General features: G+C 70.4%; 55 protein-coding genes and 1 pseudogene (1 of these 56 only partly in view). 12 read left to right on the top strand and 44 right to left on the bottom strand.

Translation table 11 applies throughout. The annotated features are described in order from the left end of the window. The 9 genes from gmk to pyrR form a co-directional block, all read right to left on the bottom strand. Positions 1 to 660, bottom strand: the 5' portion of a protein-coding gene (gene gmk / locus ABZU76_RS45500) for a guanylate kinase (protein WP_354882818.1). Its footprint begins 3 nt before the window's first position; only the first 660 of its 663 coding nucleotides appear in the window; its start codon is at positions 658 to 660; its stop codon lies off the left edge, out of view. Continuing rightward, a complete protein-coding gene (gene mihF, locus ABZU76_RS45495) occupies positions 657 to 974 on the bottom strand; it encodes an integration host factor, actinobacterial type (protein ID WP_003096398.1) in 318 nt (105 codons plus the stop codon). Before mihF ends, gmk begins: the two co-directional genes overlap by 4 nt. A 107-nt stretch (positions 975 to 1081) precedes the next feature. Next, positions 1082 to 1927: an orotidine-5'-phosphate decarboxylase gene (gene pyrF / locus ABZU76_RS45490; protein ID WP_354882815.1), complete on the bottom strand. Its 846-nt coding sequence runs from the start codon at positions 1925 to 1927 to the stop codon at positions 1082 to 1084. Next, entirely contained in the window at positions 1924 to 5238 is a 3315-nt protein-coding gene (carB, locus tag ABZU76_RS45485; protein WP_354882812.1) for a carbamoyl-phosphate synthase large subunit, read from the bottom strand. Before carB ends, pyrF begins: the two co-directional genes overlap by 4 nt. Next, on the bottom strand, positions 5238 to 6371 hold the full coding sequence (gene carA, locus ABZU76_RS45480) for a glutamine-hydrolyzing carbamoyl-phosphate synthase small subunit (RefSeq protein ID WP_354882809.1): 1134 nt from the start codon (positions 6369 to 6371) through the stop codon (positions 5238 to 5240). Before carA ends, carB begins: the two co-directional genes overlap by 1 nt. Then, complete coding sequence (locus ABZU76_RS45475) at positions 6368 to 6883, bottom strand: transporter (protein WP_220238464.1); 516 nt, start codon at positions 6881 to 6883, stop codon at positions 6368 to 6370. The genes carA and ABZU76_RS45475 overlap by 4 nt, the downstream gene beginning before the upstream one ends. After that, positions 6883 to 8175: a dihydroorotase gene (locus tag ABZU76_RS45470; protein WP_354882806.1), complete on the bottom strand. Its 1293-nt coding sequence runs from the start codon at positions 8173 to 8175 to the stop codon at positions 6883 to 6885. The genes ABZU76_RS45475 and ABZU76_RS45470 overlap by 1 nt, the downstream gene beginning before the upstream one ends. Further along, positions 8172 to 9104 carry an aspartate carbamoyltransferase catalytic subunit gene (locus ABZU76_RS45465; RefSeq protein WP_220238462.1) on the bottom strand — a complete coding sequence of 311 codons (933 nt, stop codon included), beginning with the start codon at positions 9102 to 9104 and terminating at the stop codon, positions 8172 to 8174. Before ABZU76_RS45465 ends, ABZU76_RS45470 begins: the two co-directional genes overlap by 4 nt. Next, complete coding sequence (gene pyrR, locus ABZU76_RS45460; RefSeq protein ID WP_354882802.1) at positions 9101 to 9718, bottom strand: bifunctional pyr operon transcriptional regulator/uracil phosphoribosyltransferase PyrR; 618 nt, start codon at positions 9716 to 9718, stop codon at positions 9101 to 9103. The genes ABZU76_RS45465 and pyrR overlap by 4 nt, the downstream gene beginning before the upstream one ends. A gap of 261 nt (positions 9719 to 9979) precedes the next feature. Here pyrR and ABZU76_RS45455 point away from each other — a divergent pair, with 261 nt between their 5' ends. Beyond that, complete coding sequence (locus tag ABZU76_RS45455; protein ID WP_003096372.1) at positions 9980 to 10468, top strand: helix-turn-helix domain-containing protein; 489 nt, start codon at positions 9980 to 9982, stop codon at positions 10466 to 10468. 392 nt (positions 10469 to 10860) lie between these two features. Here the strand turns inward: ABZU76_RS45455 and nusB are convergent, their stop codons facing one another. The 3 genes from nusB to ABZU76_RS45440 are packed head-to-tail and all read right to left on the bottom strand — an operon-like array spanning position 10861 to position 13024. Next, positions 10861 to 11319, bottom strand: coding sequence for a transcription antitermination factor NusB (gene nusB / locus ABZU76_RS45450; protein ID WP_220238460.1), 459 nt, complete (start codon positions 11317 to 11319; stop codon positions 10861 to 10863). Then, positions 11319 to 11882, bottom strand: a complete 564-nt coding sequence (efp, locus tag ABZU76_RS45445; protein WP_220238459.1) for an elongation factor P — start codon at positions 11880 to 11882, stop codon at positions 11319 to 11321. Before efp ends, nusB begins: the two co-directional genes overlap by 1 nt. 44 nt (positions 11883 to 11926) lie before the next feature. After that, positions 11927 to 13024: a Xaa-Pro peptidase family protein gene (locus ABZU76_RS45440; protein ID WP_354882798.1), complete on the bottom strand. Its 1098-nt coding sequence runs from the start codon at positions 13022 to 13024 to the stop codon at positions 11927 to 11929. 136 nt (positions 13025 to 13160) lie between these two features. On the opposite strand from ABZU76_RS45440, the gene ABZU76_RS45435 reads away from it, so the two are divergent. Further along, entirely contained in the window at positions 13161 to 13754 is a 594-nt protein-coding gene (locus tag ABZU76_RS45435; RefSeq protein ID WP_354882795.1) for a B-4DMT family transporter, read from the top strand. Here the strand turns inward: ABZU76_RS45435 and ABZU76_RS45430 are convergent. From ABZU76_RS45430 to ABZU76_RS45385, 10 genes and pseudogenes are all read right to left on the bottom strand, one after another. Further along, positions 13678 to 15207, bottom strand: coding sequence for a beta-xylosidase (locus tag ABZU76_RS45430; protein WP_354882792.1), 1530 nt, complete (start codon positions 15205 to 15207; stop codon positions 13678 to 13680). The genes ABZU76_RS45435 and ABZU76_RS45430 overlap by 77 nt on opposite strands. 21 nt (positions 15208 to 15228) lie before the next feature. Further along, complete coding sequence (locus ABZU76_RS45425; RefSeq protein WP_354882789.1) at positions 15229 to 16152, bottom strand: GNAT family N-acetyltransferase; 924 nt, start codon at positions 16150 to 16152, stop codon at positions 15229 to 15231. After that, positions 16149 to 16580 (bottom strand): type II 3-dehydroquinate dehydratase, encoded by a 432-nt coding sequence (gene aroQ, locus ABZU76_RS45420; protein WP_354882786.1) that lies wholly within the window; start codon positions 16578 to 16580, stop codon positions 16149 to 16151. The genes ABZU76_RS45425 and aroQ overlap by 4 nt, the downstream gene beginning before the upstream one ends. Beyond that, positions 16577 to 17686, bottom strand: a complete 1110-nt coding sequence (gene aroB, locus ABZU76_RS45415; protein WP_220238455.1) for a 3-dehydroquinate synthase — start codon at positions 17684 to 17686, stop codon at positions 16577 to 16579. Before aroB ends, aroQ begins: the two co-directional genes overlap by 4 nt. A 57-nt stretch (positions 17687 to 17743) precedes the next feature. Then, entirely contained in the window at positions 17744 to 18268 is a 525-nt protein-coding gene (locus tag ABZU76_RS45410; RefSeq protein ID WP_354882782.1) for a shikimate kinase, read from the bottom strand. Continuing rightward, positions 18265 to 19452, bottom strand: coding sequence for a chorismate synthase (gene aroC, locus ABZU76_RS45405; protein ID WP_220238453.1), 1188 nt, complete (start codon positions 19450 to 19452; stop codon positions 18265 to 18267). The genes ABZU76_RS45410 and aroC overlap by 4 nt, the downstream gene beginning before the upstream one ends. A 45-nt stretch (positions 19453 to 19497) precedes the next feature. Continuing rightward, positions 19498 to 20412 (bottom strand): prepilin peptidase, encoded by a 915-nt coding sequence (locus ABZU76_RS45400; RefSeq protein WP_354882778.1) that lies wholly within the window; start codon positions 20410 to 20412, stop codon positions 19498 to 19500. A gap of 1540 nt (positions 20413 to 21952) precedes the next feature. Beyond that, positions 21953 to 22108 (bottom strand): annotated as a pseudogene (locus tag ABZU76_RS45395) (zf-HC2 domain-containing protein); the annotation flags it as partial. Beyond that, positions 22105 to 22590, bottom strand: a complete 486-nt coding sequence (locus tag ABZU76_RS45390) for a sigma-70 family RNA polymerase sigma factor (protein ID WP_220247519.1) — start codon at positions 22588 to 22590, stop codon at positions 22105 to 22107. The gene ABZU76_RS45390 and the pseudogene ABZU76_RS45395, both read right to left, overlap by 4 nt. 42 nt (positions 22591 to 22632) lie before the next feature. Continuing rightward, positions 22633 to 23037 carry a hypothetical protein gene (locus tag ABZU76_RS45385; protein WP_354882775.1) on the bottom strand — a complete coding sequence of 135 codons (405 nt, stop codon included), beginning with the start codon at positions 23035 to 23037 and terminating at the stop codon, positions 22633 to 22635. A gap of 128 nt (positions 23038 to 23165) precedes the next feature. Between ABZU76_RS45385 and ABZU76_RS45380 the strand changes: the two genes are divergently transcribed. Further along, entirely contained in the window at positions 23166 to 23603 is a 438-nt protein-coding gene (locus tag ABZU76_RS45380; protein WP_354882772.1) for a Rieske (2Fe-2S) protein, read from the top strand. A gap of 81 nt (positions 23604 to 23684) precedes the next feature. On the opposite strand, the gene ABZU76_RS45375 is transcribed toward ABZU76_RS45380, so the two are convergent. After that, a complete protein-coding gene (locus tag ABZU76_RS45375; protein WP_220238451.1) occupies positions 23685 to 24140 on the bottom strand; it encodes a PTS glucose transporter subunit IIA in 456 nt (151 codons plus the stop codon). Beyond that, on the bottom strand, positions 24137 to 24448 hold the full coding sequence (locus tag ABZU76_RS45370) for a PTS glucose/sucrose transporter subunit IIB (protein WP_255637710.1): 312 nt from the start codon (positions 24446 to 24448) through the stop codon (positions 24137 to 24139). The genes ABZU76_RS45375 and ABZU76_RS45370 overlap by 4 nt, the downstream gene beginning before the upstream one ends. 165 nt (positions 24449 to 24613) lie before the next feature. Here ABZU76_RS45370 and ABZU76_RS45365 point away from each other — a divergent pair, with 165 nt between their 5' ends. From ABZU76_RS45365 to ABZU76_RS45350, 4 genes are all read left to right on the top strand, one after another. Next, positions 24614 to 25423, top strand: a complete 810-nt coding sequence (locus ABZU76_RS45365) for a GntR family transcriptional regulator (protein ID WP_354882768.1) — start codon at positions 24614 to 24616, stop codon at positions 25421 to 25423. Beyond that, positions 25420 to 26658 (top strand): PTS transporter subunit EIIC, encoded by a 1239-nt coding sequence (locus tag ABZU76_RS45360; protein WP_354882765.1) that lies wholly within the window; start codon positions 25420 to 25422, stop codon positions 26656 to 26658. The genes ABZU76_RS45365 and ABZU76_RS45360 overlap by 4 nt, the downstream gene beginning before the upstream one ends. Before the next feature lie 31 nt (positions 26659 to 26689). Next, the gene (locus ABZU76_RS45355; RefSeq protein WP_354882762.1) at positions 26690 to 26959 is read left to right on the top strand and encodes an HPr family phosphocarrier protein; all 270 of its coding nucleotides are present in this window, start codon (positions 26690 to 26692) and stop codon (positions 26957 to 26959) included. Between the two features lie 96 nt (positions 26960 to 27055). Then, on the top strand, positions 27056 to 27871 hold the full coding sequence (locus tag ABZU76_RS45350) for a serine hydrolase domain-containing protein (protein WP_354882759.1): 816 nt from the start codon (positions 27056 to 27058) through the stop codon (positions 27869 to 27871). Positions 27872 to 28364: 493 nt separating this feature from the next. Here ABZU76_RS45350 and ABZU76_RS45345 read toward each other — a convergent pair whose 3' ends face one another. The 15 genes from ABZU76_RS45345 to ABZU76_RS45275 all read right to left on the bottom strand — a co-directional run bounded on the left by ABZU76_RS45345 (position 28365) and on the right by ABZU76_RS45275 (position 44960). Then, positions 28365 to 29333 (bottom strand): hypothetical protein, encoded by a 969-nt coding sequence (locus ABZU76_RS45345; protein ID WP_354882756.1) that lies wholly within the window; start codon positions 29331 to 29333, stop codon positions 28365 to 28367. A gap of 11 nt (positions 29334 to 29344) precedes the next feature. Beyond that, a complete protein-coding gene (locus tag ABZU76_RS45340; protein ID WP_354882753.1) occupies positions 29345 to 30280 on the bottom strand; it encodes an ABC transporter ATP-binding protein in 936 nt (311 codons plus the stop codon). 51 nt (positions 30281 to 30331) lie between these two features. Next, the gene (locus ABZU76_RS45335) at positions 30332 to 30637 is read right to left on the bottom strand and encodes a hypothetical protein (protein ID WP_354882750.1); all 306 of its coding nucleotides are present in this window, start codon (positions 30635 to 30637) and stop codon (positions 30332 to 30334) included. Between the two features lie 480 nt (positions 30638 to 31117). Then, on the bottom strand, positions 31118 to 31255 hold the full coding sequence (locus ABZU76_RS45330; protein ID WP_354882747.1) for a hypothetical protein: 138 nt from the start codon (positions 31253 to 31255) through the stop codon (positions 31118 to 31120). Positions 31256 to 33388: 2133 nt separating this feature from the next. Continuing rightward, on the bottom strand, positions 33389 to 34330 hold the full coding sequence (locus ABZU76_RS45325; protein ID WP_354882744.1) for a D-2-hydroxyacid dehydrogenase family protein: 942 nt from the start codon (positions 34328 to 34330) through the stop codon (positions 33389 to 33391). 19 nt (positions 34331 to 34349) lie between these two features. Continuing rightward, positions 34350 to 34988, bottom strand: coding sequence for an HAD-IA family hydrolase (locus ABZU76_RS45320; RefSeq protein ID WP_354882741.1), 639 nt, complete (start codon positions 34986 to 34988; stop codon positions 34350 to 34352). Continuing rightward, complete coding sequence (locus ABZU76_RS45315; protein ID WP_354882738.1) at positions 34985 to 36262, bottom strand: GrpB family protein; 1278 nt, start codon at positions 36260 to 36262, stop codon at positions 34985 to 34987. Before ABZU76_RS45315 ends, ABZU76_RS45320 begins: the two co-directional genes overlap by 4 nt. Before the next feature lie 65 nt (positions 36263 to 36327). Continuing rightward, positions 36328 to 37191 carry a shikimate dehydrogenase gene (locus ABZU76_RS45310; RefSeq protein ID WP_354882735.1) on the bottom strand — a complete coding sequence of 288 codons (864 nt, stop codon included), beginning with the start codon at positions 37189 to 37191 and terminating at the stop codon, positions 36328 to 36330. Then, on the bottom strand, positions 37178 to 39370 hold the full coding sequence (mltG, locus tag ABZU76_RS45305) for an endolytic transglycosylase MltG (protein ID WP_354882732.1): 2193 nt from the start codon (positions 39368 to 39370) through the stop codon (positions 37178 to 37180). The genes ABZU76_RS45310 and mltG overlap by 14 nt, the downstream gene beginning before the upstream one ends. Then, positions 39367 to 39867 carry a Holliday junction resolvase RuvX gene (gene ruvX / locus ABZU76_RS45300; RefSeq protein ID WP_354882729.1) on the bottom strand — a complete coding sequence of 167 codons (501 nt, stop codon included), beginning with the start codon at positions 39865 to 39867 and terminating at the stop codon, positions 39367 to 39369. Before ruvX ends, mltG begins: the two co-directional genes overlap by 4 nt. Then, positions 39857 to 42520, bottom strand: coding sequence for an alanine--tRNA ligase (gene alaS, locus ABZU76_RS45295; protein WP_354882726.1), 2664 nt, complete (start codon positions 42518 to 42520; stop codon positions 39857 to 39859). The genes ruvX and alaS overlap by 11 nt, the downstream gene beginning before the upstream one ends. Positions 42521 to 42626: 106 nt before the next feature. Continuing rightward, positions 42627 to 42929, bottom strand: coding sequence for a hypothetical protein (locus ABZU76_RS45290; RefSeq protein ID WP_220238437.1), 303 nt, complete (start codon positions 42927 to 42929; stop codon positions 42627 to 42629). Then, positions 42926 to 43321, bottom strand: coding sequence for a DUF948 domain-containing protein (locus ABZU76_RS45285; protein WP_220238436.1), 396 nt, complete (start codon positions 43319 to 43321; stop codon positions 42926 to 42928). The genes ABZU76_RS45290 and ABZU76_RS45285 overlap by 4 nt, the downstream gene beginning before the upstream one ends. 179 nt (positions 43322 to 43500) lie before the next feature. After that, positions 43501 to 44358 carry an NAD(P)-dependent oxidoreductase gene (locus ABZU76_RS45280; RefSeq protein ID WP_354882723.1) on the bottom strand — a complete coding sequence of 286 codons (858 nt, stop codon included), beginning with the start codon at positions 44356 to 44358 and terminating at the stop codon, positions 43501 to 43503. Positions 44359 to 44408: 50 nt separating this feature from the next. Next, positions 44409 to 44960 (bottom strand): cupin, encoded by a 552-nt coding sequence (locus ABZU76_RS45275; RefSeq protein WP_354882719.1) that lies wholly within the window; start codon positions 44958 to 44960, stop codon positions 44409 to 44411. Positions 44961 to 45182: 222 nt separating this feature from the next. Here ABZU76_RS45275 and ABZU76_RS45270 point away from each other — a divergent pair, with 222 nt between their 5' ends. Beyond that, positions 45183 to 45674 carry a PadR family transcriptional regulator gene (locus tag ABZU76_RS45270; protein WP_354882716.1) on the top strand — a complete coding sequence of 164 codons (492 nt, stop codon included), beginning with the start codon at positions 45183 to 45185 and terminating at the stop codon, positions 45672 to 45674. Next, positions 45595 to 47022 (top strand): hypothetical protein, encoded by a 1428-nt coding sequence (locus tag ABZU76_RS45265; RefSeq protein WP_354882713.1) that lies wholly within the window; start codon positions 45595 to 45597, stop codon positions 47020 to 47022. Before ABZU76_RS45270 ends, ABZU76_RS45265 begins: the two co-directional genes overlap by 80 nt. Here the strand turns inward: ABZU76_RS45265 and ABZU76_RS45260 are convergent. Continuing rightward, positions 46935 to 48317, bottom strand: a complete 1383-nt coding sequence (locus ABZU76_RS45260; RefSeq protein WP_354882710.1) for a replication-associated recombination protein A — start codon at positions 48315 to 48317, stop codon at positions 46935 to 46937. The two genes, ABZU76_RS45265 and ABZU76_RS45260, sit on opposite strands and share 88 nt — an antisense overlap. 122 nt (positions 48318 to 48439) lie before the next feature. Between ABZU76_RS45260 and ABZU76_RS45255 the strand changes: the two genes are divergently transcribed. The 3 genes from ABZU76_RS45255 to ABZU76_RS45245 all read left to right on the top strand — a co-directional run bounded on the left by ABZU76_RS45255 (position 48440) and on the right by ABZU76_RS45245 (position 51225). Beyond that, positions 48440 to 49147: a TetR/AcrR family transcriptional regulator gene (locus ABZU76_RS45255; protein WP_354882707.1), complete on the top strand. Its 708-nt coding sequence runs from the start codon at positions 48440 to 48442 to the stop codon at positions 49145 to 49147. 40 nt (positions 49148 to 49187) lie between these two features. Further along, positions 49188 to 50396 (top strand): cytochrome P450, encoded by a 1209-nt coding sequence (locus tag ABZU76_RS45250; RefSeq protein ID WP_354882704.1) that lies wholly within the window; start codon positions 49188 to 49190, stop codon positions 50394 to 50396. A 76-nt stretch (positions 50397 to 50472) separates the two neighbouring features. Then, a complete protein-coding gene (locus ABZU76_RS45245) occupies positions 50473 to 51225 on the top strand; it encodes a metallophosphoesterase family protein (RefSeq protein WP_354882701.1) in 753 nt (250 codons plus the stop codon). Here ABZU76_RS45245 and ABZU76_RS45240 read toward each other — a convergent pair. The 4 genes from ABZU76_RS45240 to aspS form a co-directional block, all read right to left on the bottom strand. After that, positions 51191 to 52066: an SGNH/GDSL hydrolase family protein gene (locus ABZU76_RS45240; RefSeq protein ID WP_354882861.1), complete on the bottom strand. Its 876-nt coding sequence runs from the start codon at positions 52064 to 52066 to the stop codon at positions 51191 to 51193. The genes ABZU76_RS45245 and ABZU76_RS45240 overlap by 35 nt on opposite strands. Before the next feature lie 258 nt (positions 52067 to 52324). Continuing rightward, entirely contained in the window at positions 52325 to 53512 is a 1188-nt protein-coding gene (locus ABZU76_RS45235; protein WP_354882698.1) for a phosphotransferase, read from the bottom strand. 79 nt (positions 53513 to 53591) lie between these two features. Further along, positions 53592 to 54533 (bottom strand): DUF389 domain-containing protein, encoded by a 942-nt coding sequence (locus ABZU76_RS45230; RefSeq protein ID WP_354882695.1) that lies wholly within the window; start codon positions 54531 to 54533, stop codon positions 53592 to 53594. After that, complete coding sequence (aspS, locus tag ABZU76_RS45225; RefSeq protein WP_354882692.1) at positions 54533 to 56395, bottom strand: aspartate--tRNA ligase; 1863 nt, start codon at positions 56393 to 56395, stop codon at positions 54533 to 54535. Before aspS ends, ABZU76_RS45230 begins: the two co-directional genes overlap by 1 nt. Between the last annotated feature and the right edge of the window lie 281 nt (positions 56396 to 56676).

The following is a 56676-nucleotide window of genomic DNA, read 5'->3' as shown; positions in this document are numbered from 1 at the left end:
CTCCGTATCGTCCAGGATATCGGCGGCAGAGGAATCGCCACCGGTAATCAAGTCTAGCAACCGCGCCGCGGCGGTCCCCACGTCGGCGTTCACGAGCCGGACATCGAACTCGCCCGCGGCCGCCAGTTCGCGTTCCGCCTCGGCGAGCCGGGCGGCGACCGCCGCCTCGGATTCGGTGCCGCGCCCGGTGAGCCTGCCGACCAGCTCGTCCCACGACGGCGGCATCAGCATCACGAGCCGGGCCTCCGGCATGGCCGCCCGGACCTGCCGCGCGCCCTGCAGCTCGATCTCCAGCACGGCGGGCCGGCCGGCCGCCAGGGCCCGCTCCACGGGCTCGCGCGGCGTGCCGTAGCGGTTGCCCGCGAACTCCGCCCACTCCAGCAGCTGCCCGTCGGCGACCATGCGGTCGAACTCCGCCCGGTCGATGAAGTGGTAGTGACTCCCGTCGACCTCTCCGGGCCTCGGCTTCCGCGTCGTGACCGAGACGCTGAAGTAGATGTCCGGTTCGAGCTTGCGCAGCTCCCCCACCACGCTCGACTTCCCGACCCCGGAAGGCCCCGAGACGACGGTGAGCCGGTGTCGGGAGGTATCCCCCGCCACCGGCTCACCGTCGCGGTCGGTGCCCCGGATCACCGGGTAGTCCTGACCGACGCCGCTCACTCTCCGCTGAACTCGGCCAGCAGCGCCTTGCGCTGCCGGTCGCCGAGTCCGCGGAGCCTGCGGCTGGGCGCGATCTCCAGTCGTTCCATGGTCTGCTGGGCACGAACCTTGCCGACGCCGGGGAGAGCCTCGAGCAGGGCCGAAACCTTCATCTTGCCGAGGACTTCGTTCTCCTCGGCCTGCTTCAGCACGTCGACCAGAGTGGTACCGCCCCGCTTCAGCCGCTCCTTCAGCTCAGCACGGATGCGGCGGGCGGCGGCGGCCTTCTCCAGCGCCGCAGCACGCTGTTCCTCTGTCAGCTGGGGAAGTGCCACGTTTTCCTCCGGTAGTTCTCAAATCTGGGTGGGTGACGCGACGGTACCCACCCTTGAGCAGGCGCCACAATGCGGGGGTGGCTGGTGGAGGCCGATTCCGGGGCCTGCTATTGGTCTTTTTCGGCTGTGTGGCCCAGCAGCGCCGTGACCCGGACGACCTCGCGGCGCATGGCCTCGGGGTCCGGACCGTGGCGCAGCAGGTCGCGCGATGACGCCGGCAGCACCCCCGGCAGATCGGGCCCGAAGACTGCCCTTAAGTCCGCCACAGTTGCCCCCTGGGCGCCGAACCCGGGCGCGAGCACGGGCCCGGCGAGCCGGGAAAGGTCCAGCTCACCGGGGCTGATCGTGGCTCCCACGACCACGCCGACGTCGCCGAGGGGCTCGGCACCGGCGTTGTGGTCCGCGGCCGCGTCGACGATGCTCTGGGCCACCGTGCGGCCGTCCGCCAGCCGCGCGCTCTGCAGCGCGTGGGCCTCTGGGTTCGACGTGCGGGCGAGCACGAACAGGCCGGTGCCCGCCGCCGTGGCGGCCGCCACGGCGGGATCCAGCGCGCCGAACCCGAGATACGGCGAAACTGTGGCCGCGTCGGCCTTGAACGCTGCCCCCTCGGCCACGTAGGCGGCCGTGTAGGCCGCCATCGTGGAGCCGATGTCGCCGCGCTTGACGTCGAGCAGGACGAGCGCACCGGCGTCGTGGGCCGCGTCCACGACGCGTTCGAGCACCGCCACGCCGGGCGGGCCGAACGCCTCGAAGAAGGCCGACTGCGGCTTCACGATCGCCGTGGCGGCCGCCAGGACCTCCGTGGCGCCCAGCGCGAACCGTTCCAGACCACTGACGTTCAGGGGCAGGCCCCAGGACTCGATCAGGCCCGGATGCGGGTCGATGCCGGCGCACAGCGGCCCGCGTTCCGCGACCGCCTTCGCCAGCCGGGCCCCGAACCGCTGCCCGCTCACTTCGTGGCCTTCAGCGCCGCCTGGAGGCTCTGGAGGCTGCGCACCCCGATGTCACCCCGGATGAGCGCTTCGATGCCGTGCACGGCCGCCGCCGCGCCCTGCACGGTGGTGATGCAGGGGATGTCGCGCGACACCGCCGCGGTGCGGATCTCGTAGCCGTCGATGCGCGGGCCGCTGTTCCCGTACGGCGTGTTGATGACCATCTCGACGCCACCCGCGAGGATCACGTCGACGATGTTCGGCTCGGCTTCGGTGGAACCTTCGTAGTGCTTGCGCACCACCGTGCAGTCGACTCCGTTGCGCCGCAACACTTCGGCGGTGCCGGACGTCGCCAGGATCTCGAACCCGAGGTCCGCCAGCCGCTTCACCGGGAAGACCATCGAGCGCTTGTCGCGGTTGGCCACCGAGACGAACACGCGCCCGGACGTCGGCAGCGAGCCGTACGCGCCGCTCTGGGACTTCGCGAACGCCTTCCCGAAGGACACGTCCACACCCATCACCTCGCCCGTCGACTTCATCTCCGGGCCCAGCAAGGAATCCACGCCGTGGCCCTCAGGCGTGCGGAACCGGTGGAACGGCAGCACGGCCTCCTTGACCGCCACCGGCGAGTCGGCCGGCATCCGGCCGCCGTCGCCCTCTGCGGGCAGCACACCCGAGGCGCGCAGGTCCTTGATCGTCGAGCCGGTCATCACCAGCGCCGCCGCCTTCGCGAGCGGCACCGCGGTGGCCTTCGAGACGAACGGCACCGTGCGCGAGGCGCGCGGGTTGGCCTCCAGCACGTACAGCACGTCGTCCTTGAGCGCGTACTGCACGTTCAGCAGGCCGCGCACACCCACGCCGCGGGCGATCGCCTCCGTGGAGCGGCGCACCTCTTCGAGGTCGGTCGCACCGAGCGTGATCGGCGGCAGCGCGCACGAGGAGTCACCGGAGTGGATGCCGGCCTCCTCGATGTGCTCCATCACGCCGCCGAGGTAGAGCTCCTCGCCGTCGAACAGCGCGTCGACGTCGATCTCGATCGCGTCGTCGAGGAAGCGGTCCACGAGCACCGGGTGCTCGGGCGTGACCTCGGTGGCGCGGCGGATGTAGCCGGCGAGGGTCTCCTCGTCGTAGACGATCTCCATGCCGCGCCCGCCGAGCACGTAGGACGGGCGCACGAGCACCGGGTAGCCGATCTCGTCGGCGATCCGCTTGGCGCCCTCGAACGAGGTCGCCGTGCCGTACTTCGGCGCCGGCAGCCCGGCGTCGCCGAGCACCTCGCCGAACGCGCCGCGGTCCTCGGCCAGGTTGATGGCCTCCGGCGGCGTGCCGACCACCGGCACGCCGGCGTCGGCCAGGCGCTTCGCGAGCCCCAGCGGCGTCTGGCCGCCGAGCTGCACGATCACGCCCGCGACGGTGCCCGACTGCTGCTCCGCGTGCACGACCTCGAGCACGTCCTCGAAAGACAGCGGCTCGAAGTACAGGCGGTCGGAGGTGTCGTAGTCGGTGGAGACGGTCTCGGGGTTGCAGTTGACCATGACGGCCTCGAACCCGGCCTCGCGCAGCGCGATCGCGGCGTGCACGCAGGAGTAGTCGAACTCGATGCCCTGCCCGATCCGGTTCGGACCGGAGCCGAGGATGAGCACCTTCGGCTTGTCACCCTGCGCCACGACCTCCGACTGCGCCGCGGGGTCGGTCTCGTAGGCCGAGTAGTGGTACGGCGTGTCCGCCTTGAACTCGGCCGCGCACGTGTCCACGGTCTTGAACACCGGCCGCACGCCGAGGCGGTGGCGCAGCGTGCGCACGCCGTCCTCCCCCGCCAGCTCCGGGCGCAGCGCGGCGACCTGGCGGTCGGACAGGCCGGTGCGCTTGGCTCGGCGCAGCAGCTCGCCGTCGAGCACCGGCGCGTCGCGCACCTCGGAGCCGACCTCGCCGATCAGCGCGATCTGGTCCACGAACCACGGGTCGATGCCGCTGGCCTCGTGGACCTGCTCGACGGTGGCGCCCAGGCGCAGCGCCCGCTCCACTTCGTACAGCCGGCCCTCGTGCGGCATGCGCAGCGAGTCCAAAGTGGACTCCATGGTCACGCCCTCGGGATCCGGCAGCGTCCAGAAGCCGGTGGCCTTGGTCTCGATCGACCGCATGGCCTTGCCGAGCGCCTCGGGGAAGCTGCGGCCGAAGGACATCGCCTCGCCGACGCTCTTCATGGTGGTCGTGAGCGTCGGGTCGGCGCCCGGGAACTTCTCGAAGGCGAAGCGCGGGATCTTCACCACGACGTAGTCGAGCGTCGGCTCGAAGGCCGCCGGGGTCTCGCCGGTGATGTCGTTCTGGATCTCGTCGAGCGTGTAGCCGATGGCGAGCTTCGCGGCGATCTTGGCGATCGGGAAGCCGGTGGCCTTCGACGCGAGCGCCGACGAACGGGACACCCGCGGGTTCATCTCGATCACGACCATGCGCCCGTCGTCCGGGTTGATCGCGAACTGGATGTTGCAGCCGCCGGTGTCCACGCCGACCTCGCGCAGCACGGCGATGCCGACGTCGCGCATCACCTGGTACTCGCGGTCGGTGAGCGTCATCGTGGGAGCGACGGTGACGGAGTCGCCCGTGTGGACGCCCATCGCGTCGACGTTCTCGATCGAGCAGACGACCACGACGTTGTCGCTCTTGTCGCGCATCAGCTCGAGCTCGTACTCCTTCCAGCCGAGCACGCTCTCCTCGATGAGCACCTCGGTGACCGGCGACTCGCTCAGGCCGGTGGACGCCAGGCGCTCCAGCTCCTCGGGCGTGTAGGCCAGGCCGGAACCCAGGCCGCCCATGGTGAACGACGGCCGGATCACGACCGGCAGGCCGAGCTCGGCGACGGTGGCGCGCACGTCCTCCATGGTCTTGCAGACGCGGCTGCGGGGGACTTCGGCGCCGATCGTGCGCACGATGTCCTTGAACTTCTGCCGGTCCTCGCCGCGCTGGATGGCGTCGATGTCGGCGCCGATCAGCTCCACGCCGTACTTCTCGAGCACGCCGCGCTCGTGCAGCGCGACCGCGCAGTTGAGCGCCGTCTGCCCGCCCAGCGTCGCGAGGATGGCGTCGGGCCGCTCCTGCGCGATGACCTTCTCCACGAAGTCCGGCGTCACCGGCTCGATGTAGGTGGCGTCGGCGAACTCGGGGTCGGTCATGATGGTGGCCGGGTTCGAGTTCACCAGGCTCACGCGCAGGCCCTCGGCCCGCAGCACCCGGCAGGCCTGTGTGCCCGAGTAGTCGAACTCGGCGGCCTGCCCGATCACGATCGGCCCGGAGCCGATCACCAGCACGTGCTGGATGTCCGTCCTCTTCGGCATCAGGCCTTCTTCTCCATCAGGGTCACGAATTCGTCGAACAGGGGCGCCGCGTCGTGCGGTCCGGCCGCGGCTTCGGGGTGGTACTGCACCGAGAACGCCGGCACGTCGAAGGCGCGCACGCCCTCGACGGTGTCGTCGTTCGGGCAGTAGTGGCTGATCTGCGCGGCGCCGTAGGGCGACTCGAACCGCTGGCCCGGCTCGCCTTCGAGCGCGAAGCCGTGGTTCTGCGCCGTGATCGCGACGCGGCCGGTGGCCACGTCGATCACCGGGATGTTGATGCCGCGGTGGCCGTAGCGCATCTTGTACGTGCCCAGCCCCAGCGCGCGGCCGAGGATCTGGTTGCCGAAGCAGATGCCGAACAGCGGGATCTCGTGCTCCAGCACAGCCTTCGTCAGCGCGGTGGCGTGCGTGGTGGTCGCGGGGTCGCCCGGGCCGTTGGAGAGGAAGACGCCGTCGGCCTCGACCGCGAGCAGCTCCTCGACCGTGGTCGCGGCGGGCAGCACGTGGACCTCGATGCCGCGCTGCGTCATCAGGCGCGGGGTGTTGGACTTGATGCCCAGGTCGAGCGCGGCGACGCGGAAGCGCCGTTCGCCTTGCGCCTCGACGACGTAGGGCTTGTCCGTGGAGACCTCGCCCGCGAGGTCGGCGCCCTTCATCTGCGGGCTGGCCAGGACCTCGGCCACCATCTGCTCGTCGCTGCCCAGCGCGTCGCCGGAGAACACGCCCGCGCGCATCGCGCCCTGCTCGCGCAGGTGGCGGGTGAGCGTGCGCGTGTCGACCTCGGAGATGCCGACGATGCCCTGGCGGGCCAGCTCCTCGTCGAGGCCGCGCTTGCTGCGCCAGTTGGACGGCGTGCGGGCCGGGTCGCGCACCACGTAGCCCGAGACCCAGATGCGGTCCGACTCGTCGTCCTCGTCGTTCCAGCCGGTGTTGCCGATCTGCGGCGCGGTCTGCACCACGATCTGCCGGTGGTAGGACGGGTCGGTCAGCGTCTCCTGGTAGCCGGTCATGCCGGTGCAGAACACCGCCTCGCCGAGCGTCCGCCCGCGCGCGCCGTAGGCCGCGCCGCGGAAGACCCGGCCGTCCTCCAGAACCAGGGCGGCGGGGACGCGAGTGCCGTTCGCGGTGCTCACTGGGCACCTCCCTTGATGTCGTGATCCGAGTTGTCGGGGGAAAGCTGTTCGATCCACTGTGGATAGTCGTCGAGCTCGTCACCGCGGAAGCCGGTGTCGAGGTCGGCGTCTCCCAGGCGCCAGGTGATGACGAGCAGCGCGTCGGTGCCCATCACCTTCCCGGCGATCTTCGAGTCGCGGCGGATCCCGGTGACCGCCTCGCGCGGGATCCAGAAGTCGGGCGCGCCGCCGCGTTCCACCGCGATGCCGCCCGGGTACAGGCGCCAGACCGCGCCGGTGCGCAACCCCGCGCCCCGCGTCACGACCCGGTCCTGCCAGTGGCCGGCGGTGGTGGTGCTGACGTAGAGCCCGGTCGACTCCAGCAGGATCTCACCGGGATCCCCGGGAATTCCCGGGAACGGCGGCACCTGCGCGCTCTGCGAGCGCGACTTGCGCCGCCAGCCCACCCACATGCCCCACAGGCACAGCAGGAAGAAGGCGACGATCCCCAGAACGAGGAGGAACCGGTCCATCAGCAGATCTTCCCTTCGCGCGCGGTGATCCGCCCGCGCAGCACGGTGGCCGTCACCACGGCGGGCAGCCGCATTCCCTCGTACGGGGTGTTCGCGGAGATGCTCGCGAGCTCAGCCCCGCGCACCGTCCACTCCGCACGGGGGTCGACGAGGGTCAGGTTGGCGGGCTCGCCGACCTCGAGCGGGCGGCCGTGGTCGGGCAGGTTGCCGATCGCGGCGGGCCGCTCGCTCATCACGCGGGCGACGCCGCGCCAGTCGAGCAGGCCCGGCTCCACCATCGCGCGGACGACGACCGAGAGCGCGGTCTGCAGCCCCAGCATGCCCGGGCGCGCGGCGCTCCACTCGGTGTCCTTGTCCTGCACGGCGTGGGGCGCGTGGTCGGTGGCGACGCAGTCGATCACGCCCTCGGCCAGCGCGGCGCGCAGCTTCTCGACGTCGCCGCCGGTGCGCAGCGGCGGGTTCACCTTGTTGACCGGGTCGTAGGTGGCCAGGCGCTCGTCGGTGAGCAGCAGGTGGTGCGGCGTGACCTCGGCCGACACCTTGGTCCCGCGGTCCTTCGCCCAGCGCAGGACGTCGACCGTGCCCGAGGTGGACACGTGGCAGACGTGCAGGCGCGCCTTGGCGTGCAACGCGAGCAGGCAGTCGCGCGCGACGATCGACTCCTCGGCCGAGGCAGGCCAGCCCGGGTAGCCCAGGCGGGCGGAGTTCTCGCCCTCGTTGGCCTGCGCGCCGACCGTGAGCCGCGGCTCCTCGGCGTGCTGCGCGATCACGGCGTCGAGTGCGGTCGAGTACTCCAGCGCGCGGCGCATCAGCAGCGGGTCGGCCACGCAGACGCCGTCGTCGGAGAACACGCGCACGGCGGCGGTGCCCTTGGCCATCGTGCCGAGCTCCGCGAGCTTCTCGCCCTTGAGCCCCACCGTGACGGCGCCGACCGGGTGCACGTCGACCAGGCCGGCCTCCTGCCCGCGGCGCCACACGTGGTCGGTCACGAGCGCGTTGTCGGCCACCGGGTCGGTGTTGGCCATGGCGAACACGGCCGTGTAACCGCCCAGCGCCGCGGCGGCCGAGCCGGTCTCGATGGTCTCGGTGTCCTCGCGGCCGGGCTCGCGCAGGTGGGTGTGCAGGTCGACGAACCCGGGCAGCAGCACCTGACCCTCGGCTTCGACCACCTCGGCGTCTTCGGGAACGGTGACCTCACCGATCGCGGTGATCACGCCGTCCTCGACGAGCACGTCGACCGGCTCGCCCTCCCCGTACGGGCGCGCGCCCTTGATCACGAGCGGGGGCGTCATGCAGCAGCTCCTTCACTGGCCAGTAGGTGGTAGAGGACCGCCATGCGCACGTGGACGCCGTTGCGGACCTGTTCGGTGATGGCCGAGGCCGGGGAGTCGGCGACCGCCGAGGCGATCTCCATCCCGCGCAGCATCGGGCCGGGGTGCAGCACCACGGCGTGGTCCGGCAGCAGCCGCTGGCGCCGCTCGGACAGGCCGTAGGAGATCGAGTACTCGCGCGACGACGGGAAGAAGCCCCCGTGCATCCGTTCGGCTTGCACCCGCAGCATCATCACGGCGTCTACGGCCGGCAGTTCGGCGTCGAGGTCGTGCGAGACCGTGACCGGCAGCGTCTCCACCCCGACCGGCAGCAGCGTCGGCGGCGCGACGAGCACCACCTCCGCGCCGAGGGTGCTCAGCAGGTGGATGTTCGACCGGGCGACGCGGCTGTGCAGCACGTCGCCGACGATCGCCACCCGGCGGTCCTTCAGCGAGCCGAGCCGTTCGCGCAGGGTCGCGGCGTCGAGCAGCGCCTGCGTGGGGTGCTCGTGGGTGCCGTCGCCCGCGTTGACCACGGCCGTGCCGGCCTCGGCGAGCCAGCCCGACAGCCGGTGCGCGGCGCCCGAGGCGGGGTGCCGGACGATCACGCAGTCGGCGCCCGCGGCGGCGAGCGTGAGCGCGGTGTCCCGCAGCGACTCGCCCTTGTTCACCGAGGAGCTCGACGCCGAGACGTTGATCACGTCGGCGCTCATCCACTTCCCGGCGATCTCGAACGACACGCGCGTGCGGGTGGAGTTCTCGTAGAACAGGGTGATCACCGTGCGGCCGCGCAGCGTCGGCAGCTTGCGGACCTCCCGGCCGAGCAGCGTGTGCTTCAGCTCGTCGGCGGTGTCGAGGACGGCCGTGGCGGTGTCGGCGTCCAGGCCGTCGGTGGCGAGCAGGTGCTTCACCGGGACTCTCCTTCCGGTGCGCGGAGCAGGACCGCGTCGCGCCCATCCGTTTCGGACAGCAGCACGGACACGCCCTCGGCCCGCGCGGTGGGCACGTTCTTGCCGACGTAGTCGGCGCGGATCGGCAGCTCGCGGTGGCCGCGATCGACGAGCACGGCCAGCTGCACGGCGCGCGGGCGGCCTTGGTCGCGCAGGGCGTCGAGGGCGGCGCGGATGGTGCGGCCGGAGAACAGCACGTCGTCGACCAGGATCACCACCCGGTCGTCGATGCCGCCGAGCGGCAGTTGCGTCTGCTCGAGCGCGCGCGGCGGACGGCGGCGCAGGTCGTCGCGGTAGAGGGTGACGTCAAGGGCCCCCGTCGGGGGGACGACGCCGGAGAACTCGCCGATCTTCCCGGCGAGCCGGGTCGCCAGCGGAGTACCGCGGGTGGGGATGCCCAGCAACACAGGTGGGGCGAGTGGTGCGGATGAGGCATCGCCCGAAGTACCCGCACCGAGTGCGGTCTTCTCGATGACCTGATGGGCCATCCGGGCGATGGTGCGCGCGACATCGCCGGCCGAAAGAAGCTCGCGCTCCCCGACCGGTTCCGCCGCGCCACGCGGACGTGACGACAAGGCGGACCTCCTTCCCCGCCTCTCTGGACGGGTCCTTAAAGGACGTCGACTCCCAGCTCGTGCCGGGAAATCGCACCGACAGTAGCAGGCGAGGTCAATCATCCTTCCGGGTGGTGTGCCCACGTCCGCGACCAGGTACGGAGACCTTCTGCTTGACCTGGTGACAACTATGCGTAACCATTACTCTGAGTATTCGACTCGAGGAGTCCCCTGACCGGTCACCACGACCGGAGTGGGGGTGAGGAAACGGAGAACCACCAGATGGGCGATTACGCCAAGGCGCTCGGGGCCAAGCTCCGCGGGATCCGCCAGCAACAGGGCCTGTCCCTGCACGGCGTCGAGCAGAAGTCGGGCGGCCGCTGGAAGGCCGTCGTCGTCGGCTCGTACGAGCGTGGCGACCGCGCCGTCACCGTCCAGAAGCTGGCCGAACTGGCCGACTTCTACGGTGTACCGGTGGTCGAACTGCTGCCGGAGGGCCGTGTGCCCTCAGGTGCCGAGCCCGCCACGAAGATCGTGATCAACCTCGAGCGGCTCCAGCAGCTGCCCGCGGAGAAGGTCGGCCCGCTCGCGCGGTACGCGGCCACGATCCAGAGCCAGCGCGGCGACTACAACGGGAAGGTGCTCTCCATCCGCACCGAGGACCTGCGCTCGCTCGCGATCATCTACGACATGACCCCCGGCGAGCTCACCGAACAGCTCATCGACTGGGGCGTCCTGCCGCCCGAGGCCCGTCCGTCCAAAGAAGACTGATGGGCGGCGGTTGCCCGACGCGGTGGGTGTTTTCGGCGGGGCACCGGAAACACCCACCGAGCTTCGGACACCGCCGGACCGGCTGCGGACGGTGATCAACACCACCCCGGCCGTCCCCTCGCACCCGCGTCTGCCGTTCCGGCGCGTGACCCGTTCGGGCTAGCGCTTCCGGGTTGCCGTGACGGTGAACCCGGTTCACCGGGCGACGCCCGGGCGAGCCCGAGCACGGCCCGGCGCCGGCTCTGACACGCTCGGTGTGACGAAGACCTCTTCCGGACCCCACTCGTGAGGCTTCCTGGGGACACCAGCACAACGCCGAAGGCCGCGGCTCCAGTACGGAGCTCGCGGCCTTCGGCGGTTTTCGGCTTGTTTTCGACTTCGAAGTCAGCGGGTCAGAGCACGGCCCGCAGGCGGTCGGCGATCGTCCCGATGCGCCCGAGCACGCCGTTGACGAAGCGCGGCGAGTCGTCGGTCGAGAGCTCCTTCGCCAGGCCCACGGCCTCGTCGATCGCGACGGGGTCGGGCACGTCGGAGGACCAGAGCATCTCGTAGACGCCCACGCGCAGCACCGCCAGGTCGACCGGCGGCATGCGGTCCAGTGTCCAGCCCTGCGAGTGCTCGGCCAGCAGCTCGTCGACCTGCTCGCGGTGGGTCGTGACGCCCTCCACGACAGTGATCGTGTAGTCGGCGACCGGGTCGACGTCGGTGGACCCGACCCGGTCGGCCAGCAGCGTGACCGGGTCGGTGCCGCGTTGCGAAGCTTCGTACAGCATCTCGACGGCACGCCGGCGGGCCTGCCGCCTGCTGATCGCGCCGCCGCGGTTCGGGTGCGGCTTCTGTTTGTCCGCCATCAGCTGGAGACGCGGCCGAGGTACCGGCCGTCACGCGTGTCGACCTTGATCTTCTCGCCGGTCGACACGAACAGCGGGACCTGGATCTCCGCGCCGGTCTCGAGCGTCGCCGGCTTGGTGCCGCCGGTGGAGCGGTCGCCCTGCAGGCCCGGGTCGGTGTGCTGGATGACGATCTCGACCGAGGTCGGGAGCTCGATGTAGAGCGCCTCGTTCTCGTGCACCGCGACCTGGACCTCGGTGTTCTCAAGCATGTAGTTGGCGTTGTCCGACACGACCTCGGCCGGAACCGTGATCTGGTCGTAGGTGTCGCCGTCCATGAACACGAAGTCCTGACCGTCCTTGTACAGGTAGGTCATGTTCCGGCGGTCCACGGTGGCCGTTTCGACCTTCGTGCCGGCGTTGAAGGTCTTGTCGACGACCTTCCCCGTCAGCACGTGCTTGAGCGTGGTGCGCACGAACGCGCCGCCCTTGCCCGGCTTGACGTGCTGGAACGCGGTGACGGTCCAGAGCTGGCCCTCAAGGTTGAGGACGAGCCCGTTCTTCAGGTCGTTGGTGGTGGCCACGAGCTTTCGGTCTCCTGTGTCGATCTCTTCGTCCGCGGCCCGTCTCAGACGGCCACGAGGTCCTTGGTGCTCAGGGTGAGGAGTTCGGGCCCGGAGTCCCGCACGACGAGCGTGTCCTCGATGCGCACGCCACCGCGCCCCGCGAGGTAGACGCCGGGCTCGACGGTGACCGCCATACCGGCGGACAGTGTACCGACGCCCGTGGTAGCGAGGCTGGGCGCCTCGTGCACCTCGAGCCCGACGCCGTGGCCGAGGCCGTGGGCGAACTCGTCCGCGCGGCCCGCGGCGGCGATCACGGAGCGGGCCGCGGCGTCCACTTCGGACACGTCGGCGCCCGGGAACACGGCCGCGGTACCGGCCGCCTGGGCGCGGTGGACCAGGTCGTAGAGCTCGCGCTGCCAGTCGGCGGCCTTGCCGAGCACGAACGTGCGGGTCATGTCGGAGTGGTAGCCGTCGACGGTCGCGCCGAAGTCGAGCTTCACGAAGTCACCTTCGCGCAGCTGCGCCCCGGTGGGCTGGTGGTGCGGGATCGCCGAGTTGGGCCCGGCGGCCACGATCGTCGCGAACGACGGCTCCGACGAACCGTGCTCCAGCATGCGGTTCTCCAGGTCGCGTGCCACTTCCAGCTCGGTGCGCCCGGCGCGCAGGCCGCCGGACGCCAGCAGGTCGGCAAGCGCGCGGTCGGCCGCCGCGCAGGCCGAGCGCAGGGCCGCGACCTCGACCTCGTCCTTCACCGCGCGCAGCTGCTCGATCAGCCCGGGCGTCCGGACCAGCGTCACCTTGTCGAAGCGCACCTTGAGCGCCTCGTGGTCTTCCACGCTCACGTGCTGGCTCTCGAACCCGGTACGCCCGTAGGTCGAGTGGGCGCGGGCCGCGAAGTCGGCGAGCACACGGTCGCTGGCGCGGCCCATCACGCGCATCAGATCGGGCACCTCGGACGCCGACTGGGTCGTATAGCGGCCGTCGGTGCAGAACACGGTCTGCGCCTCGCCGCCGGCGTGCACGAGCAGCGCGGCGTTCGACCCGGTGAACCCGGTGAGGTAGCGGATGTTGAGCAGGTCGGTGACCAGCAGCGCGTCGACCCCGGAATCGGTGATCAGGGACCGCAGCGCGCCGCGACGGTGAGCGTGGGTTTCAGGCACCCGGCCAGCTTAGCCACGCGGATCGCCCGGTCCGGGGACGCTCGCGGCGGTCACCGTCCGCAAGCGGCCGGGCACCCGGAGCCGCTGCTCCGGGTGGACCACACGGCGTTCACCCGGTGGCACCTACACTCCGTCCATGCTGGGTGCCTGGTTGACTCGCGGGCTGGTCATGGCCGTCGTCCACGCCGCCGCCATGACGCTGCTCGCCAAGTGGTCCGTGTTCCACCCGACCGACCAGACGGTGATCACGTCCGTCACCCTCGCCGTGCTGGTGGGCGTCGCGGCGCTGTGGAGCGCGGTCGACGGCTGGCTCGGCAAGCCGGACCGCGGCCGGGCCTGGTTCATCGCGTCGCTGGTGGCCGGCGTCGTCTCCGGCATCCTGTATGTGATCGGGCGCGCGGTGTTCGTCGACCAGACCGGGACGTCGGAGCTGGGCGCGGCGCTCACCGGGGGTGCCGCGTTCTCGGCGCTGCTGGTGCTGGTGCCGGCCGGGCTGGGGCTGTTCGTCGGCTCGCGCGTGCGGCGGCCCGCGCCGGAGGACGAGGAGCCGGAACCCGAGGACGACGAGGACGACGGGTCGGGCAGCCAGTCGGGTCAGCTGGAGCTGCCGGAGGCCGAGCCGGCCGGCGCGCCGCGGCCGAAGCCGTCGCCCGTCAGCCGCCCAGCGGGAGCCCGGGCGCGTAGGCGTCCCACTGTCGCGGGTCGATCTCCGTCACCTCGGCCCCGTTGAGGTCCACGATCGTGGTGTCGGGCAGGCCGTAGAGCTCGTTGCCGAGCACCACGCCGTACCCGTGGCCGTACGAGTGCACCACGTTCGTGCCGGACTTCAGCGTCGTCTTCACGGGCAGCCCGGCGACGGGCGCGAGCGGCCGGTCCACCACTTCCCCGGCCAGCGCGGCGGCGACGGAGCGGCGGTCGACGCGGATGCGCACGCCGCGACGGAACAGATCCATCCGGCGATCCGGTGACGGCATCGCGACGCCGTCGAAGGTCGTGGTCACGCGGTCGGGGCTCGAGCAGCCGCCGGCGCCCTGCACGTCGAGCCCGAAGTGCTTCAAGCCCGTCGGCGCGCCCGCGGAACCGATCGCGGTCGCGCGCACGACGTCGAACGAGACGGTGTCGCACGGGTCCGTGACCGACGTCGGGGCGTGGCCGTCCGGCCGGCGGATGAGGCCGGGCCCTTCCTTCCACGCGCCGGGGATCACCAGCGGCGTGTAGGGCTGGAGGGTGAAGTCCTTGTCCCAGAAGGTGAGCGAGGTGCCGTCCGCGGTCTCGTGGGCGATCACGAACGCGTCGAGCGCGCCGACCCATTCGAGGTCGGCGCTGAACCCGTCGACCACCGAGCGCTCACGTGGTGCCGAGGTGCTCGATACGGGCCCGAAACCCCTGTCCCCCAACGATTCCACGCCGCTGCCGAACGCCGGGTCGTGCGAGCGGATCACGAACTGGCCGGCACCGTTCCAGCCGGCGGCGCGGCCGGTGGTGTCGGTGAACATGAGATAGTACCAGCCGTCGAGGAACACGACCGAGGGCTGGCCGGCGCCGTAGACGTTGTCGCGGTGCACGTCGTGCGAAGGCCCGAGGATCGGGCGCCCGCCCGCCGCCCGGGTCCAGTGGACGCCGTCGGGGCTCGTCGCGAGGCCGACGGCGTTGCCGAGCGCGTGGTCGCCCGCCGCGCCGGTGTAGTACAGGTAGTAGGTGCCGCCGACGCGCAGCACGGACGGGTCGCACGTGTGCACGCCGTCGAACGCGCCGGGCGAACCGGACAGGACCGCGATCGGCGCGCCGCCACCGGGTCCGGTGAAGGGACCGTCGGCCGAGGGCGCCTCGGCGTAGAGAATGTCGTCGCCGGGCGGGGCCGCGCTGCCGTACTGGCTGCACCACCACAGGCGGGTCTTGCCGTTTTCGACCATCGCCGTGGGGCCGTAGTTGTAGACCGCGTCGGCGGCTCCGGCGGCTACCACTCCGTTGCTCTGGCGGGCTTTCGCGGTCTCCAGGGGGACGTTCGCCACGCGCGGGGGTTTCGCCGGAGCCGGCTTGCCACCCGCGATGCCGCCGTGGTCGGGTCCGTCGGCCTGGGTCTGCGCGTAGCTGTCGCTGCAGCCCGCCACCACGACCCCCGACAACGCCAGGGCGAACAGGGCTCGCGCGGGTCGCCGAACCCCGCCACGAAACGGGTGCATGATGGTTGAGTCTAACCAGTCCTAACCCGGTTGGGTGAACGCGTCCCCGTCTCGCGGGTGTTCGAGGGCAACAAGCTCGACCTCGAAGCCGTCGTCGTTCTCGAGGTAGGCCGCGTAGTGCGGTTTCCCGCCCGCGTAGAGAAAACGGTCCGCTAACAGGGGCCGCCAGCCGGGCCCACCGGCCGCGAGCGCGTCGACCTCGGCGCGGGTTGCGACGTGCAGGGCGAGGTGGTTGAGGCCGGGGCGAAGGCGTTCGTGCGGTCCGGCGGCCATGGCGGGCGAGGCCTCCACCACGAGGTACGTGGGGCCGAGGCGCCAGCTGACGCCGTCGGGCCAGCGCCGGTACTCGCGCCAGCCCAGCCGGCCCAGCAGCCAGCCCCAGCTGCGTTCGGCGCGCGCGAGGTCCGGGACCCAGAGCTCGAGGTGGTGGGGCCGGCCGTGCGCGGTGGGCAGCGCGACGAGCACGCGGTGCACGTCGCCGTAGTGCACGCCCGAGCCGACGTCGAGGAAGCCGAGCCGGCGGGTGATCGCGAGACTGGCCGCGTTGTCCTCGTGGACGAGCGCCCACACAGCGGGCAGGCCGAGAGTGATGAGGCCATGGTCCACGAGCGCGCTGGCGGCTTCGGTGGCGAAGCCCTTCCCCGCGTGCTTCGCGGCGATGAAGTACCCCACCTCGGCGACGTCGCCAGGCAGCTCGGACGACGGGCGCAGGTGCGCGACGCCGATGACTTCGCCCTCGTGCTCGACCACCCAGTGGCCCTGGCCTTCGGGCCCGTCGAAGGCCAGGCGGCGGGCCACCATGGCGCGGACCTGGTCGGGGTCGGAGAAGTCGGCGGCGAAGAACCGGCTCATCTCCGGGTCGGCGAACACCGCCACCACGGCGTCGGTGTCGGCCTCGGTCAGGGCCCGCAGCCGGAGCCGGTCGGTGGTGAGCTCCTGGGTCACTTCACGTTCGCTGCGACCCAGCGCAGCGCGAGGCCGTAGCCGTCGACGCCGAGGCCCACGATCACGCCGGTGGCGACGTCGGAGAGCACGCTGTGGTGGCGGAACTGTTCACGCTTGTGGACGTTGCTGATGTGCAGCTCGATCAGCGGCGCGGACAGCTGCGCGGCGGCGTCGCGCACGGCGATCGAGTAGTGCGTCCAGGCGCCGGCGTTGAGCACGACCGGGTTACCGCCGTCGGCGGCCTCGTGGAGCCAGCCGACGAGCTCGCCCTCGTGGTCGGTCTGGCGCACCTCGACGTCGAGGCCGAGCTCGGTGCCCGTCTTCACGCAGAGGGCGGCGAGGTCGTCGTGGGTCGTCGAGCCGTAGACGGCGGGCTCGCGCTTGCCGAGGCGGCCGAGGTTGGGGCCGTTGAAGACGAAGACCTTCACAGCAGCACGCTCCCGCCGCTCTTGGGGGCGTCGGCCGCGACCGCGGAGTACGCGGCGGCCAGCAGCGCCGGGTCCGGGCCTTCGAGGCGGCCGGGCTTGGCGAGCGCGTCGAGGACCACGAACCGGAGCACGCCGGAGCGGGTCTTCTTGTCGCCCTTCATGCTTTCCATGAGCTGGCCCAGCGCGTCGGCGTCGTAGGTGGTCGGCAGGCCGATCAGCTTCAGCACGGACGCGTGGCGCGCGGCGGTCTCGTCGTCGAGGCGCCCGGCGAGGCGGGCGAGCTCGGCGGCGAAGACCAGGCCCACGCTCACGGCCGCGCCGTGGCGCCAGCGGTAGCGCTCGCGGCGCTCGATGGCGTGGCCGAGGGTGTGGCCGTAGTTGAGGATCTCGCGCAGGTCGGACTCGCGCAGGTCGGCGGCGACGACGTCGGCCTTCACCTGGATCGAGCGGCGGACCAGCTCGGCCAGCACGTCTCCGGTCGGGTCGAGGGCGGCTTCGGGATCCTGTTCGATCAGCTCCAGGATGCGCGGGTCGGCGATGAAGCCGGTCTTCACGACCTCGGCCATGCCGGCCACGAGTTCGTTGCGGGGCAAGGTTTCCAGCGTCGCGAGGTCGACGAGCACGGCACTCGGCTCGTGGAACACGCCGACGAGGTTCTTGCCGGCCTCGGTGTTGATGCCCGTCTTGCCGCCGACGGCCGCGTCGACCATGCCGAGCAGCGTGGTCGGCACGTTGACCAGGCGCACGCCGCGCATCCAGGTGGCGGCGACGAAGCCGGCCAGGTCCGTCACGGCGCCGCCGCCGAGGCCCACGACCACGCCGCGGCGGTCGAGCCCGATTCGGCCGAGGACCTCCCAGCAGAAGCTGGCGACGGAGAAGGCCTTGCCGTCCTCGGCGTCCGGGATCTCCACGCGGTGCGCGTCGAGGCCCGCTTCGGCGAGCTCCTCGCGCACGGCCTCGGCCGTGGCGGTGAGCGTGGGCGGGTGGATCAGCGCGATCTTCGACGCGTCGGCGAGCTGTGCGGTGAGCTCGGCGAGCAGGCCGCGGCCCACGAGCACGTCGTACGGGTGCGCGGTCGCGACGCGGATCCGGACGGGTTGGGACACGGGTTTTCCTCACTACTCCTGGAGTTGTGGCACTCCGGGTCTGTGTTGCTCAGCGTCCTACTGCTTGCGGACTTCGGCCGGTTCGATCGCGGCGACCGCGGTGGCCACCACCTCGGCGGGCGTGCACTGGTCGGTCTCGATCTCGACGGTCGCCACCTCCCGGTACACCGGCAGGCGCGCGTCGAGCAGGGACTTGAACGTGGCGCGCGGGTTCACGCCCGCGAGCAGCGGACGCGCGCTCGACAGGCCGGTGCGCTGCACGCCGGCGGCGAGGCCGACGCTCAGGAACACCACGGTGTGCTTCGCCAGCAGCGCCCGCGTCTCCAGGGTCAGCGGAGCGCCGCCGCCGAGGGAGAGGACGCCGTCGTGCTCGTCGAGGGCGGTGGCGACGGCCTGCGCTTCGAGCGCGCGGAACGCCGGCTCGCCGTCCTCGGCGAAGATGTCGGAAATCGCGCGGCCGGTTCGCTCGACGATGTCGTCGTCGGTGTCGCGGAACGCCACCCCGAGCGCCTCGGCGAGCAGCGGGCCCACCGTGCTCTTGCCCGAGCCCGGCGGTCCCACGACCACGGCGCGGGGGCTCACCAGCGCTCCTCGAGCGCCTTCAGGTAGCCCTCGGCGTTGCGCTTGCTCTCGGCCAGCGAGTCGCCGCCGAACTTCTCCAGCGCGGCGTCGGCCAGCACCAGCGCCACCACGGACTCGAGCACGACGCCGGCCCGCGGCACGGCGCACACGTCCGAGCGCTGGTGGATCGCGACGGCCGGCTCGCCCGTGCGCACGTCCACCGTGGACAGCGCCTTCGGCACGGTCGAGATCGGCTTCATCGCCACGCGCACGCGCAGGGGCTCGCCGTTGGTGATGCCGCCTTCGAGGCCGCCCGCGCGGTTGGAGCGGCGCGTGACGCCGACCGGGCCGGTGCCGCGGTCGATCTCGTCGTGGGCCTGGCTGCCCCAGCGCCGAGCGGTGGTGAAGCCGTCGCCGACCTCCACGCCCTTCATGGCCTGCACGCCCATGAGCGCGCCCGCGAGGCGCGCGTCGAGGCGGCGGTCCCAGTGCACGTGGGAGCCGAGGCCCGGCGGGAGCCCGTAAGCGAGCACCTCGATCACGCCGCCGACGGTGTCGCCCGCCTTCCGCACGGCGTCGACCTCGGCGACCATCGCCTCGGTGCCCTCGGCCGAGAACGCCCGCACGGGACTCTCGTCGATCGCGGCCAGGTCACCCGGCTGCGGCAGCGGCCCCTCGGGCGCGTCGGCACCGCCGATCGACACGACGTGGCTCAGCACCTCCACGCCCAGCAGCTGGCGCAGGAAGTTGCGCGCCACCGTGCCCAGTGCCGTGCGCGACGCCGTCTCGCGGGCGCTCGCGCGCTCCAGCACGGGACGGGCCTCGTCGAAGCCGTACTTCTGCATGCCGGGCAGATCGGCGTGGCCGGGGCGCGGCCGCGTGAGCGGCTCGTTGCGCGCCAGGCCGGCGAGCACCTCGGGGTCCACGGGGTCGGCCGCCATGACCTGCTCCCACTTGGGCCACTCGGCGTTCTCGATCTGCACCGCGATGGGGCCGCCCTGCGAGATCCCGTGGCGGACGCCGCCAAGGAACTGCACGTGGTCGGTCTCGAACCCCATGCGCGGGCTGCGACCGAACCCGAGGCGTCGCCGCGCAAGCTGCGCGGTGAGGTCTCCGGTGGTCACCTCCACACCAGCGGGCAGGCCCTCGAGCACAGCGGCGAGGGCGGGTCCGTGCGATTCTCCTGCGGTGATCCAGCGCAACACCTGGCAATCCTGTCACGGCTCGCGGGGCGCCTGACCAGCAGCCCCTCAGCTCGGCACCACCCCCGAACCCACCCCGGGAAACACGGCGCACATCCAGGCCGCGACCACCAACGCCGGCCCGTGGGGCACACCACACCGAATCGCCCGATGGGCGCAAGGCCCGTCCCTGGCTTGTGGCGGGGATGTCTCCTGGGTGGCCGATGCCGGATGCCCGCCCGGCGCCTCCCTTGGCGGGGTGGCCGATGCCGGATGGCCGCCTCGCGCCTCCTTCGCTGAGGTGGCCGATGCCGGATGGCCGCCTGGCTCGTCCTTCGGAGAGGAGGCCAATGCCGGACGCCTACCTGCGCGGGATGTGCCTTTCGGCGAGGTGGCCGGCGCCGGAAGGCCGCTCGCTCGTTGGGTGCGGCGCGCCCGCTCGGCGATGGCCGGCACCTGCGTTCCCACAGCCGCGACGGCACTCAGGCCGGCCGCCGCTACCGCCGCGACCGCCACCGACGCCCAGCCCAGCGCACCCAGCACCGCGCCGAGCACGCCGGCGAGCTTCACGTCTCCCGCCCCGAGCTGCGCCGGCCTGACCCGGTGGACGACGAGATGGACGCCGCCGAACACGAGCACGCCCTCCGCCGCGCTCACGAGCAGCGTCGCCCCGCCCCCGCTTACGGCGGCGACGGTCATCGCGGTCGCCATGACGGGATACGCCGACAACGTCAGCACATCCGGCAACCTCCGATGCCGGACATCCGCCAGGCACAACGGCACCCCGACCACCGTGAGCACCCACGGCACCGGCCACCACCACTCGGCCCAGCGCCCCTCCCGCCACCGCCACACGACGACGAGCAGCGCAGCCACCACCACGACGACAGCCGCGACCGGCGGCACGGGTGCACCCGCCCGCCTCAGCAACCACACCAGGAGGGGCACCACCGCCCCACCCACAACGACCATTCCCCAGGACATGCACCCACGTTCGCAGCGCCCGCCCACCACGCCAAGCCGCGCCTGTCGCGAGGGGACCGCTCGCGCCGAAAACCCGCTCGATTCACTCGACCGGGCAGCCCAAACCGGCCGCGCAGCACCCCAACCGCCGCCGGCGCAGACCACCCGAGCGGCTTGACACCACACCTGGCCGGCGACCGCGCGGCCACAACCCGCACAGATCGCCACTGCCAGGAACCGCCGCCGCGACCCTCCGCCGCTGCCGCGACCGGCGGGCGACCCAGCCGCCCGAAACGTCACGAACCAGCTCGGCGTCAACCCGAGCCAAGCGAAGGCGCACAACAACCGAGCCCGCCCGGCCTGCGGCCGCGCAGTAGTAACGCGAGCCGGTCAGCAGCTACGCGCCGACAACTCAAGCCGGCCACTCACGGCATCCGGAGGTCGCTCCAAGCGCCCCAATGCGGCGTTCGGTGCGTTGAACGCAACCAACGCCACATCGGGGTGGGCCGAAGCGAGCCCGTGAGTCAGCGAGTCATGGATAAACCAGGCGCATCAACGGTTTCCCCGTCCGTACGCTCCGGATCTCCAGCGAGGCGATGTCCTGGGACTTCATCGGTGTGCCCACCACGACCTTGGCCGTGTTCTCCGGCAAGGCCTTCCAGGTGGCGAGTTCGGCCTCGGTGCCATCGCGGCCGAGGGCGACGAGCGAGTAGTCCCCGCCCTTGCCGCCGCGGTAGCTGCAGGACATTTGGACCTCGGTGCCCCACGACTGGGGGTCGATGCGGGCCGCGGCCTGGATCGGGTATTCGCCGAGGGCCGACATGGCGAGCGCAGGCGGTGGCGGAGGCGCGGCGACAGCGGGAGCGGCGGGCGGCGGAGACACGTCCGGCAGCGAAACGGACACCGCCAGAGCCACCCCGGCCGCGACGGCCAGCGCGGCCACTCCCCCGGTCACCCCGTCCCGGATCCGCCGGCGGCGCCGCACCTTCCGCATCAGCACCGGCAGCAAGTCCGGCATCGCCTGAGAGCCCGGCGCGAGCGAGCCCGGCACCGAAGGCACAGTCGGCAGGTCCGGCATCGACGGCACAGCCGACAGATCGGGCTCCGGAACCGAATCCGAGCCCGGCGTCAACGACATCGCCGACAGGTCAGGCACCGACCGCGAGCCCGGTCCCGGCACACCCGTCGCATCGGAGCCCGGCACCGGCACACCCGGCGCATCCGAGCCGAGCGCATCCGATACCGGCACAAATCCCGGCGCGCCCGGCACAACCGATCCCCGCCCCGGTACATCCGATCCCGGTACACCCAGTACAAACCCCGGCACACCAGGCACGTCCGGCACATCCGCGCCCGGCCCCCGCGAATCCGCCACATCCGGTCCCGGCACCGACCGCGAATCCGGCTCCGGCAGAACCGGCCCCGGCACCGACCCCGGCACCGGCTCCGAGCCCGGCACGATCACCAGATCGGGCACCGGCCCCGGATCCGGTGGCGTCCCCGCACCGCCGCGCTCACGTTCGCCGGGCCCGAAGGCTCCCCCCGGCGAACCACCTCTGGTCTGCGCGAGCAAACCCGGCAGCCCGGCCAGCTCGCGCACCGCGGCGGCGCACCGGTCGCACTCCTGGAGGTGCTCCTCGAACGCCTGCCGGTCCTCCGGTGACAGCGCACCGAGCACGTACGCGGCGTCGTAGGTCGCGAACTCGTCGGCGGTCACTGCGTCACCCCCCGCTCTTCCAAAGCCAGGCGAAGCGCCCGCAGCGCGTAGTGCGTGCGGGACTTCACCGTCCCCTCGGCTATCCCCAGGCGGTGGGCGGCGTCGGCCACCGAGTACCCCTGGAAGTAGCACAGTTCGAGCACTTCGCGGTGGCGCACCGAGAGCTCGCCCAGCGCCTCGGCCACCAGCCATCCCTGCACGGCCCGTTCGGTGCCGTCGGCCACCGCGCGCTCGGGCGGAGCGTCGGTGACGACCTCCGAGCGCGAGGTCGCCGACCGCCACCCGTCGATGGCGATCCGGCGCGCGACCGTGAACAGCCACGCCCGGGCCGAACCCTGCGACTGGTCCAGCACGTCGGTGTGCCGCCACGCCCTCAACAGCGTCTCCTGCACCACGTCCTCCGCGTGGTTCCGGTTGCCGCCCGTCAGGTGCAGGGCATAGGACCAGAGCGCGGCCGCGTGTTCCTCGTGCAGCGCGCGCATCAGCTGGTCCTCGACGTCACTCCTCGCCACGGAAAGCCCCGGTCAGCGTCCGGCCGGCACCGCGTGCCCGCCGGAAGACTGCCTGGCGCGCACCTCCTGCACCAGCAGCACCAGGCCGCAGATCACGCACAGTGCCTCGGTGACCACGCCCCAGTACTCGAACTGGCTGTTGAACTGGTCGTGCATGCCGTAGAAGCCCACGGTCACCGACAGCAGGTACGCCAGCAGCGTCACGCCGCCGAAGCCGAACGTCAGGAACGGCGGCACCCAGTGGTGCCAGAACAGCAGCGCGACGGCGATGACGATCCCGGCGATCCCGTTCACCAGGAACAGCGGACCGACCACGGCGATGTCCGAGTAGCCGCTGCCGAAGTACAGGTAGAAGTGGACCGCGGCGGACCCGACCAGCCCGATCGCGCCCAACCCTCGCATCCAGTTGGCCAGCATGATGTTCTCCTTCACCCCGTCCGAATCCCTCTCCCCCAGTACACGAAAGCACGGACGATCCGGTTCACCGGACAACGCTTTGTGGTGAACGGGTGAACCACACGGACGATCATCTCGTTAGTAGGGGCATGACTGCCGAACTGTTTTCCCGCCGCTCCGTCCTCACGACCGGGGCCACCGTCGCCGGCGTCGCCGTGGGCACCGTCGCCCTCGCGGCCTGTGGCGCCGGCTCGGACTCGGGCTCCTCGGGCGGCGACGCCCCCAAGCCCGGCGGGAAGGTGATCGCGCTGTCCGACGTGCCCGTCGGCCAGGCGAAGTCCGCCAAGACCCCCGACGGCCAGGACGTGATCGTGGCCCAGCCGACCGCCGGAACCGTGAACTGCTTCAGCGCCATCTGCACCCACCAGGGCTGCACCGTGAACCCGCCGCAGGGCGCCGAGATCCACTGCCCGTGCCACGGTTCGGTGTACGACTCGCTCACGGGCGCGGTGAAGAACGGCCCGGCCGAGAAGCCGCTGCCGAAGATCAACGTGAAGGTCGACAACGGAGAGGTCGTCACCGCCTGACGACGTAAACCACCCAACGCACGCGAAGGGCCCCTTGTGGACGATCACCGTCCACAAGGGGCCCTTTCGGCGTAAAACTCCTCAGCCGTTCCAGCTGAACAGCGGGTCGCCCGCCGCGACCGTGCGCCCGGGCTCGAGGCCCGCGAGCACGTCGGCCTGGGCGTCGAGCCCGACCACGGGCACGATCGGCGAGTAGCCGGCGGCCGTCACGGCCTCGGGGTCCCAGCCGATCACCGGCTGGCCGGCGCGCACCGACTCGCCCTTGACCACGTGGAGGGTGAAGCCCTCGCCCTTCTCCTTCACGGTGTCGATGCCGAGGTGCACGAGCACGGCGCGCCCGTCCTCGGTCGCCACCACAAAGGCGTGCGGGTGCAGGGTCACGACGGTGCCGTCGACCGGCGCGACGGCGTCGGAGCGCCCGCCGCTCGGCTTCACGGCGATGCCGGGGCCGACCATCGCCTCGGCGAACACCGGGTCGGGCACCTCGGTGATCGCGACGACCTCGCCCGCGACGGGGCTCAGGATCTCGAGGCTCACATCAGGTCCTCGATGTCGCTGGCGATCGTGTCCGCCTCGGGGCCGACGATCACCTGCACCGCGGAGCCCATCTTCACCACGCCCATCGCGCCCGCGGCCTTGAGCGCCGCCTCGTCGACGAGGCTGGTGTCCTCCAGCTCGCAGCGAAGGCGCGTGATGCAGCCTTCGATCTCGACGACGTTGTCCACGCCGCCGAGCGCCGCGAGAATCTTCTCAGGCCTGTCATCCGCCATCGCGGCCTCCTCGTTTCCCGTTGGTTCCCCACGTGAGCCAGTGCGCTCCACCAGTACTACGCCGTTCGTCGGCATGCACGTCGCCGCAGGCCACGAACGCATAACGGTGGTTGACACCCAACCGCGAGGCGGAGCATTCTGCCCCATCGGAATTATTGGTCTAGACCGGAACGTACCAATCTTCCGGCGAAGACGCGAGCACCGGTCGCCCGGTGCGACGACACGAGGAGGGTGACATCGATGAGCGCTGCCGCGCACGTCCCGCCGCCCGACGGCGTCGACCGGGTCGACCGGGTGATCAACGGGCCCACGCCCAAGCACGCCCAGCTGCGCGAGATCCTGCGCCGGTCCGTGGAGCGCGAGCTCCCGCCCGGTTCGCCGATCCCGTCGGAGCGGGAGCTCGCCCAGCGCTACGGTGTCTCGCGCCTCACGGTCCGCTCGGCGATCGGCAAGCTCGTCGAAGAGGGCCTGCTGGCCCGGGTGCGCGGCAAGGGCACGTTCACCGCCGCGCGCCGCATGGAGTTGCAGCTCTACCTGATGTCCTTCACCGACGACATGCGCCGGCGCGGGCTCACCCCCACCACGGAGGTGGTGTCCACGTCGCTCGAGGTCCCGCCGGTGACCTCGGCGCACGCACTCGGCCTCGCCGAGGGCGTGGCGGCCCACCGGCTGGTGCGGCTGCGGCGCGCGGACGGCGTGCCGCTGGCCGTGGAACGCGGCTGGTACCACGCGGGCCGCACGCCCGGACTGCTCGACCTCGACCTCACCCGTTCTCTGTATGCCCAGCTGGCCGAGGCCTACGACCTGCGGCCGGACCAGGCGTACCAGACGGTGTGGGCCGAGTCCGCGGATCGCGAGACGGCGCGCCTGCTCGGCATGCGCACCGGCACTCCGCTCCTCGTTTTCCGCCGGGTCTCCAGCGCAGGCGGAGAGCCGGTGGAGGACATGACGTCCTGGTACCGGGGAGACCACTACCAGGTGACCATGCAGTTGGACCGGAACACCCCGGATTCCGGCCACCAACCCCACTACGGAGGTACCCGACGATGAGCGCCACCACCACAGAGGGGGCGAAGGGCAAGAAGAGCGGCGGCGGGCTCGCCGGGCTGCAGCGCTTCGGCCGCAGCCTGATGCTGCCCATCGCCGTCTTGCCCGCTGCCGGTCTTCTCAACCGGCTGGGCCAGGACGACGTTTTCGGTAAGACCGGCCTCGGCTGGGACAAGGTCGCGGCTGTGATCGGCGCCGCGGGCGGAGGCCTGTTCGACTGGCTGCCCCTGCTGTTCGCCATCGGTATCGCGGTCGGCTTCGCGCGCAAGGGCGACGGCTCGACCGCCGTCGCCGCGGTCGTCGGCTGGGTCGTGTTCAACAAGGTCATCCAGGCCATCGCGCCGATCAGCAGCCAGGAGGGCTACAAGCCCGGCTGGGAGGGCGCGCCGATCCACTGGCCCTACAGCGTCCTGACCGGTGTGATCAGCGGTATCGTCGCCGCTCTGCTGTGGCAGCGCTACTACCGGATCAAGCTGCCGAGCTGGCTCGCCTTCTTCGGCGGCCGCCGGTTCGTGCCGATCATCACCGCGTTCTCGATGATCATCCTCGGCGTGATCTTCGGCCTGCTCTTCAAGTACGTCGACCAAGGCATCAACTCCATCGGCCAGGCCGTCGTCGGCTCGCCGGTGATCGGTGGCGGCATCTACGGCGTGCTCAACCGCCTGCTCATCCCGATCGGTCTGCACCAGCTGCTCAACGTGCCGGTCTGGTTCATCTTCGGCGGCGGTGACCTCAACAACTTCTTCGGCCACGTGCAGGGTTCCGGCACGTTCATGACCGGCTTCTTCCCGATCTTCATGTTCGCCCTGCCCGCCGCGGCGCTGGCGATCTGGCAGACCGCGAAGCCGGGCCAGAAGAAGATCGTGGGCTCGATCATGATCTCGGCGGCGCTGACCTCATTCATCACGGGTGTCACGGAGCCGATCGAGTTCGCGTTCATGTTCGTCGCGTGGCCGCTCTACATCTTCCACGCGATCATGACCGGTGTCTCGCTGGCCGTGTGCAACGCGCTGGGCATCCACCTCGGCTTCTCGTTCTCGGGCGGTGCGATCGACTTCGCCCTGAACTCGTCGCTGGACACTGCACACAAGGCGTGGCTGCTGATCCCGATCGGCCTGGTCTTCGCCGTCATCTACTACGTGGTGTTCCGGTTCGTGATCACGAAGTGGAACATGCGCACCCCGGGCCGCGAGGACGACACGATCGAGGCCGACCTCGACCGCACGGCCGCGAAGTAAGCTCACCAGCAGAAACCGAGAGAGGACGACCATGCCGGAGAAACGAGTCACCGTGGCCAGCAAGGTGGGCCTGCACGCCAGGCCGGCCGCGCTGGTCGCCAAGGCGGCCGCGGCGCAACCCGTCGCGGTGACCATCGCCAAGGCCGGCGGCGACGCGGTGGCCGCCGGCAGCGTGCTCAACCTGATGACGCTCGCCGCCGCGTTCGGCGACGAGGTGGTCATCAGCGCCGAGGGCGAGGGCGCCGACGCCGCGATCGACGCGGTGGCGGAGCTCGTCGCCACGGATCTCGACGCTCAGTAGGTACCGCTCCAGGGGCAGCCGCGAGGGGCCGTTCGTCGCCGGGAAACCGCGACGGGTGGCCCCTTCGCGCGTTTCCATGGTGTTTAAGGTGGAGGCATGGACAGCCTGCGCCTGATCGACAAGTGGCCGGTGGACAACGCCGCGGCCGGGGTGGTTTCCGCCGACGGCGCGGTGCGCGACCGCCGCGGCGATTCCGCCCGCGTGTTCCGCCTGGCGTCGGTGACCAAGCTGCTCACCGCGTACACGGCGCACATCGCGCTCGAGGAGGGCGTGGTCGAGCTGGACACGCCCGCCGGCCCCGAGGGCTCGACTGTGCGGCACCTGCTCGCCCACACCTCCGGCCTCGCCTTCGACGCGCACAAGGAGATGGCCCCGCCTGGCACCCGGCGCCTGTACTCCAACTCCGGCTTCGAGGTCCTGGCCGAAACCCTCACCGAACACTCCGGCATCGCCTTCGCCGACTACCAGCGCGAAGCCCTGCTCGACCCGCTCGGCATGACCGCCACGGCCCTGGACGGCTCCCCCGCCTCGGGGGCCGTGTCCACTGTGGACGACCTACTGCGCTTCGCCGCCGAGCTGCAGTCCCCGAAGCTCCTCGCACCCTCCACCCTCGCCGCCGCCACCGACGTCGCCTTCCCCGGCCTCAACGGCGTCCTCCCCGGCTTCGGCTACCAGAAACCCAACGACTGGGGCCTCGGCTTCGAGCTGCGCGACCACAAGTCCCCGCACTGGACCGGCTCCGCGAGCTCCCCGCGCACCTTCGGCCACTTCGGCCAGTCCGGCACCTTCCTCTGGGTGGACCCCGAAGCAGGCCACGCCTGCGTCGCCCTGGCGGACCGCTCGTTCGGCCCGTGGGCCGCCGAGGTATGGCCCCCGTTCACGGATGCGGTGCTGGCAGAGCTGAAGGGCTGACTCACCGCCCCAACGCCGCATTCGGTGCGCTCAACGCACCCAACGCCACATTCGGGCGTTTTGCCCACCACCCAAGGCGACGGACTCACACAACCAGGCCCAGCACCCAGACCCGCCCCGGCACCCCGATCCGATGCCTCCACGCGGCCGGCGACCCGTTGTCAAGGCACGCTTGGCGGACCTTCTTTTGTTGACCTACTGTGGTGGACATGGTCAACAAGGACGAGGTTAGCGCTGGTGGGGAGCCTCGGCGGCTGGTCCTGGATGACGGCCTGGAACCGGCGGCCGAGCTTCGGCCTTCGGTCGGTCGTCGCCGAGCGGCGTCATGCGCGTCTCCGCTGCTTCCCCCGCTGATTCGAGCAGTACCGCAGCCGTCTAGTCGACGGTCGGGCTCGAACAGCCTCCCGATCCAGCCGTTGAGCGCCTCCGTCAGCGCTTTCCTTCAAGCTCAGGTGCTCTGGTCGGACGGTAGGTCCCGACCAGAGCACCTGAATCAAGCTGTGGATGTGGCCCGTCGGACGTGGCGAAAGGCAAGCAGGGTCAGTAGCACCGCCACGGCGCAGCACAATGCGATCTCGATGGCCTGGGTGGCGACGAGGTGGCTGCCCGACTGGTAGTCGGTCACAATCTTGTCGACGCCATGGCTGCGAATGCATTGCTCCCATTCGGGTGCCGTGGGCGCGTTCCGGCATTCCTGACTGGGGAAGGGAACCGGCGTGCCCGCTGCGTTGGTGTAGTGAACGTCGAGCTGGAACGAGTTTTCCCCAGGCAGGGCTATCTTGGTGTAGCCGTTGTCGGCAGTGAACGGGGCCTCTTGGGTCGACGCGGGAAACCATTTTAGGCGGACAATCACCAGCGCGGCACGGATCGCCACGAACGCGAACAAGGCGATACCCAAGGCTGGCACGACCTTGCGGACGAAGGCGCCGGCCGTGAATCCAACTAGCAGAGCAAGTAGGAAATACGAAACTTGCAACCCGACGGAAGCCTCAAAAAGCGTCTGCGTGAACATCGACTTTGCCGTTACCTGATGTACGCTGATTGCCAGCGAGTGCGAGGTGAATCCTGACACGATCGCGAAGACGACGGAAAAGAAGACCAGAATACTCAGCCGCTGCCCGATCCATCGGGTCGCGGTGACGTCCTGCGTCCAGGCGAACAGATATGTCTGGCTCTCGTACTCGCGCGCGAGCAGCGGAGCACCCCAGAACACTCCGATCAGGACCGGGATCACCGTCTGGCCGAGTAGCAACCAGTTCGCTGCGTCGACGTCGCCCGCGAGATTTCCGCTGTCCGGCCCGGACGAGCAGCTTCCTGCGGTAAGGCCGATGCAGGCGTCCAAGTTGCCGGTCAGGTTTGTCGCCGCAAGCAGTGTGAACATCTGCAGCAGGGCCCAGGTGCCGACGAGGAAGACCGTGACCAGGCGATTCGAGCGCCAGAGTTGCCAAGTGGTGTCGAGCATTCTTAGCTTGGTCACTTCGCACCGGCCTCGGCGCTTCCGGCCGTCCGCTGGACCGGGATGGACGAGGACAGGTACGCGAGGACAATCTCCTCCAGCGTCAACGGTCGAACTTTCCGCTCGTCGGATAGTCCGTCCAGTGTGCTCGGGCTGTTGACACGGACGATGGCTGAGTCGTCGTGTTCGAAGCGATGAACCTCGGTTATGACATTGCTCGACGGCACGGACATCGGCAGCTGCATCCGGACGTGTGATGTTCGGATGTCGTTCGTGTTGCCTTGCAAGATCAGCTGACCACTCTTCAGTACCAGCAGGTCGGTCACCAGACTGGCAAGCTCGGCGACGACATGGCTGGATACGAGGATCGTGGTTCCGTGCTCTTTGGCTTCAGAGACCAGCTGCGTCGTAACCTCGTTGCGCGCGATCGGGTCGAGGCTGGCGACGGGTTCGTCGAGCAAGAGGACCGCAGGAGAGCTGCCGACGGCGAGCGCCAGCGCGACTTGTGCTTGCTGCCCGCCTGAAAGCTGCCCGCACTTGCTGTCCAATGGAATATCGAATCGCGAGAGCCAGGCGTGTGCTCGGTCCGGGTTCCAATGCGAGTTGAGCGATTTCGCGACCCGCAGCATTTCGCCGACAGACAGGTAGCGATACAGCGGTCGGTCCTGTGCCACAAGGGAGACTTTGTTGTATTTATTGCGTGAGCCGGGTTCATGCAGGTCCCGTCCGCCGACGGTGACGTCACCTTCGCCTGGTCGCAATATGCGGGCCAGGATCTTAATCAAGGTCGATTTTCCCGCACCGTTCGCGCCAACCAGACCCGTAATAGATCCACGTGACAAGGAGAACGAGCAGTTGCTCAATGCGGGTCGAGTCGGTCGTTTCGAATAGCTGAACCCCAAAGCCAGGGCGACCAGTACGTCCGCAGCGTCGCCGATATGTTCTTCTGACATAGACTTGAACCTGATTCCGATTCCGGTTTGGCCTATCCGGCGTTTATATTTTTACTGAAGTCGAATAGTGTAGGACGATTCCCGACTGGTTGCCCCTCTAGTCTCCAGCATGTGGCCTGGACGCAGTAGTACCCCGAGAGCCTGCGCCGGGTCGGCTCGCACCTCGTTGATCATGTGTTCGCGGTCTTCCGAATTTGAGAATTGTGTGTCTTCAATGCTCCGAAGTGCGTCGCGGACAAGTTCTTCCTCGTTGAGAATGATGATTGTGGCCTGCACTTCAATTTCGTATCTCTGGCCGTAGAGAAGAGCTTTATGAAGAGCGACTTCTTCTTCGTGGGTCTTCGGTTCAAATTCCACATTCCAATACTACCATGATGGCGGGAGGAACCCCTACCCTGAAACGCCCCCTAGGGGTTGGCCCTGTTGGCCACCAGGGCCAACCCTGGGAATTCATCCGTGTGGGCTATTTCGTTTCAGTTGTGACCGATTCAACGGGTGAAAAGCAATCGCCAGCCAGTCCGTCTTGTGAGCCCTTGCGTCCGCCAGGCGGGATGGCGACCCAGGGGCCTGTGACATTGGGGTCCCACCATGCACTGCACACGACGATGATCCGCGCAGATCCTCCGTAGAGACCTCCCCAGCATGACGCCGAGGCGTGGACGCCGCCGTTGATTGCGCTAGTGCAGGTCACGGAACTGATATCCGAGCTGACCGGTTTCGAGCTTGCGTCGGCGCTGCCGACGAGCCCCAGTAGGCCGGCTGCCAGGACAAGGGCGAGCCCTGCTAGCCGGCAGAAGAACTTGTTCGCGTTGTTCGGGGATTTCATGGCCGCGCCGCTCACCGCGTGTTCGCCGTGACCCAGTCGACGGTGGACCAGCACTGGCCCTGCATCTCGATCGATGACCCGTTGACGACCTGAGCCGAGCGGTCGACGTTCGGATCCCAGACCGCGTTGCACTCGACGTGCAGGTCCATGGCGACGGTTCGGCCAGAATTGTTGGTGCATCTGGCGTGGCCCCACTCGCCGTCGATCCAGGTGCTGCAGGAGGTTCCCGGAACTACCTTGGGTGCGGCAGAGGCGGGTGTTGCGAACGCCAGGCCTGCCGCCGCGGTCGCGCCAGCGATCAGGAGGCCCGTTCGTAGTCTGCCGAATCTGTGTCTCACTGACTCCCCATTCTTTGATTACAGGACAGGGGGAAGAAGGTTTTTTTCCCCCGAAAAAAAACTAGTGAAGTAGCGCAACGGGGCCAAGCGGTTTAGAATTTAACGTGATCTATATCACGTCAGTGTTGGCTATTTCTACTTTTTGTGCCTGAAGCGAAAATTCGCCAGTTGGCGGATGCTCGATGTCGTCTCGCTGGTCCATCTGCGTCAATTCAGCCGGTTGGCCTGCCCTGAATGGCCGCTAATGGTGTTCGGTACGCATTATTTCTCATGGCAGATATGACAATCTTTGTCTGGTGATCGTTTCGTAGCGAAAGGGTCGTGAGACTACGATTTCTGCTGGCCGAACTTGAAAGTGATTGGTGCCTGTTCTGGTGTCGTTGTGCGCGGTGGCGAGTGGAGCTGGCCTGGGCGGGTGAGCGAACGCACCGCAGCTCCAGTTCGCTGTCCTTCTTCAGGCCGGGCACCGACAGTTCGGTGAGGGTCCTCGGGCTTTCGATCTGCTTCACCGCCAACATGAGCGCACGACCGTGGTTGGTCCAGGAGTAGCCGAATTCAGGGTGCGTCTCGCCTGTTCGCGCGGATGTCGTCGGGCGGGCGGGTCGGCCACGACGGTGGCGACCTGGTCCGTGGTGAGCAGGCCGCATGGGTCTGCGTCGAACTTGGCCAGGTCGACTGGGCGGTCGATCTGGGTGAGCGGCAGCGGCGCACCGGTGTGCGGCGGGGCCGGTGGCTGGGAGCGAACGCGTTCCGGCGTCGACGGCCCGCACCCGCTGAGCAGGCCCGCTGCGAAGGCCGCGGCCCTCATGCCAGGGTCGCCGACGGCTCGATACGCCACTGCTTCTCGTCGTCCAGTCCGGAGTCGCAGGGCATGTCGGGGAACTCCGGGAAGGCGGCCGCGGGCTGCCCGTCCAGTTCACCGGCCTGCTATTGCATCAGCCGCAGATCGCGGCGCGGTTATGACGGCATCACCGCGTCGAGCATCCAACTTCCCCTACTCTAGGTTCATCAGGTGACGAAACGTGCCCTACTGCGACTCACGACAAAGCAGAACCGGACCGGGAACAATCGGAGCTGGATGGTGGATTGCCGACCGACCGCAACGGGGCCGAATTCGGTTTTGCGCGGCGGAGGCGAGAGCTGATCGTCGCCCTTAGCGCCTTCGGCCAATTATCGGTGGCCCGCGTGTGGACGTCTTCCGTCGACTTCCCTTCAGTAGCGTTCCATCCGCGAACCGGGCGATAGGTATGTGATTAGCGTGCAAGTGTCCCGGACTACGCACGCTGGTCGTCAGGTGAGCGAGTTCTGCAGTCGCGGGAGACGCCGTAGCTGGCGGGTCGAGCCGATCTCCGTTGCGAGCAAACGCGCTTTCGGGATGTGTTCACGTGCTTCCTCGGGTTGTGTCGCGCCACGAAGGCGGCGGCTAAGTCGACCCGCCGGCCGGCTTCGGCTCGTGCGAACGTGGGGTCCAGGCTGTTTAGGGCTGCTTCGAGCACGTGTACGGCTTGTGGTTCGCCGATCCGAGCACGGGCATGCCCTCGCCACCGTGCCAGGTGGACGGCATCGAGAGCGACGTCGGGTCCGTGTTCGTCAGGCAGGCCTGGTGGCTGCAACGCTGCGGCGCGGTCGAAAGCGCAAGCTTGCAATCGACCGGGTCAGACGCGTCTCGAAGAGGCGTTTCAGCGGCTGATGAGGACGGCTGGGACGTGCGTGGGGGCCCGTCCCGCCTGTCCCAATCAATGTTTTCGCAGCTAGAGCGCGAGCGTGAGGTGTCCCGCTGCTGGGACGGATCGGGACAGCTGGGCCAGGTTCTCACAGGTCACATGTACGTAAACAAAAGAGCGTCCGCCTTTCCCGCCTTGACAACGGGTCACCGGCCGTAGTCACAATCCAGCTTCGGGGTGCTCACCCAGCGCGAGCCGCTCCTGCGACGAACCGAAAACCTCACTCCATGACGCGAATCGGTTCCCCAGCCTGAAAAGCCGCAATATCCTCCACCGCATCCCGATAGAAGATCTCGTACGTCTCCCGGCTCACATATCCGACGTGCGGCGTCAGAATGACGTTGTCGAGACCACGAACCGGATGATCGGCTGGCAGCGGCTCCACGTCATACACATCCAATGCCGCCGCGGCAATCTGCCGCGAGCGCAAGGCATCCACCAACGCAGCCTCATCCACGATCGGCCCGCGAGACGTGTTCACCAGCAACGCCGTCGGCTTCATCCGCGCCAGCTCCGCGGCCCCGACCAACCCGCGGCTACGGTCGGAGAGCACCACGTGCACCGACAACACATCGCTACGCTCGAACAGCTCGTCCTTGCCGACAGCCGTCACCCCGTGCTCCGCGGCCTTCTCGGGCGTCAGATTCGGGCTCCACGCGATCGTCTCCATCCCGAACGCCTGCCCGATCTTCGCCGAAGCACTCCCCAGGCGCCCCAAACCGAGCAGGCCCAGCGTCTTCCCGCTCAACACGGTCCCGACGCCGACCTGCCACCCACCTTCCTGCATGGACCGCACATCCGCCGGCAGGTTCCGCGCCGCGGCCAGGATCAACGCCCACGTGTGCTCCAGCGTCGGCGGGCCGAGGTACCCCGTCGCCGACACGACGACCCCGTTGCGCTTCGCCGCCGCGACATCGATCGCCGCGTTGCGACGGCCGGTGCTCACCAACAGGCGCAAATCCGGCAGTCGGTCGAGCACCTCCGCGGGAAACCGCGTGCGCTCGCGCATCGCCACGGCGACGTCGAAGCCGGCCAGCTTCCGGACCACGTCGTCGGGGCCGGTGAAGGCCTCGGTGATGACCTCGATGTCGGCACCGAGGGAGTCCCAGTCGGCGTAGCTGAGCGCGACGTTCTGGTAGTCGTCGAGGATCGCGATCTTCATGCGCCCCACCGTAGTCCGCTCACGCGCGCAGAACTGCGTCCACCCGCAAGCCGGCGCCGGTCCAGCGGATTCCGGCCAGGTCCTGGACCACGGGCGCGGCGGGCGAGTCCAGCGCGCCGCGGCCCACGCCCACCACGGCGGCGGGGCCGGCCGCCACCGCGGCGGCCAGGCCGTTGCCGCTGTCCTCGAAGATCGCGCACTCGCCGATCGGCACGCCGATCCGCCGCGCCCCGAGCAGATAGCCCTCGGGGTCCGGTTTGCCCCGCGACACGTCGGCGGCGGTCATGACCACGGGCGCGAGCGGCGGGCCCGCGGCGGCGAGCCGGGCTTCGAGCAACGGCCGCGACGCCGAGGTGACCACGGCCCAGTTCCCCGCCACGCTCGCGAGCAGCTCGGCCGCGCCGGGGATCGCGACGGTGGTGCCGGCGTCGCCGATCTCCAGCTCGTCGATCCGGCGCAGGCCTTCGTCGGCCTGGGCTTCGGGCAGATGCATCCGCACCGTCTCCGTGGACCGGCGGCCGTGCACCCCGTCGAGCACGACGGCCGGGTCCAGCCCGTACTCTCGCTCCCACCGCGTCCACGACCGCTCGCCCGAAGCCGTGGAGTCCACCAGCACCCCGTCGACGTCGAACAGCACCGCACGGCATTCAAGGATCATGCTTCTCCTGCCACACAACGGAAGTACAGGAACCGCGGCTTCGTCCGCAGCCCCTCTGCGATCCGCGGGTCGGCCGCGTCGGCCTCGGCCACGGGCATCGGTTCCACCAGCCGGTCGACGGTGAACCCCGCGTCGCGCACCGCGTCGAACGTCCAGCTGAGCGGCCGACGGTAGAACTGCACCGCCTGACGGTAGGAACCGAGCAGGAACTCGTCGTCGAGCAGCTCGGTCTCGAAGTAGTTCTCGCGCTCGAACCAGTGCCAGTCCTCACCGGGGTGGTGCACCGAGAACACGAGCTGTCCGCCCGGGCGCAACACGCGGTGGAATTCGCACAACGTCGGTCCGAAATCCGCCAGGTAGTGGAGGACAAGGGACGCCGTGATGACGTCGATCGAACCGTCCTCAAGGGACAGTGGCTTCGCGATGTCGGCGACCTCGAACGTCGCCAGGCCACCGAACTCCCTGCGCGCCAACGAGATCAGACCTTCGCTCACGTCGACACCCAGCACGTCGGCGCCACGACCGGCGAGCAACGCGCTCAGGTGACCGGCCGCGCACCCGACGTCGAGCACCCGCTTGCCGGTCACGTCACCGGCCAGCTCCACGATCGCCGGGCGGTCGTACAGCGCGTTCGTGACGCTTTTCGCCGCGTGCTCGGCGTAGGCCTGGCTGAACCCGTCGTACTGCGCCGTTTCGAGCCGTGCGGCGCGGGCGCGGCCGACGATCTCGTCGATGACCTCACTCTTCGCGTCCGCGTAGTGCTGGATGTACGTCCAGGTTTTCGCAGCCAGTGTGCGTTTCTTCGCAAGGTATGTCGCCAGCTCCTCAGGATGTGTGCGCATCCGATCACGGAAGAGCAGGTATCGCTCGGTCTGGCCGTTGCCCGGGGAGTGGACGTGGAGGTTGACCTTCGGGTCGGTCCCGGTGAAGCAGCGGTGCTTCTCCCAGTCCGGCTCGCGGATCACGAGCCGGTAGCCCGCGGCTTCGAGCGCCGGCACGTAGGCGTCCTCGTCGTCGGAGTCCGGGACTTCCAGCAGGATGTCGATGATCGGTTTGGCGGCGAGGCCAGGGACCGAAGTGGACCCGACGTGTTCGAGCAGCACCACGTTCTCCCCTAGAGCTGTGCGGATTCGCTCATCTTCGCGTTCGAACAACACCGGCCACTGTGAGTCGTACTCGGCGAGCGTCACCGTGGTGTCGAGGCGCGGCGGCTCGTCGACCCAGGACTCGCGGATTTCGTCGTCGGTGTGTGCCTGCTGGCTCGTGGACGGCATGGATCCCCCCTGATCAACGGCGAATGGGCAGTCGGCCAGGCTAGCGACTCGGCAGCCGGCGCGCCTCAGGAAATCGGCAGCGGCAGGATGTCCCCGGTCGCCGCCCGCAGGGCAGCGCGCATCTGTTCACGCGGCGCGGGCCGGCCCGTGAAGTGCTCCGCCTGGCCGAACGCCTGGTGCAGCAACATGTCCAGCCCCGTCGCCAGCCGGCCACCGCGAGCGGCGACGGCTTCGGCCAGCGGCGTCGGCCACGGGTGGTAGATCACGTCCAGCACGCTGGGCACGCCCGCGAGCGCGGAGACGTGAGCCAGCACCGCCTCCGGCGGCACGGTGTTCACCAGCACGGCCGTGCGCGCCGCCAGTGCCGGGAAGTCCACTTCGGACCACCGGAGCACCTCGACGTCGAGGCCCGCACTCTTGGCCGCGTCGAGCGTCTCCCCCGCCCGCGCCGGTTCCCGCACCACGAGACTCGCGGACGCCACGCCCAGCGCGGCGAGCCCGACCACCGCGGCCGCCGCCGTCCCGCCGGCTCCGAGCACCACCGCCCGGTCACCCGGCGAAGGCGTGTACCCACCCGCGGCCCGCAGCGCGCCCGTGACGCCGTCGACGTCGGTGCAATCGGCGAGCCAGCCGCCCTCGACGCGCACCAGCGTGTTCGCCGCACCGACCGCCGCCGCGCGCGGCGTGACCTCGGCCGCGTGGTCGAGCGCCCGGCGCTTGCCCGGCATCGTCACCGACAGGCCGACCCACTCGGGGCCGAGCCCGTCGACGAACCCGGGCAGCTCGTCGGCCCCGGTCTCCACGCGCTCATACGTCCAGCCCGTGAGCCCGAGCGCGTCGAACGCCGCGCGGTGCAGCACCGGCGAAAGCGAGTGCTCGACCGGCTTGCCCAGCACCGCGGCCTTGCGGGGCCTGTCAGAAGACGCCACGGGAATGCGCCAGATCAATGTTCTTGTTGTGGTCGGTCAGCGTCGTGGCGAAGCAGGAGTGCCCGTCCTTCTCGCACTTTACGAAGTACAGCTCGTGGCCGTCCGGCGGGTCGAGCGCCGCCTTGATGGCGTCGGTGCTGGGCACCCCGATCGGGGTCGGCGGGAGGCCGTAGTTCAGATACGTGTTGTACGGCCCCGGGGCTTCCCGATCCGCCTTGCTCGTGAGCAGGGTCGGTTTGTCGACCACGTAGTTCACGGTCGAGTCGAAGCCGAGTTTGATCCTCTGGTCGAGCCGGTTGTAGATGACCCGCGCGATCTTGGGGAAATCGGGGGTGATCGCCTCGCGCTCGATGAGCGACGCGACGATCAGCGTCTGGTACGGCGTCTGCTTGGGCCCGGTGCTCTGGGCACTCAACCCCGCGGCCTGGATGGCCGAGGCCGACTGCTTGACGAGGTTCGTGATCAGCTCCGACGCGGTCCAGCCCGGTTTGACGTCGTAGAGCCCCGGCGCGATCAGGCCTTCGATGCGCTTGTCCTTGCTCAGGGCCTTCTGCGCGGGTTCCACCGCCCAGTCGGGCACGCCGAGCGTCTTGAGGTCGGCGTCCGCGACGGTCTTGCGCAACGCGTCCGTGGAGACGCAGGTGCTCTTGCCGTCGAGCTCGGCGCACGAGGCCTTGGAGATCAGCGAGTAGACACCCGGCGCGACCTTGTCGCCGGGCTGCTTCACGTCGTCGAGCTGCATGTACGGGCGGATCTCCAGCCGGCCGACGTGCGCGCCCGGCGAGGTGATCAGAGACACCGCGCTCTCGCCGGACATGTGCTGCTTGAGCAGGTAGTAGCCCTGCTGGATCCGGCTCAGCGCGGTGTTCTCCGCGCCGGCCTTCACGAACGCCGAGGTGCTCGCGACGACGCCCGCGTCGACCAGCTTGCCGCCGATCGCCGACGTGGTGTCGCCGTCTTCGACCTGGATGAGCGCGCTGCCTTCGCCGGTGCCGTCGAAGTCGTTGTAGCCGAAGATCTTCTGGTAGCCGTAGTACGCGCCGCCGGCGAAGACCACGAGGACCAGCAGCGCCGCGACCCAGCCGAGCGCGCGCTTGCTGCGCTTGCGCTTCTTCTTTTTCTTGGCGGGCGCGGGTTCTTCGGCGTACTCCTCGTCTTCGTACTCGGCGTCCTCGTATTCGCCGTACTCCTCGTCGTCGTACGCCTGGTCGTACTCGCCGTCTTCGCGGTACTCGTCTTCGTAGTCGTCGTCGCCGAACAGGTCGTCGAGCTGCTCACGCTCCTGCGGCGCCGAGTCCGGCACGGCCGGGATCACGTCGGTCGGGTGCTCGACCGGCTGCGGCCTGCGCCTCGGCGACGGACCCGGCCTGCCGAGCCGCGGGTCGGGCGGCATGGAGCCGTCAGGCGGGCCGGCAAAGCGCGGGTCGGGCGGCATCGAACCGTCCACCGGACCGGCAAAGCGCGGGTCGGGCGGCATCGAACCGTCCACCGGACCGGCAAAGCGCGGGTCGGGCGGCATCGAACCGTCCACCGGACCGGCAAAGCGCGGGTCGGGCGGCATCGAACCGTCCACCGGACCGGCGAAACGTGGATCCGGCGGCATGGAGCCCTCCGGAGGGCCGGGACGGCGGACCGGGCGCGAAGGGCCGGGGTCGCCGGGCAGCGGCAGGTCGCCGGTGTCCGAGCGCGGACGGCGGCGCGGCGGTGCCGGAGGCACGTCGCCCGGCTCGGCGCGGCGACGGCGGCGCGGCCCGGCGGGCGGCGGGCCTGGCGGCGGAGGCGGCATCTCACCGGCACCCCGCGGGTCGCCGGACGGCTGCGGCGGGTCGCCTCGGCGAGGGTCACCCGAGGGCTGCGGGAAGTCAGGCGGAGGCACGTCGGCGGGATCGCGACGGCGGCGACGGCCGGTGGCGGGCGGTGGGCCCGGCGGAGGGGCCTGCGGAGGAGGCGGCACCTCGTCCGAGGCCTCGCGACGGCGCCGTCGGCCGCCGCTCGGTGGGGGCGGCGGGGCCTCGTCGTACGGCTCGGGGGCGGCGTGGTGGGAACGCGGCGGCTGCTCGTGGGCGCCGGACGGCGGCGGCGTGCGCCGGGCTCGCCGCGGCCCGCCCGGCGGTGGGGTGCCGGGATCGCGCAACCGTCGGCGGCCGCCTTGGTCCTCGGGACCGCGGGGCTCGGTCATGACTCGCCTTTCCGGGCGCGCTGCGCGGCGGCGGCGTCGAGCCAGGCCTGCAGGATCTCGACGGCGGCGGCCTGGTCGACCACCGCCCGCTGCTTGCGTCCCTTGACCCCCCGCTGGGAAAGCATTCGGGACGCCGTGACCGTCGTCAACCGTTCGTCGGCGAGGCGCACCGGCACGTCGCCGACCCGCGTGGCCAGCTTCTCGGCGTACTCCACCGCGATCTGCGCGGCGGGTCCGGTTCGGTTCGCCAGTGTCTTCGGCAAGCCCACGATCACCTCGACCACCTCGTGTTCGGTGACGAGTTCGGCAAGCTTGTCCAGATCGCTGTCGTCCTTCGCATCACGGGAGAGGGTAACGAGCGGGCTCGCGAGGATGGGGGCGGGATCGCTCAGCGCCACCCCCACCCGGACAGACCCGACATCGACGCCGAGCCGCCTGCCGCGGCCCGGATCGGACTCACCGGGTCGATCCGGGCCCCGCCGCGAGCTAGCGGCCAACGCCGGCGACCGCCGCACGCAGCGCCTCGACGGCCTGCTGCGCGCCGGCCGGGTTGCTGCCGCCACCCTGCGCCATGTCGGGCTTGCCGCCGCCGCGGCCACCGATGGCCTCGGCGAACGACGGCACGAGCTTGCCCGCCGCGATGCCCTGGTCGCGCGCCGCGGCCGTGGTCGCGACGACGAACGCCACCTTGTCGCCCGACGGCGCGAACAGCGCCACCACGCCGGGCCGGTCGCCCAGCCGGCCCCGGACGTCGGAAGCGAGCGCCCGCAGCCCGTTGCCGTCGACGTCCGGCACGACCTCCGCGACCACCGACACACCGCCGGCGTCCTGCGCCTTGTCGGCGAGCGCGCCCGCCGAGCCGAGCACCTGCTGCGTGCGCAGCTGCTCGATCTCCTTCTCCGCGTTCTTCAGCCGCGAAAGCACGTCCTCGATGCGCGAGGGCAGCTGGTCGGTGGGCACCTTGAACGTGTTCGCCAGCTGCGACACGAGCAGCTGCTCCTTGCGCACGTGCTTGAGCGCGTCCGGGCCCACCAGCGCCTCGACGCGGTGCACACCCGACCCGATCGACGAGTCGCCCACGAGCTTCACCAGGCCCAGCTGGCCGATGCGGTCCACGTGCGTGCCACCGCACAGCTCGCGCGAGTAGTCGCCCATGTCGACCACCCGCACGTCGTTGCCGTACTTCTCGCCGAAGAGCGCGACCGCGCCCAGCTCGAGCGCCTTGTCCTTGGTGGTGATGTAGCTCTGCACCTCGACATCGGTCTGCAGGTAGTCGTTCACCTCTTCCTCGACCTCGGTGAGGATGTCGGTCGACACCGAGGCGGGCGTGGTGAAGTCGAACCGCATCCGGCCCGGCGAGTTGAGCGAACCGGCCTGCGCCGCGCGCTTGCCGTACGCCCCGCGCACGGCCGCGTGCACGAGGTGCGTCGCCGAGTGCGAACGCTCGATCGACAGGCGCCGCGCGCCGTCCACCGAGCCGGTGAGCTCGGTGCCGATGCCGACCTCGCCCTCGGCGACCTCGACGCGGTGCACGAACAGACCCGGCACGACCTTCTGCACGTCGAGCACGTTGATCTTCACACCGTCGCCGAGCAGCACGCCGATGTCGGCGACCTGGCCACCGCTCTCGGCGTAGAACGGCGTGCGGTCGAGCACCAGCTCGGCCTTGTGGCCCGCGGCGACGCTGCGCACCGGCTGCCCGTCTTCGAGCAGGCCGACGACCTTCGCGGACGCCTGTAGGTCGGTGTAGCCGAGGAACTCGGTCTCGCCGTTGCGCTCCAGCAGCTTGCGGTACTCCGACAGGTCGCCGTGGCCGTGCTTTCGCTGGGCCGCGTCGGCCTTCGCCCGGGTGCGCTGCTCTTCCATGAGCGTGCGGAACCCGTCCTCGTCGACGGTCAGGCCCTGTTCGGCCGCCATCTCGAGAGTGAGGTCGATCGGGAAGCCGTAGGTGTCGTGCAGCTGGAACGCCTTGTCACCCGCGAGGAGGTCGCCGCCGGACTTCTTCGTCTCGGCCGCCGCGAGGTCGAAGATGCGCGAACCGCTGGTGAGGGTGGCGAGGAACGCCTCCTCCTCCACGCGCACGACCTCGGAGATGCGGTCGAAGTCCGTGACGAGGTTCGCGTACGTCGGGCCCATCGTGTCGCGCACGACCTCGGCGAACGCCTGCAGCACCGGCTCCTGCACGCCCAGCAGGCGCGTGGAGCGGACGATACGGCGCAGCAGCCGGCGCAGCACGTAGCCGCGGCCGTCGTTGCCCGGCGTCACGCCGTCGCCGATCAGCAGCACGCAGGTGCGCGCGTGGTCGGCGATCACGCGGAAGCGGACGTCGTCGGTGTGGTTGGCGCCGTAGCGGCGGCCCGAGAACTCTTCGGCGCGGCCGATCACCGGGCGGACGAGGTCGGTCTCGTACACGTTCTCGACGCCTTGCAGGATCGTCGCGACACGCTCGACGCCCATGCCGGTGTCGATGTTCTTCGCCGGCAGGTCACCGAGGATCGGGAAGCTCTTCTTGCCCGCGCCCTCGCCCCGGATGTTCTGCATGAACACCAGGTTCCAGATCTCGATGTAGCGGTCCTCGTCCGCGACGGGCCCGCCCTCGCGGCCGTACTCGGGGCCGCGGTCGTAGTAGATCTCGGAGCTCGGTCCGCACGGGCCGGGGATGCCCATGGACCAGAAGTTGTCCTCCATGCCGCGCCGCTGGATGCGCTCGGACGGCAGGTCGGTGAGCTTGCGCCACAGCCCCGCCGCTTCGGCGTCGTCCTCGAACACGGTCGCCCAGATCCGGTCGGGGTCGAGCCCGTAGCCGCCCTCGGACTGCGGCCCGGTGATCAGCTCCCAGGCCAGCTCGATGGCGCCTTCCTTGAAGTAGTCGCCGAACGAGAAGTTGCCCGCCATCTGGAAGAACGTGTTGTGCCGCGTGGTCTTGCCGACCTCGTCGATGTCGGGCGTGCGCACGCACTTCTGCACGCTGGTCGCGCGCGAGTACGGCGGCGGCGCCTCACCGAGGAAGTACGGCTTGAACTGCACCATGCCGGCGTTCACGAACAGCAGGTTCGGATCGTCGAGGATCAGCGAGGCGCTGGGCACGCGGGTGTGCCCCTTCTCCTCGTAATGGCGCAGGAATCGTTCGGTGATCTCGTGTGTGTCCACGGGTGTGTCCTCGGGCTGGGGTCCGCGCACCGCTCGGCGCGAAGATCGGACCGGGAAAAGGGAGAGGCGGCGACGGCGGAAGGCACTGCTCGCGGACGCGAGAAGGTCAGCCTTCCGCCCGGCGAGCTCGCCGGACCGGGCGCGCGGCGGCGTGCCGGCCCGCGCCACCCGGCGGCGCGATGTAGCCGGTCCGTTCCTCGACCATGTCGTGCAGCTCCTGCTCCCGTTCGCTCATCCCGGCGCGCACCTCGGCGCCGAACGAACCGACGGCGCCGGCCAGCTCGCGCACGGCCTCGCCCAGGTTCGATGCTAACCCCGAGGGCGTGGCCTGACGAACCGTCTCGCCGGCCTTGCGGGTGAGCGCGACGCCGGCGAGCACGCCGACGCCGAGCCAGAACAGACGCTTCACTTCTTCCTCCGGCGAGCGGGTCGCTGGGCCTTCGCTTCCTGCTTCTTGCGGCGCGCGCGGATCGCCTTGCTGATCCCGTAGGACAGCGCGGCGGTCTTCACGAGCGGGCCACCGAGGGTCGCGGTGAACACCGAGGACAGGGCCGAGACGTTGCCCGTGACGGCCTGCGCGTTGGCGGTGATCCCGTCGACGCGCTCGAGCTGGGTGTTCACGTGCGTGATCGTCTCGTTGGCACCCAGCAGGATCGGGTCGGTGTTCTCATGGGCCTTGCGGATCGCGATCGTCGCCTCGTCCAGCGTCCGGCCGAGCTTGAGCAGCGGGATCGCCAGCAGCAAGACCAGCACCACGAATGCTCCTGCGGCGATCAGCGCGGCGATCTGCCCTGCCGACACGGGCCCTCCTCGGGGTTGCACGGGTCTTCGGTGTCAGTGAGGTTACCGCCTGGCCAGCCGTTCGGCGGTGTCGCCCCGCCGGTCGGTCACTCAGCGCAGCCGAACCGGTTCCGACCTGCGGTTGTGCCCCGTGCGGAACCTCCACCGGGCGAGCCGGCGCGGCGTTCGGGTGGTGGTGATCAGTCGTCCTGTTTGGCGACCGCCCGGTACAGCACCGCCATGTCCTCCTCGCCGTGGCCCGCGTCGACGGCGACCTGCAGGTGGGCGAGCGTCGCCGCGGCCCCGGCCACGTCGACCGCGTCTCCCGCGGCCTCCACCACGAGCCGCGCGTCCTTGGCGGCCATCGCGGCGGGGAAGCTCGTCGGGTAGTCGCCCGAGAGCATCAGCGGGCCCTTCATACGCGCGTAGCCCACGTCGAAGCCGGTCCCCTCCATCACGTCGAAGAACAGCTGCGGGTCGACGCCGAGAGCGCGGGCGAGCGCGAGGCTCTCGGCCGTGCCGTTGGTCAGCGCGAGCACCCACGCGTTCATCACGAGCTTCAGCCGCGTGGCGGTGCCCGGCTCGGTGCCCAGCCAGCGCGTGCGCGAGCCGACGGCGTCGAAGATCAGCGCGGCGGTCCCGTGCACGTCGTCCGGCCCGGCGGCCAGGACCTGCAGCTGCGCCTGCTCGGCGGGGACCTTCGTGCCCATCACCGGGCAGTCGACGAACACGACACCCGCCTTCTCGGCGGCCTCGGCCAGCGTGGCGATCCACTCCGTGCCGACCGTGCTCATCTGCAGCCAGACCGTGCCGGCCTTGACTTCCGCGGCGGCGAAGACCTCGGCGACCGTGGGCCCGTCGGACAGCATCGTGACGAGCACGTCGGCGCCCGCCGCGGCCTCGGCCGGGGTGTCCGCGACCGTGGCGCCGTCGGCGGCCAGCGGCTCGGCCTTGCCGCGCGTGCGGTTCCACACGCGCAGCGAGACGCCGGCGCGGACGAGGTTGGCGGCCATCGGGTGGCCCATGATTCCGGTGCCCAGGAAGGCGACAGTGGTCATGGCTCCATCGTGCCCGTCGGTACCCCGGCCCGCAGGCGGGGTCAGTGCCGTCAATGGCTCAGCGCGGGCCAGGTCGACGCGCGCCCGGCCACCAGCTCGTCGAAGCCGGGGAACCCGGTGGCGCGCAACGGCTCGGCCGACGCCGTCCCCGAGCCCGACGCCGGGTGGCGCACGCGGACGGTCACGTGGCCGGGGTTCGAGCCGCCGTCGTGCCAGTGGCGGGTGTGCGCCGGGATGCCGAGCAGGTCGCCGGGCTCGCACAGCACGGCGTGGACCTGACGGCCCGCGTGCAGGTACCAGACGGCGGAGCCGGTCACGAAGAACCGGTCCTCGTCGCGCGGCAGGCTGCGTTCGGCCGCGCCGAAGTCGCCCGTCAGCACGTCGACGGCGTGATAACCCACGGCCGTGGTGCGCGAGTCGATGCGGTCCTGGAAACGGGCGAGCACTTCGGACTCACTGGCGCCGGGCAGCGGCCCGTCCACCGGCCAGCTGCCGAACTCGACCCCGACGCGGGCCAGCTCGGCCGTGATCGTCCCCGGGTCCTCGGTCCTCAGCAGCACGTGCCCGGGCTGGTCGTCGGGCCACACCGTCAACAGCGTCATCGCCACCCCCTCCGTCACCGGGAATCAACCGACCTGACGGCCGGACATTCCCACTCTCGCCGTTATACGGAAGAACGTGGCGACGTTCACGGGAGTTTCATCGAGCAGGATCGAAGGGGGAACCAACACTGCCCTGGCGGGGCAGATGATCACTCCACGTGCGGTGAACTGCGCAAACTCACCTATACACTGCGGGTATACCTGGCATGTATAGTCGCTGGCATGTCGATCAGTCACGCTCTGCTCGGGCTGCTGGAGGCCGGCCCGCGCCACGGCTACGACCTCAAGCGGAGCTACGACGAACGGTTCGGCCAGGACCGGCCGCTGCGCTACGGGCAGGTCTACTCGACGTTGTCGCGACTGTTGAAAAACGGGCTCGTCGAAGTCGCGGGTGTCGAGGCGGGTGGCGGGCCGGACCGCAAGCGCTACACGATCACCGACGCGGGGATCACCGACATCGAGACGTGGCTGCGCACGCCGGAAGAGCCGGTCGCGCACCTGCAGAACATCCTCTACACGAAGGTCGTGCTCGCGCTGCTGTCCGGCCGCGACGCCGCCGACGTGCTCGACGTGCAGCGCGCCGAGCACCTGCGCGTGATGCGCGAGCTGACCCGGCGCAAGCGCGCGCGGGCTCGTGCTGGGGACGCTCGCGTTCCTCGGCCTGCGGCAGCTGACACGCGTCGACCTGCTGGGCTGGAGCGCGTTCACGAGTGACGTCGTGCCGTCGCCCTGGCTCACGGTGCTGATCGTGGTGCTGATGCCGGCGCTGGCCGTCGGCACGGTGCTGTTCTCGATGCGCCGCACGATCGTCGAACCGCTCGGCGTGGTCCGCGACAGCAAACCCGTGCGAAGGCGGGCGCGGTGGCGGGTCGTGCCGATCGTGGTGGGCATCGGGCTGCTGCTCGTCCTTTCGCCGAGCGGTGATCCGGGCACGGCTTCGTGGATCGCGATCGTCGCGACGGGGGCGGCGGCACCGCTGGCCGGCGTGCCGGCGATCCTGCCGTGGCTGCTGGAACGCACCGTCGGGCGGCTGCGCGGCGGCGCGCCGTCGTGGCAGCTGGCCGTCCGGCGGCTGCAGCTCGACAGCGGCACCCCGGCTCGGGTGGTCAGCGGTGTCGCGGTCGTGCTCGCCGGGTCGATCACGCTGCAGCTGGTGCTGTTGTCGACGGCCGGGCAGTACGCCCCGTCGAGTGCTGTTCAGTCCGATGACTGGGTCACCATCGACACCACCGTCGCGGGCGCCGACCGCGTCGCGGCCTCGCTGGCCGGGGTGGCGGCGGCCGCGCAGGTGGGCCTCGCGAAACGGGTGAGCGCGATCGGCGCGGACCCGACGCGACCGTTGGACCGCCGCACGATCACGGTCGCGTCGTGCGCGACGATCCAGCGGGCGCTCGAAGTGCCCCGGTGCACCGATGGCGACGGCTTCCTGCCGGGGTCTCCGAGTCAGGTCCGGCCCGACTCTGTGCTGACGTTGGTCGGTGCCCACGACACGGGTGCGCACCCGCTTGGCACTTATCTCGTACCGGTCGGTCTTTTGCCTGCCGCACAACGGGTTTCACGAGGCCCGTACCCCGGCGACGTGGTGCTCACCCCGGCCGCGGCGGCGAACCTGACCGTGCCCGCCGACGTCGGCGCCGAAGCGTGGGTGAGGATCGCCCCCGGCCACCCCGGCGCGACCGAGCAGATCGCCAACGCCGTCGGCGATCTGACCTGGCAGGCCTTCGTGTCCGACAGCACCGGCGACCTGCTCACCACCGACCAGAAGTCGTTCGCGACCGTCCGCAGTGGACTCGACGCGGCGTCGCTGTTCACCTTGCTGCTGGCCGGGGTCAGCATGCTGGTGCTCGCGTTGGAACAGGTGCGCGAACGCCGCCGCCCGCTGGCCCTGCTCGCCGCGGCGGGCGTACCGAGGTCAGTGCGCTGCCCGCCCTGCGCACCACCATGCGGCCCGACTCAATCCGGACCGAGTGAGCCCTACTGCCGCTCGTCGCGGATGGTGCGGCGCAGGCGGGGCACGCGCTCGGCCAGGGGGCGTTCGCCGCCGCGCTGGGTGGGTTCGTAGTAGTCGCGGCCGACGAGTTCGTCCGGCGGGTATTGCTGGGCCAGGACGCCTTCCGGGACGTTGTGCGGGTAGCGGTAGCCCTGCGCGTTGCCGAGCTTCTTGGCGCCCGCGTAGTGGCCGTCGCGCAGGGGCGGGGGCACGGTGCCGGCCAGGCCGGCGCGGACGTCGGCCAGGGCGGCGTCGATGGCGGTGACCACGGCGTTGGACTTCGGCGCCGTGGCGAGGTGGATCGTGGCCTGCGCGAGGGCGAGGCGGCCTTCGGGCATGCCGATGAACTGGACGGCGTGGGCGGCCGCCACCGCCGCCTGCAGTGCGGTCGGATCGGCCAGGCCGACGTCCTCGCTCGCGTGGACCACGAGCCGCCGCGCGAGGAAGCGCGGGTCCTCCCCCGCCTCGATCATGCGGGCCAGGTAGTGCAGCGCGGCGTCGACGTCGGAGCCGCGGATGGACTTGATGAACGCGCTGATCACGTCGTAGTGCTGGTCGCCGTCGCGGTCGTAGCGCACCGCTGCCTTGTCCACAGTGGACTCGACGGTGGCGAGGTCGATCGTCTTGGCCTCGGTGGCCGACGCGGCGTCGGCGGCGGCCTCCAACGCCGTCAGAGCACGGCGCGCGTCGCCGCCGGCCAGGCGCACGAGGTGGTCGCGCGCCTCGTCGGTCAACCTGAGCGAGCCGCCCAGGCCGCGTTCGTCGGTCAGCGCGCGGTCGAGCAGCTTCACGATGTCCTCGTCGGTCAGCGGCCGCAGCTGAAGCACCAGCGACCGAGACAGCAGCGGTGACACGACGGAGAACGACGGGTTCTCGGTCGTCGCGGCCACCAGCAGCACCGTGCGGTCCTCGACCGCGCCCAGCAACGCGTCCTGCTGCGTCTTGGAGAAGCGGTGCACCTCGTCGATGAACAGCACGGTGTTCTCGGCGTTGTACTGCCGGCGCCGCCGCGCCTCCTCGATGACGCCGCGCACCTCCTTGACGCCCGCCGACAGCGCGGACATCGCGACGAACCGGCGGCCGGTCGCGATCGAGACGAGGTTCGCCAGCGTGGTCTTGCCCGTGCCCGGCGGACCGTAGAGCAGCACGGACGCCGGCGCGGCCCCCTCCACGAGGCGGCGCAACGGCGCGCCCTCGCGCAGCAGGTGCTGCTGCCCGACCACCTCCTCGAGCGTGCGCGGCCGCATCCGCACGGCCAGCGGCGAGCTCGCCGGGTCGGCCTGCGGTTCGGCCGACGAGCCAGCTCGCGTCGGTTCCGGCGGCGGCCCCAGGTCGGGGTTCACCGTGAAGAGTTCGTCCTGTGCCACACCGTTGACGTTAACCGACCACCCCGACAACTCCGCTTGCCCGGCCCGCGTACCCGCGCTACCGTTGACCTCGTGACCAGATGAGCAAATCCGGTCACGGGGTCAATGATCAAGGGAGACGAATGGTGCCGGACGAGCCGAACCGCGACCGCGCGGACCGGATTCTCGACGCGGCCGCCGAGCTGCTGGTGCGCTGGGGCTCGCGCAAGGTCACGATCGAGGACATCGCGCGTCGCGCCGGCATCGGCAAGGGCACCGTCTACCTGCACTGGCGCACCAAGGACGCACTGTTCGGCGCATTGCTCATGCGAGCCTCGGTTCGGCTGCTCGAAGCGTCGGTGGCCGAACTGCGTGCCGACCCGCACACGGTCGTGCCGCACCGCTACTTCCGCTCGACGTTCCTGCTCACGACGCGAGACCCGCTGCTTTCGGCGATGCTCGCGAACGACACGGAGCTGCTCGGCGACTACGCGATCAGTGCGGCCGAGACCCAGCGGGAGGCCGCGGAGGCGGTCGAGCGCACCTTCGAGCTGTTCCTCGGCAGCGGCCTGCTGCGCGGCGACATCCCGGACGTGCGTTTCGCGCTCGGCGCCGCCTCCAGCGGTTTTTACCTTTACGGCAACATCAATCCCGAGTTCGCGGACACGCCGCTCGAGGCCAGGGCCGACGCGCTGGCCCGCGTGATCCGCGCCGCCTTCGAACCGCCGGGCGAACCTGACCCGGGCACGGTCGAGAAGGCGGCCGACGAGCTCCGCACGGTGTTCGAGGCCTACGCCTCGGCCGCCCGCGCGGTGATCTACCCGGGGAAACCCACCACCGGCGCCGGCTGATCCCGGCCCGTAGTTGAAGACAGATTGGGGCTGTCGCACCATGAGCACCGCACTTCCCGAAGCCTGGACCATCCACAAGGAACAGTTCTGGCTGCGGGGCCACCGTCCCGAAAACGCCGTGGAGTTCAAGCCCGAGCTGGGCACGTGGAACGTCTACGGCCACCCGGAGGCCCACGCCATCCTGTCCGACCCGGCCACGTTCTCCTCCGACACCGCGCGGCTGCTGCCCGAGAAGACCCTCGGCGACACCAAGGAGCTCTCGGCCGGTAACCTGCTGCAGCTGGATCCCCCGCTGCACAACAAGATGCGCAAGCTCGTGAGCCGCGCCTTCACGCCGAAGGTGGTGGCCGACCTCGAGCCGCGGATCGCCGAGCTGACCCACGAGCTGCTCGACGAGGCCGCCGGGCGCGACCACCTCGAGCTCGTCGCCGACCTCGCCTACCCGCTGCCGGTGATCGTGATCGCCGAGCTGCTCGGCGTGCCGGCGAGCGACCGCCACCTGTTCCGCGAGTGGGTGGACCGGCTGTTCGAGAGCCCAGAGCAGTTCTCGCTCACCGACGACTCCGAGGAACAGCAGAAGCGGCTGCAGGAACAGCTTGCCGTGAGCCGCAAGTTCACCGGCTACCTCGGCGAGCACGCGGACGAGCGCCGCCGCAACCCGCGCGAAGACCTGCTCACCAAGCTCGTCGAGGCGGAGGTCGACGGAGAACGGCTCACGCGTTCGGAGATCGTGAACTTCGCCCAGGTGCTGCTGCTGGCCGGGCACATCACCACCACGATGCTGCTGGGCAACACCGTGCTGTGCCTCGACGCGTTCCCCGCGTGGGACGAGCGCGTGCGGGCGGACCGATCGCTGCTGGCGCCGGTGATCGAGGAGTCGCTGCGCTACCTGTCGCCGTTCGGGGCCGTGGCGCGCGTGACCAACCGCGAGGTGGAAGTCGCCGGCACCACGATCCCGGCGGACCAGATGCTCATGATCTGGGTGGCCGCGGCCAACCGCGACCCGCGCGTGTTCGCCGAGCCGGACTCGTTCGATCCGACGCGCGAGGACATCGCCCACGCGCACCTGGCATTCGGGCGCGGCATCCACTTCTGCATCGGCGCGCCGCTAGCGCGGCTCGAAGGCCGCACGGCGCTGAACATCCTGCTCGACCGCTACCCCTCGCTGCGCACGATTCCCGGTGAGCCGCCGGCGTTCCAGCCCAACCCGGCGATGACGGGCGTGACGAAGCTGCCGCTGAGCGTTTGACAATCGGCGCCTCTGAACCGTTGCGCCGCCGGCGAACACCGCTCGCCGGCGGCGTCCCGGCGGGCAGACTGAGGTGATGGTCTCCTCGGTCGCCGTGCTTTCGGACATCCACGGAGTGCTGCCCGCGCTCGACGCCGTGCTCGCGGAGCCGGACGTCGCGGCGGCCGACGTGGTCGTGCTGTGCGGCGATCACGCCGCCGGTCCCCTGCCGCGGCAGACGCTCGACCGGCTCGGGGCGCTCGGCGAACGCGCGGTGTGGGTGCGCGGCAACGCCGACCGCGAACTCGTGTCACTGGCCGGCGGTGGCACCACGCAGATCCCCGACCCGATCGCGCCGTGGGCCGCGGCTCAGCTGCGCCCGGACCAGGTCGAGCTGCTCGCCGCACTGCCGCTGACCGTCACCCTCGACGTCGACGGGCTCGGCGAGGTGCTGTTCTGCCACGCGACCCCACGCGACGACGAGGAAGTCGCCCTCGTCGACAGCCCGCTGTCCCGCTGGGCGGAGGTGCTCGGCGGCGTCACGGCGGAAACCGTGGTGTGCGGGCACACGCACATGCCGTTCGTGCGGCTCGCGGACCGCATGCGGATCGTCAACCCCGGCAGCGTCGGAATGCCGTACGGCACAACGGGTGCGCATTGGGCCCTGCTCGGACCCGGCGTGCAGCTGCGCCGAACCCCTTACGACACCGCGAAAGCGTGCGACGTGCTGGCTGGCTCGGGGTACGCCGACATCGAAGAATGGGCGGACTACTTCGTGCGCAACCCGGTGTCGGACGCGGAAGCGTTGCGCGTGTTCAGTCCACGCGCTCGCGGAACGACCGCCACATGATCGCCACCGCGTAGGGCAGGAACTCGCGCCCGCGGCGCCACAGCCACGGCACGCCCCGCGCGACGAGCCACACGACGTGGCTCGCGGTGCTCGGCTGGACGCCGCCCGAGCAGGTCAGGCTCACCGGTTCCGGCACCGCGAACCCGGCTTCGGCCAGCAGTGCGGTGAAGCCGAGCGCCAGCATCCGGTGGCCCAGCTCCGACGGGTGCAGCCGGTCGACACTCCACGACGGCAGGTCGTAGGCGCCGGGCATCGCGTCGAGATCCAGGCACGGCACGCCTTCGGCGGCCACGACCGCGTCGATGACCTCGTTGAGCTCCGCGACGCGGGCGCTGAGCGCACGCTTGATCGACGGCGGGAGGCGGAACACCTTGCCGTGGTCGTGGAAGCGCACCGGCACCAGCAGCGTGCCGTGGGCGGCGAGCGTGCGGATGAGCTCGGTGAGGTCGGCGGAGATCTGCTCGGCGTCGAAATCGGGCCGCAGCGTGTCGTTCATGCCGACCACGAGCAGCGCGACCTCGGGCCGGAACTCCAGCACCGCCGGCATCTGCTGGGTCAGCACGTCCTTCATCCGCGCGCCTTCGAACGACGGGTTGAGGTACCCGTCCTCGTCCACCCCGAGTGCGGCGGCGACCAGCGGCCCCACCCCGCGCCAGCCGCCTCGGTTCGGCAGCGGATCGCCCAGACCCACAGCGGTGGAGTCCCCCAGCATGGCCAGCCGACGCGCGCGGCGCGGCTGGTCGGCCGGCGCGGCGTCGGTGGTCTGCCGCTGCGGCGCGGGATCGGCGGGTTCGGGGAAGCGGGTGACTTCGACGCTGATCACGGTCACGCAGAAGACCATCCGGCACCGAAACTCACCTGCGGTGATGACCAGGTAACGCGGCATGGACGGGGGCTGAAACTCTTGGCATGTCCTGTCCGCCCGGCGGGGTCGGGATTGCCGGTTTCCCGTGTTCACCCGCGCGGACCGGGATCTTCCGGATAAATCGGGCCAGCCCCAACCGCCGCGGGAGTCCCGATCGCATGGTCAGGCGGCTCGGTGAGCAGATCCGGGTAGTTCGACCCAGCCCCGTGTGCCGCCGGTGATGGTGGTGGCGGGCTAGCGGAACGCGGGGTAGAACGCGAGGTCCGCGTGCGGTCCCAGCCGCGCGCCGAGCGCCGCCGCCACGCGCTGGGCGTGCTCGGCGATGTCGGTGAGGCGCGCGTAACCCGCGTGCTTGGCCAGCTCGCGCCACCACGTGACCAGCGCCGCCTCGCGGCTCACGGGCGTGGCGTGGCGGCTGAGGTCGAGCTTGGGCAGCGTCTCGCGCGTGATGAGCCAGACCATGAGCAGCTCGCTGATCGTGAGGTGCGCGGCGAGCTCCTCGTCGTCGGCGAACGAGGGCCACACGGACACGACCTCGGCGCGCCAGGCCGCGATCATCGCCTCGCTCATGCCCGCGGGCAGGGCCAGCGCGTCTTCGCAGGAGGCGAACGGCAGGCGCAGGTACGCGGCGTCGACCAGGGCCGTCCGCACACGGCCGCGTTCGAAGTCGAGGAACCGCACCCCGGAGCCGGTCACGAGGTTGTTGTCGGGGCTCAGGTCCACGGGGCTGAACGCGCGGAACGACGCCGAGCGCGCCTGCGCGGCCGCCTGGGCGACGCGGTCGTGGACCGGCTCGGCGACCACCACGTCGAGCAGGTCCGCCAGCATCGGCGGCACCTCCGCGGTGAGGTCGGCGAGACCCGCGTCCTGGTTGCGCACCGGGCCGCCGAGGCGGCGCAGCAGCGCGTTGAAGTCGGCTTCGCGGCTGGCGGTGCTCGCGTGCAGGCGCCCGAGCGAGCGAGCCCACGACAGCAGCGCGCGCTCGGCCGCGCGCGAATCGCGCGAGGCGAGCTTGTCCTGCAACGTCGGCGCACGGCCGAGGTCCTCGATCACGAGCACGCGGTGGCGACCGTCGTGGGCAAGCAGCTCAGGGCACATGCGCTCGTCGGGCGACAACGCCGTGAAGAGCTGGTAGCTCACGGCTTCCTGCGCGAACGGGTCGGCGTCACCGGGCTCGGGCGGGTCGGGGTAGTGCTTGATGACCAGCGTGCGCGGCAGCGCGAACGACGACGACACGACCCGGGCCCGCACGACCGTGGCCGGTCCGCTGCCCTCGAGTCCTTCCGGTGACACCAGGGTGATCGCGCTGCCGAAGCGACGCGAGAGCACCGCTTCGCCCGCCGCGACCGCCGCGGCGACAGCATCCTGCCCGGCTCCTGCCCCGACGCCTGCGTCGCCGGCGGAGGAGGTGTCGACTGTCATTGGCACCGACCCTACTCGTGACTGAGCAACCATGACCACAGTGATCCGGGCGAGAACACGCGAACCGACGCGTAGTTCATCACCCGCGTGAAAGCGGACGTAACAGGGCGCCGGAACGTTGCTTGCGCCGTCGAAGTATCAGCACAATGGCCGCAGCGAGCACGATCCCGAGCAGGTTGACGAGCAGCTGCAGCAGCGAATATCCCGCGCGGTCCCAGCGTCCGGCGACCGCCGCGACCATCACGTAGCCGGCCGCCGGCACGGTGGTCACGGAGATGAACACCCCGACCAGCGCGGCGGATTTCGCCGACGTCATCGCGAGCATCCCGGCAGCTCCGGCGAGCAGCGCGACCACGAACGACGCCGCGCCGACCTGGTAGACGAAGTCGACGTTGTAGTTGTCGACGATGCTCGCCGGGTCGAAGAACCCGGACACGCTCCCCAGCAACACCGCCACGCCCGTGATCACCATGGCCACCGGGAACCCCACGGCCAGCGCGATCACTGCCCGGCGGACGAGGTCCCAGCGCCGCAGGACCAGTCCCACGGCGACGGCGGCCAGCGGGCCGAACTCGGGGCCGACCACCATGGCGCCGACGACCGTGATCGGCGAGTCGGTGATCACGCCGGTGGCCGCGAGCAGGCAGGCGATCGCGAGGAACGCCTGGAACGTGACGGTCCAGCGCGACTCCTCGCCTGTGCGGCCGAGCAGCTCCTGCCACATCATCGCGTCGGCACCCTCGCCGGGCGCGGCTTCCTCGGCGGCGTCGGCCGCGTCCGACACCGCGGTGTCCAGGTTCTCGAGCGTGATCCCGCCGGTGCGGTCGAGGTGCAGCGCGCACAGCGCGTCGACGATGTCGCCCGCGGCTTCACGGGCGACATCGGCCTCCACGAGGTCGCCCTCGGGCACGAGGGCGGCCCCGTGGTGCACCACGAGGTGTGCGGTCCCGGAGTGTGCTCGCAGGTAGGCGAGCACCTCGGGGGTCCGCTCCGGCGGGCACAAGGCCCTGAGGTGGAGCATCAGCCCTGGGGCTGTGCCGGTTTCGCGTTCTGGGGCTCGGCGGCCTGAGACTTGCCGCTCTCGGACTTGGCGTTCTCGGACTTGGCGCCCTCGGACTTGGCGGCCTGGGGCTTGGCGTCGATGCCGGCTTCCTTGCGCTGCTGCGCAGTGATGGGCGCGGGCGCGGCCGTGAGCGGGTCGTAGCCGCCGCCGGTCTTGGGGAAGGCGATGACGTCGCGCAGCGAGTCGGCCTTCGCCAGCAGCATCACGATGCGGTCCCAGCCGAACGCGATGCCGCCGTGGGGCGGCGGGCCGAAGGCGAACGCGTCGAGCAGGAAGCCGAACTTCTCCTGCGCTTCCTCCTCGCCGAGGCCCATCAGCGCGAACACGCGCCGCTGCACGTCGCCGCGGTGGATACGGATCGAGCCGCCGCCGATCTCGTTGCCGTTGCAGACGATGTCGTAGGCGTAGGCCAGGGCGGCGCCCGGGTCCTGTTCGAACTTGTCGACCCACTCCGGCGTGGGCGAGGTGAAGGCGTGGTGCACGGCGGTCCACTTGCCCGAGCCGACGGCCACGTCGTCGCCGATGTCCTCGACCGGCGCGAACAGCGGCGCGTCGACGACCCACACGAACGACCAGGCGTCCTCGTCGATGAGGCCGAGGCGCTTGCCGATCTCGTCGCGCGCGGCGCCGAGCAGCCCCTGGGTCGTGGCGGTCTTGCCGGCGGCGAAGAAGATGCAGTCGCCGGCCTTCGCGCCGGCGGCCTTGGCCACGTTCTCGCGCTCGGTTTCCGACAGGTTCTTCGCGACCGGGCCGCCGAGCGTGCCGTCCTCGTTCACGAGGATGTAGGCGAGGCCGCGGGCGCCGCGCTGCTTGGCCCATTCCTGCCACGCGTCGAGCTGGCGGCGCGGCTGGTCGGCGCCGCCGGCCATCACGACCGCGCCGACGTAGGGCGCCTGGAACACGCGGAACGGAGTGTCGGCGAAGAACTCCGTCATGTCGGTGATCTCGAGGTCGAAGCGCAGGTCCGGCTTGTCGGAGCCGTACTTGGCCATGGCCTCGTGGTAGGTGATGCGCGGGATCGGCCGCGGGATCTCGTGGCCGATCAGCTTCCACAGCGCGGACACGATGTCCTCGCCGAGCTTGATCACGTCGTCCTGGTCGACGAAGCTCATCTCGATGTCGAGCTGCGTGAACTCCGGCTGGCGGTCGGCGCGGAAGTCTTCGTCGCGGTAGCAGCGCGCGATCTGGTAGTAGCGCTCGAGGCCACCGACCATGAGCAGCTGTTTGAACAGCTGCGGCGACTGCGGCAGCGCGTACCAGGAACCGGGCTTGAGGCGCGCCGGCACGAGGAAGTCGCGGGCACCCTCGGGGGTGGATCGGGTCATCGTCGGCGTCTCGACCTCGACGAAGTCCTGCTCGTCGAGCACGGCGCGCGCGGCACGGCTGACCTGGCTGCGCAGGCGCATCGCGGCCGCCGGGCCGCTGCGGCGCAGGTCGAGGTAGCGGTACTTCAGGCGCACCTCTTCGCCGACGTCCACGCGGTCGTCGATCGGGAACGGCAGCGGCGCGGCCTCGGACAGCACCACGAGCTCGGTCACGAGGACCTCGATCTCGCCCGTGGGGATCTCGGCGTTCGCGTTGCCCTCGGGCCGCTTCGACACCTCGCCGACGATCTTCACGCAGAACTCCGACCGCAGCGCGTGCGCGCGCTCGGCCATCTCGCCCTCGCGGAAGACCACCTGGGCGACCCCGCTGGCGTCGCGGAGGTCGATGAAGATGACTCCGCCGTGATCGCGCCGCCGCGCCACCCAGCCGGTGAGGGTGACGGTCTGACCGGCCTGCTCGGCACGCAGGGTGCCGGCTTGATGAGTGCGGAGCACTGCGACTGCTCTCCTTAGCCCACGGGTTCACGGGTTCGTCGACGGGTTTTCGCCGAACACAGAGGCTAACGAATGGTGGGGAGAGGGCGGCGACCAGGTTTGACTCTCAGTTTGAGTCGCCGTGAGCCGGGATGGCGGAGAGCCGGTTGTGGGCATCGGCCGGGGAAGACACGCCCCGCCCTCCCCGGCAGGGTTCCGGCAAAGTCTTTGGGCCTGGTTGTAGGGCGGGCACGGTCTCTGTTGATCATGTGATTGTCGAAGTCCCATGATCGTGAGAGAGC

This window comes from Amycolatopsis sp. NPDC005232 (assembly GCF_040607795.1).
GTDB lineage: Bacteria > Actinomycetota > Actinomycetes > Mycobacteriales > Pseudonocardiaceae > Amycolatopsis.
Note: the sequence above shows the minus strand (reverse complement) of the source record. Positions and strands in the feature narration are given on the sequence as shown.

Coding starts and splice junctions, on each gene's coding strand:
- ABZU76_RS45435 (WP_354882795.1), top strand. CDS start 13,161: ATGCTGGGTGCCTGGTTGACTCGCGGGCTGGTCATGGCCGTCGTCCAC.
- ABZU76_RS45250 (WP_354882704.1), top strand. CDS start 49,188: ATGAGCACCGCACTTCCCGAAGCCTGGACCATCCACAAGGAACAGTTC.
- ABZU76_RS45475 (WP_220238464.1), bottom strand. CDS start 6,883: ATGGACCGGTTCCTCCTCGTTCTGGGGATCGTCGCCTTCTTCCTGCTG.
- ABZU76_RS45280 (WP_354882723.1), bottom strand. CDS start 44,358: ATGACCACTGTCGCCTTCCTGGGCACCGGAATCATGGGCCACCCGATG.
- ABZU76_RS45380 (WP_354882772.1), top strand. CDS start 23,166: ATGACTGCCGAACTGTTTTCCCGCCGCTCCGTCCTCACGACCGGGGCC.
- ABZU76_RS45365 (WP_354882768.1), top strand. CDS start 24,614: ATGAGCGCTGCCGCGCACGTCCCGCCGCCCGACGGCGTCGACCGGGTC.
- ABZU76_RS45390 (WP_220247519.1), bottom strand. CDS start 22,590: ATGCGCGCGCTGCACGAGGAACACGCGGCCGCGCTCTGGTCCTATGCC.
- ABZU76_RS45350 (WP_354882759.1), top strand. CDS start 27,056: ATGGACAGCCTGCGCCTGATCGACAAGTGGCCGGTGGACAACGCCGCG.
- ABZU76_RS45355 (WP_354882762.1), top strand. CDS start 26,690: ATGCCGGAGAAACGAGTCACCGTGGCCAGCAAGGTGGGCCTGCACGCC.
- ABZU76_RS45315 (WP_354882738.1), bottom strand. CDS start 36,262: ATGCCGTCCACGAGCCAGCAGGCACACACCGACGACGAAATCCGCGAG.
- ABZU76_RS45385 (WP_354882775.1), bottom strand. CDS start 23,037: ATGCTGGCCAACTGGATGCGAGGGTTGGGCGCGATCGGGCTGGTCGGG.
- ABZU76_RS45255 (WP_354882707.1), top strand. CDS start 48,440: ATGGTGCCGGACGAGCCGAACCGCGACCGCGCGGACCGGATTCTCGAC.
- mltG (WP_354882732.1), bottom strand. CDS start 39,370: ATGACCGAGCCCCGCGGTCCCGAGGACCAAGGCGGCCGCCGACGGTTG.
- carB (WP_354882812.1), bottom strand. CDS start 5,238: ATGCCGAAGAGGACGGACATCCAGCACGTGCTGGTGATCGGCTCCGGG.
- nusB (WP_220238460.1), bottom strand. CDS start 11,319: ATGGCGGACAAACAGAAGCCGCACCCGAACCGCGGCGGCGCGATCAGC.
- ABZU76_RS45230 (WP_354882695.1), bottom strand. CDS start 54,533: ATGCTCCACCTCAGGGCCTTGTGCCCGCCGGAGCGGACCCCCGAGGTG.
- ABZU76_RS45270 (WP_354882716.1), top strand. CDS start 45,183: ATGTCGATCAGTCACGCTCTGCTCGGGCTGCTGGAGGCCGGCCCGCGC.
- ABZU76_RS45320 (WP_354882741.1), bottom strand. CDS start 34,988: ATGATCCTTGAATGCCGTGCGGTGCTGTTCGACGTCGACGGGGTGCTG.
- ABZU76_RS45240 (WP_354882861.1), bottom strand. CDS start 52,066: ATGGTCTTCTGCGTGACCGTGATCAGCGTCGAAGTCACCCGCTTCCCC.
- ABZU76_RS45455 (WP_003096372.1), top strand. CDS start 9,980: ATGGGCGATTACGCCAAGGCGCTCGGGGCCAAGCTCCGCGGGATCCGC.
- ABZU76_RS45275 (WP_354882719.1), bottom strand. CDS start 44,960: ATGACGCTGTTGACGGTGTGGCCCGACGACCAGCCCGGGCACGTGCTG.
- ABZU76_RS45245 (WP_354882701.1), top strand. CDS start 50,473: ATGGTCTCCTCGGTCGCCGTGCTTTCGGACATCCACGGAGTGCTGCCC.
- ABZU76_RS45340 (WP_354882753.1), bottom strand. CDS start 30,280: ATGTCAGAAGAACATATCGGCGACGCTGCGGACGTACTGGTCGCCCTG.
- ABZU76_RS45400 (WP_354882778.1), bottom strand. CDS start 20,412: ATGTCCTGGGGAATGGTCGTTGTGGGTGGGGCGGTGGTGCCCCTCCTG.
- ABZU76_RS45360 (WP_354882765.1), top strand. CDS start 25,420: ATGAGCGCCACCACCACAGAGGGGGCGAAGGGCAAGAAGAGCGGCGGC.
- ABZU76_RS45345 (WP_354882756.1), bottom strand. CDS start 29,333: ATGCTCGACACCACTTGGCAACTCTGGCGCTCGAATCGCCTGGTCACG.
- ABZU76_RS45370 (WP_255637710.1), bottom strand. CDS start 24,448: ATGCCGACGAACGGCGTAGTACTGGTGGAGCGCACTGGCTCACGTGGG.
- ABZU76_RS45470 (WP_354882806.1), bottom strand. CDS start 8,175: ATGACGCCCCCGCTCGTGATCAAGGGCGCGCGCCCGTACGGGGAGGGC.
- ABZU76_RS45235 (WP_354882698.1), bottom strand. CDS start 53,512: ATGACAGTCGACACCTCCTCCGCCGGCGACGCAGGCGTCGGGGCAGGA.
- ABZU76_RS45430 (WP_354882792.1), bottom strand. CDS start 15,207: ATGCACCCGTTTCGTGGCGGGGTTCGGCGACCCGCGCGAGCCCTGTTC.
- ABZU76_RS45330 (WP_354882747.1), bottom strand. CDS start 31,255: ATGGACCTGCACGTCGAGTGCAACGCGGTCTGGGATCCGAACGTCGAC.
- ABZU76_RS45325 (WP_354882744.1), bottom strand. CDS start 34,330: ATGAAGATCGCGATCCTCGACGACTACCAGAACGTCGCGCTCAGCTAC.